Origin of the sequence: Arthrobacter sp. H20, assembly GCF_000520515.1 — a bacterium.
Taxonomy (GTDB): domain Bacteria; phylum Actinomycetota; class Actinomycetes; order Actinomycetales; family Micrococcaceae; genus Arthrobacter_D.
The window spans coordinates 5,010-58,736 of sequence record NZ_KI914755.1 but is presented as its reverse complement, the minus strand read 5'-3'; the positions used below and the strand labels follow the sequence as shown (position 1 = coordinate 58,736).

The window sequence follows — 53,727 nt, the reverse complement described above, 5'->3', positions numbered from 1 at the left end:
GGCGGCGAGGGCAACCCGTACGAGCCGATCGTTGACTACCCGCCGTCGCTTGATAAGTCGGCCTTGACGAGCGTGCACGTGGCGAACCCCGGCACGCTCCTACGCGAACTCAGGAAATTTCTTGGCGGCGGGCCGCAACCGTACGTGGTCCAGCTACCAGTACTGGGCCGATTGCTACAGTACGCCGAGCGGTAGGATTGAACAGTGTTCCGTATCCTCTTCTACACTCCCGAGATTCCCGGCAATACCGGCAACGCCATCCGTTTGGCTGCAGTCACCGGCGCCGAACTGCACCTCGTGGAACCCCTCGGTTTCACCTTCGATGACGCGAAACTTCGTCGTGCAGGGCTCGACTACCACGATCTGGCCGTGTTGCGGGTGCATAAGGACCTTCCGAGCGCCTGGGAGGCCCTCGCTCCCACGAGGGTCTTTGCTTTCACCTCCGATGGTGAGCAGTCCTACGCGAACATCAGTTACCTAGCCTCCGACGTGCTGCTGTTCGGCCCCGAATCGGTGGGCCTTCCCGAGGAAGTCAAGCAGGACCCGCACGTCACCGCTCGGGTCAGGTTGCCCATGCTCCCCACCCGACGGTCACTCAACCTCGCCAATACGGCGTCGATTGTACTCTATGAAGCCTGGCGGCAGCACAGTTTTGACGGCGCCGGTATTTGAATTTCACTCTTAGAAGGAGCCACCATGCCACCACGCCATGCCGAGGAAGCGTTCACAACCGGCGCAGAGGACTTCGAACGCCTGGCTCCTGCGCTGTGGAACCCGATGGGAAACGCTGTCGCCGCGGCTGCTGACATCGTCTTGGGTGACCGTGTGCTGGACGTGTACTGCAGCAGCGGCGCCAGCACTATTCCCGCCGCCCAGTTCACCGGCCCGGAGGGGGCTGTTGACGCCCTCGATTCGAATCCCGCTTTGCTGGACCTGGCCCGTGTGAAGGCCGATGCCATGTCTCTGAGCAGCATCCGGTTCGACACGATCGATCCAGCCGACTGGAGGGCCGACGCTCCCTATGACGTGGTGCTGTGCTGTTATGGGCTAACCCGATTCGCCGACATGGCTGCTGGCACTGCCGGGCTGGCCGACCGGCTGCGGTCAGGAGGCAGGATTGCCCTCAGCACCTGGGATGCTGGCACCTTTACCGAGTTCCGCACCCTCCTTCAGGCGGCCTGCACGGCTGAAGGTTCCACCAACGGTTCCGCGCTGGTGGAGCGGGAACTCGCCAACATGGATCTGGTGGACTCTCAGGAGAAGGTGGGTGATTGGTTGCTGGGCAATGGGTTCAGCACCGCTGGAGTCGATACAGTGAAGATCGAGGTGCCGCTGGATGAGGAGAGCGCGTGGTCGGTAGTCCGCGGCAGTGTCTTCACTCACCTGCTGCCGGCCGATGAATCAGCTGTCGAACGGATCCGCGCCGACTTCCTGAACAGGCTGGGCCACGGATTCGTCCTGAGCGCGCGCTCGCTGGTCGCTGTCGCGGAGACTGCCGTCTAGCTGCTCCGGGAGGTCCCGCGCTGGTGCCTCCCATCCTTGCCTGACGCAGTTCCGAAGTACAAGTGACAGCAAAACCTGACCCGCTAACGCCGCTGAACCAGCTGCAGAGGCGCAGACGGCCTGTCCTCGAAACAGAACATCGGGACGGTAGGGTGGATGAGAAGTCATACGGGAGGCACCGATCAATTGATCCGGGCTGGGCTGCCGCATGAACGGATTCGCAGGCGGGGCGCTTTATGCTTGGAGCATATGGAAAAGCCACGAGTCAGCAGAATGTCCTCGGCCACTTCCTCAGCGAACGGATTCGCCGATGAACCCAAGGCCACTCCAACACTGACTGATCTACTCCTCCGGGTAGCTTCCAAGGACCAGGAAGCTTTCGCCGCGTTCTATGCTCAAACTTCGCGACGTGTCTACGGCTTGGCGCGCAGGGTCCTCATTGATCCTGAATTGAGCGAGGACACCACCCAGGAGGTTTACCTTCAGGTATGGAATATTGCCGACCGGTTTCGGCCGGACATGGGCTCACCCATGGCGTGGTTGATGACCCTGACCCACCGGCGGGCCGTCGACAAGGTTCGTTCGGAGCAGAGTTCCACTGACCGCGAGGCCCGCTATGGTGCCGCGATGCAGGACATTGAGCACGACGACGTCGTCGATACCGTCACCCAGCGGCTGGAGGCTGAAACAGTTGTCAAATGCCTTGAATCGCTGACGGAAACCCAGCAGCAATCCGTAAAGCTCGCCTACTACGGCGGGCTAACCTACCGGGAAGTTGCCGAAAAGCTTGACGTAGCAGTACCAACTATCAAATCGAGGATTCGTGATGGACTTCTTCGACTCAAATCTTGTTTGGGGGTGAACTAAGGTGCAGGACAACAGCATGTTTGACGAATCGACCGACGATCTCCAGCAGGATCTGGCCAACGGCCAGGGCCTTGAATGGGCTGAGATGTACGCCCTCAACGCGCTCGGTGAGACAGAGCGGTATGCAATCGACGACTACCTCGCGCGGACCGATGTGGCGCAGCGGGAGGCCTTCAATGAGCGAGTCCGCGCTGCCAGTGAGACGCTGGCCCTAGCGTATGCAATTGATGACGTCGAGCCGCCGGCAGCACTTTTCGATCGCATTCTTGCCCAGTTGCCGGGGGATCTGGGCACCCCGGGTAGACCCGGCACGTCGTCCCCACTGGATCACAGCGAACTCGGTGAACCCTCGTCAACCGATGAACTGGCTGGCCGGCGCAAGTCAAAACAGCGCCGGACGAGGCCGGTGGGACGCTGGCTGGCAGCTGCAGCCGCGGCGGTGGTCATCACCGTCGGTGGCGTGAGTGTGGCACAGAATCTTCAGCCAACCTCGGTAGAGCAGGAGGTCCTCCAGGCGCAGGATCTTCAGTCGGAAGTCTTCAGCATCGCTGCTGGCGGTACCGCCGAGTTGCAGCTCTCCCGCGCAGAGGACGCCGCGGTGATCACCCTCAGCGAGGTGACCGCACCCCCAGCGGGCAAGGTCTACCAGATGTGGCGGGTGCCTACCGACGGCTCCGCCCCTGTCTCAATCAGCACCATGACCGGTGACGACCTTCAGGAGTCGCTGGTCACTACTGTCGAAGGCATTGGCTCGTCCACCGGGTTCGCCATCACAGTTGAACCAGATGGCGGATCCGAGCGGCCGACCCTCCCGATAGTCGCTGAGATCCCCTTCCGGGCCTGACGCCGGATAGCTCTAGAAGCCGGAAATGGTCTGGTCTGAATTGACCGGCACCACGTGGAAGGCTTCAGCGCTGGTCCCGGGCGGCAGGCCACCCCGAGACGCGTTGTCTCTGAGCAGCTGTCGGACCATGACATCCATCCGGTCGGCGTCGGGGTGCTGGCTGGTGTGGAAGTGCAGGGCTCGCAGCTTATCCTCGACAGTGTCGGTGATGTCCACGTAGTGGTTTTCCAAGTGTGTCGGGCCAGCGTAGAGCCATAGCCACGACACTTTGTGACTCGCCAGCGAGGCCGCTTCCAATTCGGGGAAGGCATAGGGGTTCTCTGCGGCCGGGTACACGGCACGGGTGACCGTTTCGCCGCAGGCAAGATGGTCAGGGTGGCTCTTCTGAATCCGGTCCCAGTTCCGTTCGGGATGCATTGACAGCACGACGTCGGGACGGACGCGGCGGATTACCTCCACCACCCGTTTGATCAGGTCATTCGAAGGTGCAAGGAAGCCGTCCAGTTCGCCCAGATAGTGGATATCGCGAACCCCCACCTGGGCGGCTGCTGCACGTTGCTCGGTTCTGCGCAGCTGGACCATCGAGCTTCGCTGCGCGTCGTCGAACCCGCCGGCGTCGCCGTCCGTCATGATGCAGTAGTCAACCTGAACGCCTGCGCCGGTGAACTGCGCCACCGTTCCGGCAGCGCCGAAGTCGATGTCATCAGGGTGGGCGGCGAAACACAACACACGCGAGATCCGGTGGCGCGACGCGTCGAAGATGGGCTGCACGTCGGTCAGGACCTGCGCTTGATGATCTCGGCAGTGGCCTGGGGAAGCACTGTGAAGAGATCACCGACTATGCCGAAGTCGGCTATGTCGAATACCGGCGAATCGGAATCCTTATTGACCGCGATAATCACCTTTGCGGTCTGCATTCCAGCCTTCTGCTGGATGGCTCCCGAAATGCCCGCCGAGATGTAGAGCTGCGGAGAGACGGTCTTCCCCGTTTGCCCGATCTGCGCCGAATGCTCAATCCACCCGGCGTCAGTTGCCGCGCGGGACGCTCCGACAGCGCCGCCAAGAGCATCAGCGAGTTCCTCGACCGGGCTGAAATCACCGTCCACACCACGTCCACCGGCCACTATCACTCTCGCCTCGGTCAGTTCGGGGCGTCCGCTCGCCGGCTTCGCGGTCCGCCCAGTGATCCGGGCCGTATTGGCCGGTGTTACGGATTCCACTGTCACCAGCTCCGGGAGGTCTCCCTCCCCAGCGGCTGCCACGTCGACGATGTTCGCCTTCACAGTGATGAGCGGGGTGCCGGTGGTCACTTTGGCCTCCACAGCGTAGGAGCCAGCCAAGACAGACTTGGTGACGGTGAGATCCTCCCCGATTGCAACTGCATCAGTGATCACCCCTGAGGAAAGCTGGATGCCGGCGCGGGCGGCGATTTCTTTTGCCTCGAAGGTGTTGCCCAGCAGCACTGCGGCCGGCGACGACGAGCGCACAACCGCTGTGAGAAAGCCTGCCTTCCCAGCGACAAGAAACTCCTCGACGTCGGCGGCAGCCGGCCGATACACGGTGCGGACTCCGCGTGCGCCCAACTCCTGGGCGATGGCGTCCGGCAGGTCGCCGATGAAGGCGACTACGGCATCCCCGAAGGTCCCCGCAAGAGTTAGCAGTTCCCGATGGCTCTTGTGCAGGGCAGCACCGGGGTTATCAATCACTACAAGAACGGTTGCCATTGCGCTGGCTCCTTTGTGTTGTTCGAGCACGAAGTGGGTGGCTTACCTAGAGCAGTTTCTGCGCTGCAAGGAAATCCACCAGACGGATCCCTGCGTCACCATCATCGCTAATGATGGTCCCCTGGCTGCGGGGAGGCCTAGGATCGGCGCTCTGCACGGCAGTCCATGCCCCGGCCAGGCCGACTTCGCCGGGTGCCACACCCACCTCGTCGAGTGAGAGAGTTGTCAAAGGCTTCTTCTTCGCGGCCATGATTCCCTTGAAGTTAGGGTACCGCGGCTCATTGATCTGGTCAGTCACGGATACGACTGCCGGCAGCGTGGCCTCGACAGTTTCTGAGTAGACGTCGCCATCGCGACGCGCGGTCAGCGACCAGGAATTGTCTCCGCGCTCCAACTCAAGTGATGAGGCAAAGGTGACCTGGGGCAGTTCCAGACGCTCCGCAAGCTGAGCTGGAACCAGCGAGGTTTCGCCGTCGGTCGAGGCCATGCCAGTGATTACCAGATCGACAGCGCCGAGGTGGCTGACGACGGCGGCAAGCGCACGGGAGGTGCCCGCCGCATCCGATCCCGCCAGGGCATCGTCACAGAGGTGCACTCCCGCGTGAGCTCCAATCTGGAGTGCTTTCTTGACCGCGCTCACGGCGCCTGCTGGCCCCATGGTGACAGCAGTGATGCGGTGCCCGGCGGCGTCCCCGCCGTGAGCCTCGACGAGCTGCAAGGCCGCTTCGAGAGCGTACTCGTCCAGTTCGGAGAGGATGCTTTCATTTCTGTCGGTTGTGCGGTCCTCCCCGCTGATGTGCCGGTCGAACTGCGCGTCTGGCACGTGCTTCACCAGGACCACAATGTCCAGGCCTACCTGCGATGCGTCTTCCATTGCTGCCTTCCTCAGTTGGGGGGGTCTGCCCTCCCTTAGCTAACCATATCGGGCCACTGGACCGTGCGGTCCCGGATGCAGAGCAGGACGGTCTCCCGAGGAAGACCGTCCTGTTCTCTCACCGTCGCGCTGTTGGGTTACCCTTCGGCCTGCTCCACTGTGACATCGACCGACTGAGCTTCTCCATTGCGCTGGAACTCGATCGGGACTGAGCCCCCCACAGCCTGCATCCTTATCGAGGCAGTGAGATCTCGTGGATCAGTGATTGGCATCCCAGCCACGCTGGTAATGATGTCACCGGTCTGGAGCCCAGCGGCAGCGGCAGGGGAACCATCGACTACTTCAGCCACCTCAGCACCAACTGAGAAGGATGTCTCCCCAGCACTGTTCTGGGACGCGGCCGGCGAAACTGATACCCCCAGGAAGCCGTGCGAGGCACTCCCGTTGTCGATGATCTCCCGGGCCACCCGCTCCGCGTAGTTGATGGGGATGGAAAAGCCAACGCCGATGTTTCCGGTGCTTTCCGCGGATCCTGCTGAGGCGATCGCGACGTTTACGCCGATGACGCTGCCCTGGGCATCGACCAGCGCTCCACCGGAGTTGCCCTGGTTGATCGCGGCGTCGGTCTGGATCACGTTCAGGTAGATCGATCCCTGTGACTGGTTCTGGGGTGTTTCTGCACCTTCCGGAGGCAGGAAATTGAACCCGTCGCCCTCCTCCTCAGGGGGAGCATCGGAGAGCTCCTCGGGCACCGCCGAGGAGGCAACGCTGATCGTCCGATTCAGCGTGGAGATAATACCGTCTGTTACCGTGCCGCTGAGGCCCAGTGGAGCGCCGATGGCAATGGCTGCGTCGCCAACATTCAGCGCATCTGAATCTGCCAGGGTGGCCGGCTGCAAATCGGGTGCGTCAACCTTGATCACCGCCAGGTCGGACAGCGGGTCGGTGCCGACAATCTCGGCTGGGAACACTCGGCCGTCGCTGGTACGGATCTCTACTGCCGCGTCGCTGACCTGACCGCCGAGCGTGACAACGTGGGTATTGGTGAGGATGTGACCTTCGTCATCGAGGACGATTCCGGAACCGGAGCCGCCCGCGCCAGCACCGCTCACAGCGATAGTGACAACGCTGGGGGAGGCTTTCAACGCAGCACCAGTGACTTCGTTGACGCTTTCAGTGTCATTGACAACTACCGACTGTGACTGCCCGGTCGTTGAGGCCGGGATTGACCCCTGGCCGCCCACCAGCTGATCCACTCCAGCTACCACTCCGCCGCCCAGCAGGCCGGCCACTAACATTCCGCTGACGAACGTTGCGGTGCCTACTCGCTTCTTATCCCGCTTCGGCGAGCCCGCGGCCGGGGGTAATGACGATCCGTAAAATACGCTACTGGAGTGGGATCCGTCGTCGTCGGCCACGCCAGAGGACTGTCCTGGAGGGGACTGGCCCGCACCGGCACTGGGCACGTGGGGCTGCATCGGATGAGGCTGGGTGGACGGCTGCTGCTCGTCGGAGTGCGGCTGCCCCTCGAGAGGGCGCTGGTCATCGGGCGGGCCTGAGCGCCCATCCTCTGGACGAGAAGAGTCCTGCCATGCATGGGTTGGCGGCGTCTGTGGACGGGGTGGGATGTTCCGCTCGAACCCGTGCGTGTTGTCTTCAGTCATCGGAAAGCCTTTCGTCTCGATGCATCGAACTATGCCAAACCATTCTGGGCCTTTGACTGATGTTCGCTGGGTGAATGCTGTGAGCCAACCGAACGTCGGTGTGCCCTGCCGTCATTCTTCCCGGGTTGACCGTCTCCCGCAAAGAATAGACACCCGCCGCGCCCCCATTTCGCTAGGGGCAGATCCGCCACAGGTGGACTGCCCCTGTGGCGCGCCCTAGACTCAAAATGAGCGCATTAGAGCGTTGGCTGCACCTGCCGCCGACCCCTAGTCCTCGCCCACTGAGTATTCGGTGACACATCTGAAGGGTATTGAATGCGATCGAGCACCAAGCGCCTCGCGGCATCAGTTGGCGTCAGTGCCATGCTGATGCTGCCCCTCGCCACGCTTCCCGGAGCGTCAGCGGCACCCCCTGTCGACTTTGGTGCTGAGGAAATCATCGATGATGCGGGCGTGCTGGACCCGTCCGGGCTTGCCGAACTCGAGGATTCAATTGCCCAGCTGCGGGACGACGAGGGCTACCGCCTGCGCGTGGTCTACGTAGACACCTTTACTGACCCGGAAGATGCTGAGGCATGGGCGTTGGAAACCGCCGAGGTCAGCGGGTTGGGCGAGGCGGATGTGCTGCTGGCGGTGGCAGTCGAGAGCCGTCAAGGGCAGTTCATTGCAAGCGACCAAAGCCCGCTGCGCGCAGAGGTTTCTCAGATCTATAATTCCGACATCATTCCTGAGTTGAGTAACGCTGACTGGGCTGGCGCGGGAGTCGCGGCCGCTGGAGCTGTTACCGAGGTGCTTTCCGGCAATTCAGGTGGGTCAGGTGGCGATGGTGACAACGAATCAAGCACCGGGGGCAGCGGTCTTGGCGCCGTTATCCTCGTCGGTGCCCTGGTGGCACTGGCCGGCATCGGAGGCTTCTTCTTCTTACGCTCCAGGAGCCAGAAGTCGCTCGCCAGCGGACCATCCGAGACCAAAGACTTCGGCCCGGGCCGGGGCCAGGACGGCGAGGTACTCGATCCACTGGCATCACTGAGCGTCGAGGAGCTCAGGAAAAAGGCTGGCAGTCTCCTGATTGCAGCTGATGATGCAATCAAGTCGAGCGAACAGGAAGTTGGTTTCGCCCAGGCGCAGTACGGCGATGCAGCAGTGCAGCCGTTCGTCGACGACATCGCTGCTGCGAAACGGCACATGAGCGAATCTTTCAAGTTGCAGCAGCAACTCGATGACCACATCCCCGATACTGAAGAGCAGCAGCGCACCTGGCTCGGCGACATCATTCGTCGGTGTGAGTCGGTCAACGGTTCACTCCAGGAACACAAGGCTGACTTTGATGCCCTGCGCGAGCTCGAACGCAATGCACCCGCGGCGCTGGCAGCTGCCCAGCTCTCGGCCGACAGCGTGAAGACCCGCGTCAGCGAGGCTGAACAGACCTTGCGGCAGCTGCAGCAGAAGTATGCCGATTCGGCGACCTCGCAGGTGCAGGACAACGTGGAGCAGGCTAATGAGCGGCTGCAGTTCGTCGACAGTGCAGCCGAGTCTGCCCAGCAGCACCTCAGCGGTGGAGATACCGGGTCGGCGGTAATCGCCGTCCGCGCCGCGGAGGAGAGCGTCCACCAGACCACTGTGCTGCTGGAAGCGATCAGCAAGCGGGCCACTGAGCTCGATGCAGCACAGGTGGAGCTGGACCGTTCAGTCTCCGACACCGCTCAGGATTTGGCTCAGGCCAAGGCAATGCTGGCCACCGGGCAGCACCAGGACCTTGCCGGTCCCGTAGCCTCAGCGGAAGCCGCGCTCACTACCGTCAGGACCGAATCCTCCGGTGGACGGGTTGACCCGGTATCTCTGCTGCAACGAACTGAAGCGGCTCATGCCCAGCTTGATACGGCCCTTGGCGGCGTCAAGAACCAGGCCGAGCAGACGCAGCGGGCGCGCGAAGCCCTGCAGCACGCCATTATGGCCGCCCAATCAAGGATTTCCGGCACCTCTGACTACATTCGTGCCCGCCGTGGCGGCGTGGGCAGCGAGGCACGCACCAGGCTGGCCGAAGCGGAGCGGAATCTCGACTATGCAGTCCAGATCCAGTCCGACGACCCCGTCGCAGCGTTGTCCCACGCACAGCAGGCCACGGCCCTGGCTGAGCAGGCAGCCCAGATCGCACAGCAGGACGTCGACGGCTTCGGCGGCGGCATGGGCGGTTTTGGCGGCGGCGGCGGCGATTTCTAGCCCCTGCCCCTCCTCTATATTCCTCACCCTCACGGGTGATTAGGTACTCACAACATAGGCGAATCGAAAGGCAACCCCATGGTAAAGCAGTCAATTTTCGGACGGATTACTCAGCTGGCCAAGGCCAACATCAACTCCCTGCTGGACCAGGCAGAGGACCCGCAGAAGATGTTGGACCAGATGGTCCGCGACTACACAAACAGCATCGCCGAGGCCGAAAGCGCCGTCGCCCAGACCATCGGGAATCTGCGGATGCTGCAGGAGGACCACAAGGAAGACCTCGACAGCGCCCGCAACTGGGGCAATAAAGCCCTCGCCGCTTCGAAGAAGGCTGACGAGTACCGCAATTCCGGAGATACAGTCGACGCCGAGAAGTTCGACAACCTGGCGAAGGTGGCAATCCAGCGCCAGATGACCTCCGAGAACGAGGCCCGCGGCGTCGAGCCCACCATCGGCTCGCAAGAGGAGATCGTCGAGAAACTAAAGACCGGTCTGAATCAGATGAAGGGCAAGCTGAACGAGCTCACCAGCAAGCGTGACGAGCTAATCGCCCGGTCCCGCACGGCGCAGGCCCAGCAGCAGGTCCACGATGCGGTGAAGAGCATCGACTTCATGGATCCCACCAGCGAGGTGGGCCGGTTCGAGGAAAAGATCCGGCGCGAGGAAGCTCGAGTCCTCGGCCAGGCCGAACTTGCGAACTCCAGCCTCGATTCGCAGTTCGAAAGCCTTGAGGACCTTGGCGAGCAGACTGAAGTCGAAGCCCGCCTTGCCGCACTGAAATCCGGTGGTTCCGGCGGACGTGCGCCATCGGCCATCGGCCAGGGAAGCGACACCGACGAGTATCGCCCAGGCCAGTAACACCTGGATCAGTAGGCCAGGAAGCCGGCGTCACGCCCATGTGGCGCCGGCTTCCTGCTCCCAGGGCGAGATCGCCGTCGTCAGTGCCACCAGCGCCGCCGCACCTACCCAGCGTTTGTTGGGCGCTGCAGGTAGATTTGTCTCCATGGCACCAACACTCGTATGGCTTCGCGATGACCTCCGGCTCGGCGACAACCCGGCACTGACTGCGGCGCTCCAGTGCGACAACGACGATCTCATCATCTGCTTTGTGTTCGACGAGAAAAGTCCTGGCATTCGCCCCCTCGGTGGTGCAACCCGCTGGTGGCTCCACCATTCGCTGGCCAGCCTGTCCCGCGCCGTCACAGCCCTTGGCAGTCAGCTGGTGCTGCGTTCAGGCCAGGCCGGTGAAGTCATCCGGGGGCTCGTGGCTGAAACTGGCGCGGATCGTGTCCTGTGGAACCGTCGGTACGCCCATCCCGAACGAACCATTGATGCTGAACTAAAATCCTGGTGCGCTGATAACGGAGTCGAGGCAACCAGCTACCAGGCCAACCTCCTTTTTGAGCCCTGGCAAGTCAGTACTGGCGCCGGTGGCCCGTACAAAGTCTTCACGCCGTTCTGGAGGGCCTGCATGGGCCAGCCGGAGCCACGGGCCCCACTGCCCGCCCCTGAACGCTTGGCCGGCCCAACGCTGCCGTCGGAAGAGCTTTCCTCCTGGGACCTCCTGCCGACCACCCCGGACTGGGCCGCTGGGTTGCAGGAGCAATGGACCCCCGGCGAGGAAGGCGCCTGGGGACGCGTCAACGCGTTTCTCGACGGATCGGTTGAGGGATACGCGGCGAACCGTGATCTGCCCGGCGTGGAGGGCACCAGCCGCCTCTCGCCCCACCTTCGGTTCGGGGAGATCAGTCCCTTTCAAATCTGGCATGAGTCGCAGGCCGCCACCAACGGGGCGGTTGCCAGCGACATCAAGGTGTTTGGCTCAGAGGTCGGATGGCGAGAATTTTGCTGGCAGCTTCTTTACCACAACACCGATTTGGCCACCCAAAACTATCGGCGGGAGTTTGACGGCTTCGCCTGGCAGACCCCGACGCCCGGCGAGCTCGGTGCCTGGCAGCGCGGCCAGACCGGCTATCCGTTGATCGATGCGGGGATGCGCCAGCTGTGGGACACCGGATGGATGCACAATCGGGTCCGGATGGCGACCGCTTCTTTCCTCATCAAGAACCTCATGGTGGACTGGCGCGTCGGGGAGCAATGGTTCTGGGACACACTGGTGGATGCCGACTCTGCAAGCAATCCCGCGAACTGGCAGTGGGTGGCCGGATCGGGTGCCGATGCCTCGCCGTACTTCCGGATCTTCAACCCCGTGACCCAGAGCAAGAAATTCGACAGCGGTGGGATATACCTCAAGCGCTTTGTCCCGGAGCTCAGGGAGGCCGCCAACGTCCACGAACCGTGGAAAGCAGCACAGCCGCCCAAGGACTATCCCGCCCCAGTGGTCGACCTCGCCGCGACCCGCGAGCGTGCCCTGTCCGCTTACCAGGACCTCCGCGCCGACTAGGGAAGCTACCGGGGATTCGGCCAGCTCCGCCGTCGGGCGGTAGAAATGCGGCGTTGGTCGCCGCCCTCCCGGCGCTAACCGGCACATAAAAAGATCCTGATCAGTGGGTGACACTGATCAGGATCTTTTTCTCGTTGCGGGGACAGGATTTGAACCTGTGACCTCTGGGTTATGAGCCCAGCGAGCTACCGAACTGCTCCACCCCGCGGCGTAAACTCAACATTACGGCCCCGGGATGGATAGTGCAAATCGGCGGGAGTAGGGCGGCTTTCAGCTGCCCTACTCCCCTGCTGGCGCGGCCCCTGACTGCCGTTCCTCGGCGTCGAGAGCCCGTGCCAGCGCGTCACTCAGACGATCCTGAGCTTCGCCATAGGCTGCGAAGTCACCATCCGCGAGCGCCTCCTGGCCATCCTGGATGGCCGTATTGGCGTCCTCTAGCGCTGCCCGTAGGTCAGCGGCCGGATCATCGGTTCCACCGGTTGCTGGCTCGGTGGGAGCCTCAGTAGGCTCTCCCTCAGGAACCTCACCAGGATCGCTCTCAACAAGGGGAGCATCGGGATCGTCGGGTGTCTCGCCGACGTTCTCACTGTCACCCGTCACCGCTCCTGAATCGCCGCCGAAGACCTGGTCAAGAGCCTCGTCTAGCGTTGGCGCGAAGCCAACCTCTTCCCCGAAGCTCACCAGCACGCGCCTGAGAACCGGGAAGGAGGAATCACCCGAGGACTGGACGTACACGGGCTGCACATAGGCCACGCCGCCACCGATAGGCAGGGTCAGCAGGTTACCGCTGATCACCTCGGAGGCGCCCTGGCGCAACAGGTTCAGCTCCTGCGACACCTCGGTGTCCGAGTTGAACAGGTTGGCTGCCTGGCCCGGTCCGACGGCTGAGTCCTGACCTGACGAGTCAAGGAGCCGCAACGTTCCGTAGGTGTCGGCCTTTACCCCGTCCTCGTCTGTACCGGCGTCCCCGTCGGCGGCCAGGAAGCCGTAGAGAATGTTCCGTGCCTCCTGCCCCTCGGGAACGAATGGAATGAACGGGGTGGTCAGTGAGAAGCTGGCGCCCTCCTGTTCAGGCATCTGCAGCGACAGGTAGAACGGCGGCTGCGGCACATCGACGTCATCTGCCTCAAGCGTCGGATCATCCGGGACGCTCCACGCCTCATTGTTGCTGTAGAACGGCTCGGTCTCGGTAACGTGGTACCGGGCGAGCAACTCCCGCTGCACCTTGAAGAGGTCCTCCGGGTAACGCACGTGGGCCATCAGATCGGCAGACATCTCACTATATGGCTGCAGCGAACTCGGGTAGACATTCTGCCATGCCCTGAGAATCGGGTCTTCCTCATCCCAGGCGTACAGATCCACCGAGCCGTCGTAGGCATCAACAGTGGCCTTGACGGCGTTGCGGATGTAGTTGACCTGCTCCGCAGGAAGCGGAGTGGCAAGACCCTCAGCGGTCAGCGAATCCTGGGTCGCTGACTGAAGCTCCTGCTGCGTTGAGTACGGGTAATCAGCTGTGGTTGTGTAGCCATCAATGATCCATTTGACCCGGCCGTCGACAATTGCAGGGTAACTGTTGCCGTCAAGGGTCAGGTAGGGGGCTACCTTCTCAACCCTCTCCACTGGGTCGCGGTCATAGAAGATCTGGGATTCGCTATTGACCTGGTCCGACAACAGCAGGTCGGTCGACTGGAATTTCAGTGCATAGACCAACCGGTTGAAGATGTTGCCCACATCGGGGCCGCCACTGCCCTGGAAGGTACTGCGCGACTGCTGATCGGACTCTTCGCTCTGCGGCCGGTCAATCTCAATGGGGTTCGCTCCCTCGGGAGCTCCGACCACCGAGTAGAGCGGGGAGGTTTCACCGAAGTAAATCCGCGGCTCATAGTTGCTCTCGTCACCCAGGACTCCGGTTGATGGAATTCCTGACTGGATGAACGACGGACGACCATCCGGTTCAGTGGTCGAGCCGGCGGCGGCAACGATTCCATAGCCGTGCGTGTACAGGACGTGCTGGTTGATCCAGCCATCCGGCACACCAGCAGTGTTCAGCTCCCGAACTGCGATCACAGTATCTTCGATTTCACCGTCGATCTCATACCGGCCCACGTCGAGGGTCTCGGGGAACTGGTAGTACTGGCGGAACTGCTGAAGCTGGCTGAACGCGTCGCTCACCAGGTTCGGGTCAAGCAACCTGATGTTTGCTGTGGTCTCGCCGTCATCGTTCAGGGCTCCGGTCTCTGGAATCTCAACCGGACTATAGGGATTTACCTCCACCTCATCCAACCCGTAGGCTGCCCGGGTCTGATCGATATTGCGTTCGATGAACGGCTCTTCGCGGCTGAACTCGGACGGCACCACCTGGAAGCGCTGGATAACCCAGGGGTACACTCCGCCGGCGAGGATCGCCGTAATGATCAGCATCGCGGTGCCGATGATCGGCAGGCGCCAGCGGCCGATAACCGCTGAGACGATGAACAGGACAGCGACGATGATCGCTGCGGCAGCAAGAATCGCCTTGGTGGGGATCACCGCGTTGACGTCGGTGTACAGCGCGCCATCCCACCGTCCGCCGGTTCCCGTGAGGGTCGCGTACCGGTCCAGCCAGTAGTTCACACCCTGCAGCAGCAGGAACAGTGCTGCGAGGACCGCGATGTGGATTCGGGCGGCCTTACTCGTGAAAAGTCCCTTCTCCTCAAGGCGGATACCCCCGTAGAGGTAGTGGGTGAGGACGCCAGCAATTGCGCTGATGATGACCACGCTGATCAGGAAGCCGATAAGGAAGGTCAGGAACGGCAGGGTAAACACGTAGAAGGCAATGTCCAGGCCAAACTCGGGGTCCTGCTCGCCGAAGGGTTCCTGGTTAAAGAACAACAGCACCGGCTGCCACTGGGACGCGGCAGCGGTTCCAGCGAATGCTGCCAACACAACTGGGATACCGAGCATCAGCAGCCGGCGGATCGGCTCAAGCTGGGTCTGGTACCGATTCAGGTTGTCCTGGACCGCACTGTCCGGTGCGTAGATCGGACGGGACCGATAGGCGACCCGGAGGCTGAAATAGACGCTGATCCCCATGATGAGGAATGCAGCAGCGAACAAACCGATTCGGGAGAGATTTTCGGTGACGAAGACCTCAACGAAACCAAGCTGGTTATACCAAAGCACGTCCGCGTAGATCTGCGATATGTAGACGAGGGCGATGACGAGGACTGCCAGCACCACCAACGTCGGAATGAGCGGGCTGCGTCTTTTGGCGCTGCTGGAATTGGTTTGGCTCGGCCTGCTGCCGAACGGCCGGTCTGGTCCGGAAGTCACATTTACCTCATCGTTGGATCCGTTGGATCACGGAAACCGAGGTCAACACCCCCCACATCGGCGGCACGACAGCAGTTCCATGCATTTCCATTCTGCCCTGAATACGTGCGAGCATCCCAATTTCGTTCCGGTCGGAGCCTCCAGCGGCAAGATCGACATCAAACCGTGTCCTAATTCAGCACCCAATGGGGTCAGGCGCCGTTCTCTTTCTCGGGTCAGTCCGCTTCGCACGTCGGTAGGGCAGTGCCGTCGTCGCCCGCGCCGAGCGTAGTGACAGCGTCCACGGCGTCGTCGAGGGTTCCCACCCGGACGACCTGCAGCCCGTCCGGCACGTGCCCTACCACCTCGCCACAGTTGGCGGCCGGAGCCAGGAATACCTCGGCTCCCGCTTCCCTTGCTCCCGCAAGTTTTTGGCGGATCCCGCCGATCGGTCCCACCTGGCCGGCCGAATCAATGGTGCCGGTTCCGGCGAAGTGCTTGCCCCCGGTCAGCTCGCCCTCAGTGAGCAGGTCAATAATTCCCAGGGCGAACATTGACCCAGCCGAGGGGCCGCCCACGTTGTCCAGGGCGATTGTGATGTCGAAGGGAAAGGTGAAGTTGGCAACCAGCCCGACGCCGAGCTGGAAGTCCCCACTCGGCGAAGCCTTGGGGGTCACCTCTTCGCTGACCTCCCCGCCGTCGCGCACCAACCCGATATCCACCGCCTCGCCGTTCGCGGCGTTAAGAGAATCCCTGAGGACACCAATGTTGGTGACTTCAGTTCCATCCACCGAGGCAATGATGTCGCCCTCTTCCAAAATTCCGGTGGCCGCCGCGTCCTCGACCAGCCCGGCAACTGAGAGCTCCTCCTGGAACTCGATGTCCAGGTGTGCGAGCGCCGCAGCGATCGCCGATTCCTGCGAGGAGGTCATTGCAACTGCATTCTGCTCCTGGATATCTTCCTGGGTGACATCCGGCGGATACCTCAGCTCGCGTGGCACAACTGATTCGGTGGGATTCACCCAGGCCCTGAACACCTCGAGAATCCCCAGCTGAGTACCCGGCCCACCGGTCACGTACACGGTGGTGAGGTCCAGGTCACCGGAAGCGGGAAAGGTCTGTCTCCCCTGCACTTCAATGAGGGGTTGGGAATCGATTTCCCCAATCGTATTGAAGGTCGGCCCGGGCGATTCCACCACGTAGGGGGCAGGCAGCAAGACCGCAGCGGCACCCAGCAGCAGCGCAAGGAACCCGGACATCACCATCACGATGAAGCGGGGATCCCGCTTCGACTTGGTGGGCGGCGCCGGAAGGTCGAAGTGGGTGGGCTGGGTCAACAGGAAACCTTCTCTTAGTCAGACACTTCGCAGGTGTGCAGCGGAGCGTAACGAAACTATGTCTCCGGCCAACTACGCACCGGCGAGCTTCTTTAGCGTACTTCCTGAGCCAACCGGCAGCATCCAAGCGCAGGGCGCCAATCACTTTGCCCTCAGCGAACGGTCCAGCGCGTCCGGGACAACCCAACGGGACGGCGGGTAACGTTGAAGATCCAATCAGTTGTTCACCGGCTGTCGGCGGAGCGCACAGCCGGCTCTCAACAGCAGCCAATCCAAGCAGCCAATCCCAGGACCGGTGGTAGCAGTGACCTCCAACCCGTCAGATCCGTCCAACGACGACGGCGACACCCCCAAGGATCCCCTTTCCGAGATGCTGGCCCGCCTGATGGGCGGTGATGCCCAGGGTATGGATCCCCAGGAGCTGGCCAAGGCTGCTGGCTTGCCGTCCGATCCGCAGGCGATGGCGATGATGATGCAGCAGGTCCAGGCCATGTTCGCTGCCCAAAGCGACGGGCCGGTGAACTGGCAGCTCGCCCATGAGCACGCGCGGCGGGTCGCGGCGACCGACGGTGACCCCTCGGTCACCCCGCAACAGCGACGTGATGTCGATGAGGCCCTGAGGCTCGCCGAGATGTGGCTCGACCCGGTCACGGATTTTCCTTCCACCAATACTCTCGGACATGCCTGGTCCCGCGCCGAATGGGTTGAGGCAACCATTGACACCTGGAAGCGCCTGACCGAGCCTGTCGCTGTCAGCATAGCCAAAGCACTGTCCGACGCCATCTCCGATCAGCTGCCCGAGGAGATGAAGTCGATGATGGGCGGTGCCTCATCAATGCTGCAGAATCTCGGCGGCGCGATGTTCGGCATGCAGCTGGGTCAGGCGGTCGGCGCCCTGTCCAGGGACGTAGTCAGTTCCACCGACATTGGGGTCCCCCTTGCCGAGGGCCAGATGGCTCTGCTGCCAGCGAATGTTGGTGCCTTTGGCGAGGGCCTTGACATCCCCGAGCCGGAAGTAAGGCTATTTCTCGCTGTGCGGGAGGCGGCCCACACCCGGCTGTTCACCCAGGTGCCCTGGCTCTCCGGTCACCTGCTCGGTGCTGTTGAAAGCTACGCCCGGGGTATTCACATCGACATGTCCAAGATCGAGGAAGTAGCACGTGAAATAGATCCTTCCAACCCCGAGTCGATGCAGGCGGCCCTGTCCGAAGGGGTTTTCATGCCTGGGCGAACGCCCCAGCAGGACGCGGCACTGATCCGCCTGGAGACTGCCCTGGCCCTCGTCGAGGGATGGGTCGACGAACTGACCGCCGCTGCCACAGCGAACCTGCCCTCGTCCGCTGCGCTGAGGGAAATGGTCCGCCGCAGGCGCGCGACTGGCGGTCCGGCCGAGCACGCGTTCGCCTCACTCGTCGGGCTGGAGCTGCGGCCACGACGGCTGCGCGACGCCGCCGTGCTGTGGGCCCAGCTGACAACCGAACGGGGCATCGAGGGCCGCGACGCCGTCTGGGAGCATCCCGATTTGCTGCCGACCGCCGAGGACCTCGACGATCCTCAGGGCTTCAGCCAGCGTCGCCAGCTTGCCGAGTCATCGGATTCCGAGGTGGACGCGGCGCTCCAGCGTTTGCTTGACGGCGGATTCGACGAGACCCCGGAATCGGACGAACCAACCGACGCTCCCTCGACTGGAGACGGCTTACACGACGCCGTTGGTGATAGTGACGCCGAGGATAACAGCGACGGTAGCAGTGACAACGACGACGACTCCGGAAGCGGTAAACCCAATGTCTGATCAGGCCACCCCCCAGCCCACCACCCAGCTTGGCCGGACCGGCGTCGAGGTCAGCCGCCTCTGCCTCGGCACGATGATGTTCGGAGACTGGGGCAATAAGGATCACGATGATTCAATCAGGGTGATCCGTCGTGCGATCGATTCAGGGATCAACTTCATCGACAGCGCCGACATCTATGCCTACGGCGAGTCGGAAGAGATTCTCGGCAAGGCGATCGCTCAGCACGGCAACCGCGACGACCTGGTCATCGCGACCAAGTTCTTCAATGGCATGAAGCAGCAGCCAAACTACCGGGGTGGCTCCCGCCACTGGATCATGAGGGCGGTCGAGGACTCGTTGCGGCGCCTTGGCACTGACTACATCGACCTGTACCAAATGCACCGCCCGGATGAGCACACCGATATTGAGGAGACTCTCGGTGCCCTTGACGATCTGGTTCGCCAGGGCAAGGTGCGGTACATCGGATCGTCGACCTTTCAGCCCTCCCAGGTGGTTGAGGCCCAGTGGGCGGCACGCCAGAACCAGACCACGCGTTTCGTAACCGAGCAGCCCCCATACTCCCTGCTCGCCCGCGGGATTGAGGCGGACCTGCTGCCAACAACTCACCGGCATTCAATGGGCACCCTCGTCTGGAGTCCGCTGGCGGGCGGGTGGCTGAGCGGTAAATACCGGAAGGGTCAGGACCTCCCGTCCACACGTCGCGGCTCGGACAAGGACGCGTTTGACCTGACCAATCCGGTGACTGCCGCGAAGCTTGAGGCTGCTGACTCCCTGGGGGCGCTGGCTGACGACCTTGGTGTTCAGCTGGTTCATCTGGCGTTGGCGTTTGTTCTCCGCCATCCGGGTGTCACCAGTGCAATTGTTGGTCCACGCACCATGGAACAGCTTGATTCGTTGCTGGACGCCTCATCACTGGAACTCGATGATGCGACCCTCGACAGGATCGACGAGATTGTCCCCCCGGGCACCAATATCGACCCTCAGGACGCCGGTTTCAGCAACTACTGGCTCAGCACAGAGCGGCGTCGCCGCTAGTTCAGTGGCCAGCCAATCCGTGGTTCGAGGCAAAGGACACCCCCTCAAGGAACGCCTTGGCTGCTTCCGTCCTCGGATACGCCTCGAGTAGGCGCCAGAACACGCGGTTGTGGGAGGGCTCAATGAGGTGCGCCATCTCGTGCAGGATGACGTAGTCCACCACCCAGGCGGGCATCCCCTGCAGCTTGTGAGAGAGGCGGATGGTCTTGCGGGCCGGTGTGGCCGATGCCCACCGGGAATTTTGGTTCGTCACCCACCCGATGCTGACCGGTTGCCCAAGCCCGGCCAGGTAGGCTTCCGACAGCGCTCCGGCGCGCTGCAGGAGCTCCTCCCCCCGGTCCGCCAGCCCTGCGCCGTCCCGGGCCGGGGCGAGAGCCTGCTGCTTGGACATGAGCTTGGTCACCATCCGCTGCACCCAGTCTTTTTCCTGAGCCGCGGTGAAGTGGGCGGGGATGGAAACGATAACGACGCCGTCGCGCAGGTCAGCACTGACGGTCCGCCTGCGCTTCGCGGAACGTCTGACTTCAACTGGCAGATCGTCGGCGGTCATTCCCACCTACTCGCTGTCCGCAATGATCGACAGGACGGACTCGCCATACTTTTCCAGCTTCGACGGCCCAATACCGGCCAGTTCGCCCAGTGTCCCAATGGTTGTCGGCCGCGCCTCAGCAATTGCGACGAGGGTGGCATCGGTGAAGACCACGAACGCTGGCACGTCGTTCTCGCGGGCCTGCTCCAGACGCCACGCCCGGAGCGCCTCAAAGGTGGCCTCCTGGTACGACGCCGGGCAGTCGCCGCATCGACCGATCTTCCGTTCGGACCCTGACCCCAGGACCTTCCCACACACCCGGCAGGTCGACGGAGCCGACATCTTTCGCGAGTGCCTGACCTTCGGCGTCCTGAAGGCCCGCTCGCCGTCGGCGGCCGGTCGCAGGCCGTCAAGGAACCGGGTGGGCTTGCGGCTGGCCCTGCCCCCGGGGGTCCGGGCCGTAGACCATGACAGGGCCAGGTGTTCCCGCGCCCTGGTGATGCCGACATAAAGAAGTCTGCGTTCTTCATCGACTGCTTCAGGAGTGTCGGCGAAGGAAATGGGCATCAGTCCCTCGCTGAGCCCCACCAGGAACACCGCGTCCCACTCCAGGCCCTTGGCCGCGTGCAATGATGCGAGGGTGACCCCCTGCACTGTCGGCGCATGCTGGGCCACTGCCCGCTCCTCCAGCTCTGCCACGAAGTCCTGCAGGGTGAACCCGTCGGCTGCCCGGGAGGTGCTCAGCTCATCCGCCAGGGCAACCAGCGCGGCGAGTGACTCCCACTTCTCCCGCACCGCGCCCGAGCTTCCGGGCGCCACCGGCGTGTAGCCCAGGCTGGCCAGGATATCCCGGACCAGCTGGGGGACATCGTCAGTGCTGGCAGACCGGGCTCCGGCACGCAACTGCAGTAGCGCGTCCCTGACCTCTCGACGGTTAAAGAACCGTTCGCCTCCGCGAAGCTGGTACCCAATTCCGGCGCTGGCGAGTGCCTGTTCGTAGGCCGCCGACTGACCGTTGGTGCGGTAAAGGATGGCGATCTCGCTGGCAGGTACACCGCTATCCATCAGCGCTGAAATTCGCCTGGCCGCCTCAGCAGCTTCGGCTTCATCGTCACTGCACTCGGTGAAGGAGGGGTCTGGCCCCGCCGGGCGCTGAGCGATTAGTTCCAGCGGGGTTGACCAGCTCGTGGATCCTGGATGGCGGCCGGTCTCAGCCGTCCGGGCGGCGAGCAGGTTGTTGGCCAGCCGCACCACCTGCGGCGTCGACCGGTAGTCCCGCACCAGGCGGACTACCTGCGCGCCCTCATACCGTCCGGTGAAGTCGAGCAGGTGTCGAGAGGTGGCACCAGTGAAGGAGTAGATGGTCTGGCTTGCGTCGCCGACGACACATAGTTCACGCCGATCCCCCAGCCACAGGTCCAGGAGCCGCTGCTGCAATGGGGAAACATCCTGATACTCGTCCACGACAAAATGACGGTATTGGGCGCGCACTGTGGCCGCGACCTTCTCGTCCTCCTGCAGGATCCCCACAGTGATGAGCAGCACGTCCTCGAAGTCGATAACGTTGCGGTCCAGCTTCAGGTCTTCATAGCCTGCAAAGATACGCGCCACTGTGGTGAGGTCCATACCAGCTGGCTCCACCCGGCCAGCGGCCGCAGCTGTATACCGCTCCGGGGTGAGCATGGATACTTTGGCCCATTCGATCTCGGCAGCTATGTCCCTGATCGCTGCCCGGTCAGTCGACAGACGCAACCGTCTGGAGGCTTCGGCAATGAGCTGGGCCTTGTGGTCCACTAGAGCTGGTAACGGGCCACCAACTGCCTGCGGCCAGAAGTACTGGAGTTGCCGGAGAGCGGCTGCGTGAAACGTTCGCGCCTGGACACCCTGGGCGGATAGATCGCGAAGCCTGGTCCGCATCTCGGCGGCGGCTCGGGCGGTGAAGGTCACGGCCAGGACTTGCTGTGGCTTATAGATGCCGGTGTGGACGCCGTAGGCGATCCGATGCGTGATCGCCCGGGTTTTGCCGGTACCGGCTCCGGCGAGCACACACAGTGGCCCGGACAGGGTGGTGGCTACAGTCCGTTGTTCATCGTCGAGGCCAGCCAGGATCCTCTCTTCGAGAGTTGTTTCCATGCCTACGGCCGGCCCTCCGCGGGTACCAGGTCCAGCGGACCGCCGAACCAGTGCTCGATCAATGCCCGTGAAACTGAAGCACCAGTGGGAAGGGTAATCTCGCCCGTACTCACCGCTGCCGCCAGCTCGTCGCGCGTAAACCACCTAACGTCGGCTATCTCCACGCCGTCGGGAACCTGATTGGTGTTCACCGCTGTAGCGATGAATCCAAGCATCAACGACGCAGGAAAGGGCCAGGGCTGCGAGCCGAGGTACTGCGGCGAGTGCACCTCGATGCCTGACTCCTCGGCGACCTCGCGGATCACCGCTGCCTCAAGCGATTCACCGGGTTCAACAAATCCGGCCAGAGTGGAGAACCTGCCCGTGGGCCATGCGGCGGCTGAGCCAAGGAGGAGCCGATCCGCGTTATCCACCACCGCAACGATGATGGCTGGGTCAGTCCGAGGATAGTGGGTTGATCCGTCACCCGGGCAGCGCCGTACCCAACCTCCCTCGACCACCTCTGTCAGGGCACCACACAGCGGACAGTGGGTGTGCTTCCCATGCCAGTTTGCGATCGCTGCAGCCTGGACGAAGATTCCCGCGTCTCTGCCGGAGAGGCTAAGTGCAGCGTCCCGGAGACCGACCCAGGCGTCCTCGTCAAGAATTCCCGGGTCCACCGAGTCCAGGACCGCTAGCAAGAGGTGAGTTCCGGCCGGTATCCCGCCATGATCGGGATCATCAGCGAGCGTCCGCCCCAGGTAGACCGTTAGGACAGGACGTTTGACAGTTGCCGAATCCGCGAGCAACAGCGAACCATTCACCACGGGCGACAGTCCGCGGGCGATGAACATCACACGGGCGTTGTGCGCGCCCCACAACTCATCGATGAGCGACGGGGTGGACCGCAGGTCGCCTCCCCGGTCCAGCGACACCCGCGCCAGTGGCAGCGATCCGAAGGACTGAAGGGTGGGCATCCGGAGGGTTTCACTCATGGTTCTACGGTACGTTCTCGGTCCCCCAAAACACATTTCGGTGCCGGTTGGACGGACCGTTTGGCAGCTTCTGACGACTCGCCGACCAGCAAGGGCCTTTTCTCGGAAGGACAGCCCTACCGTTGAGGATGTGAAACGGACACCCATGGAACTCGCCGCGATAGCCAGCGCCGCCGTACCCGGGCTCACGCCTACCGGGGTAGCAGGCGTCCCTGACGACGCGGCTGACTTCGAATCGGCGCTGCTGGTCGACGACTCGGGAAAACAGTGGCGGGTGCGGTCCCCCAAACATCCCGATGCATCCATGCGACTTGAGACCGAGCTTCAGGCGTTGAAGGCATTCACCCCAGCTATCAGGGCAGAGCTGCCGTTCCTGGTACCCCACATCGCTGGCACGCTGCGGCACGGTGAACTCTGCACATTCGTCTACGCACACCTTGAAGGCTCGCCCCGCGAACTGGATGATCTGGCCAGCGGGGGCGCCGAGCTGGTCGGGGAACTCGGACGAATGCTCGCAGCAATTCATGACCTGCCGCCGCTACTGGTCCATAACGCCGATCTGCCAAGCTACGAGGCAAACGAGTTCCGCCAGCGAAAGCTGAACGAGCTGGACCAGGCGGCCATTACCGGTCGGATTCCCGCCCATTTGCTGAGGCGGTGGGAACACGCTCTGGAAGATGTCACGCTCTGGAGGTTCCACCCGACAGTTGTCCACGGCGACCTGCACGAGGACAACCTGCTGGTCTCAGCTGGCCGGGTCAGCGCAGTGACCGGCTGGACCGATCTCCGGGTGGGCGATCCGGCGGACGACTTCGCCTGGCTGCTGGCTGCCACTAATCCCCGGTTCGCCGGGGACGTTCACAACGCCTATCTGTCAGCGCGGACAGAGGCAGCTGATCCGCACCTCATGCGCCGGGCCGCTCTGGCCGCCGAATTTGCCTTGGCGCAATGGCTGGTGCGGGGGGTCGCGATGGAAAACGCCGAGATGATCGCTGAGGCCGAGGACATGATGGCCTCCTTGGACCAGGAGCTGAAGGCTGAGGAAGCAGCCGCCAGCGAATACCGCTTAGCTCAGGGTGCCGGTGCGGACGCCGTCGTCGACGAGATCGATTCAGACATCCCCGACGATGAGACAGCAGATCCCAGCCTACCGACCGAGTTCAATCCCGCTGACGAAGCCGAGCAAGCTGACGAAGCTGGGGACAGGGAGCCTTCCGAGAACACCAAGTCGGCAGCCGATTCGTCGACATCCCAGCGGTTTTCGGTGGCGCCAGTTCCTGCAGACGACACCGAAACATCGTCGTTGCCGATTATCAAGTCCAGTTAGCCCTTCATCGGGCGCTGTCAGCCAGCGTCCGATCAGGGTGCAACTGCTCCTGGGTTCGCCGATGTTGCCCGCTCGATGATCTCCTCCAGCCCCGCCTCATCGGCTAGATCATAGGGCCGAATCAGTGTGTCAGTGCTGGCGTAATAGAACGCTGCCTGAACGGACTCGAGCGGAACCGCCTTCAACCGTGCCCAGGCCAACCGGTAGACGGCAAGCTGCACCGACCGCACCGCCAGCTTCTCGCGCGACGGCGGCGTACCCGTTTTCCAGTCAACCAGTTCCCATCCTCCGTCGTCGCCCCGGAAGACGGCGTCGATGCGACCGCGTACCACCAGTGAGCCCACTTTCGTTTCGATGGGCACCTCAAGCTCCGTCGGCAGCCGCTGGGCCCAGACCGACCCCTTGAAGGTGGCGATCATGCTGTCAAGATCGAGCGCCTCATCGATGTGGGAATCGACCCCGGGAGTCTCCCCCAGATCCAGCATTCCGCTCGTCCCGTAATACTCCTCAATCCAGGTGTGGAAGGCCGTTCCGCGCCGCGCAGCCATACCGGGACGCCTCGGCACCGGGCGCCTGAGCTGTCGAGCGACAGCAGCAGGATCGTCAGACAGTTCCACCAGGAGGGAGGCTGAGATGTGGGCCGGAAGCTCCACCGCCGGGCTGCTCGTGGAGCGGGAATGCCGGGCCAGTGCCAGTCTCGTTTCTTCACTCCACCGCCCGCCCTTGAGAGCTCTCAGGTCGGCCCCGGCGGTGTCGGTCTGACCATCGATGCCGTTCCCGGTAGCTGCAGCTGACAATACGGCTGCTGCAGCGGATTCGATTCCCTGACGCCGGAGACCCAACGGGTCGCTTGGCCAGGCGACGCGTGCCTGGGCGACGTTTGCTGGGTTCGTATCTCCCTCGGCTCCTTCGCGAAGCCAGTGCAGCACTGTGAAGCCCGGCTGATGTTCATCGGCGAGTTCGCGGAGTTCAGTCAGATAGGTCGACGCCGAGGTCGGCTTGGTTCGGCCCGCGCCCCACGCGGACGACGTACACACCAGCACGTGCTTGGACCGGGTAAATGCGACGTAGGCGAGACGGCGTTCCTCTCGCTCGGCGTGATAGCGAGCCTCAGCGGTGAAGTCCTTCTCGCTGGCAATCCACGACACCTGATCGACCTGTTCCCAGTCCCACTGCGGAAGCTCTGCAGCATCCCCGCGTAGATTCCACGGAATCGCTGAGTCGCCGCTGCTCCACCGCGAGTCGGATCCACTGGGAAAAGCGCCCTCGTTCAAACCTGGGACTGCCACGATGTCCCACTCAAGTCCTTTGGCTGCGTGCACGGTTAGGAGCTGCACCGCGTCCCGGTTGGTCTCCAGTGCGGTGACCGGGAGGCCATCTTCCTCAGCATCAGCTGCTTCAAGCCAGGCCAGGAACGCCGAGAGGTCCACCCGTTCAGCCGTCGAGCTGAAACCCGCTACGGCTTCAACGAACGCGTCGAGGTTCCGCCGGGCCTCGTGAATGCCCACCTGCGGTTTCGCTGCCACTTCGATATCGAGAAGAATCCGTCGCTCAACCTCGTTAATCAGGGTAGTGAGATCATCGCCGACAAAGTCCCTGAGGACGCGCAGCTCATCCCGAAGCCGAACCAGGCGGGTTCGCCCCTCGCTGCTTAGTTCGCGACCGCTGCCCGACACCCAGTCAACCGGTGGTAGCTGGTCAACTGCTTCGACCAAGCTGCCCAATTCCACTGCGTCGGGAAGGACAGTGGATTCGATCCCCGGAAGACCTTCGCCATCCCGCTGGACCGCCTGGTCTGCGCTGTGGACCGACTTCTGGGCCGACTCGTTGACCGACGTCGACCATTGACGTCGCCGGGCCAGTTGCCTTGACCAGTCGCCCAGCGCCATGATGTCTGCCGGGCCCAACCGCCATCGCGCACTCGACAGCAGCCGGAGGAGCGAGTCTGAACGGTCAGGATCACCGAGCACCCTCAGCACGGCAAGTATTTCAACTATCTCGGGTGTGCGGAGCAGGCCGCCAAGACCCACGATTTGCACCGGAATCCCGCGCTGGACAAGTTCTCTGCGAATGGGTTCGAATTGCCGTCGCCCTCGGCACAGCACTGCCACAGTAGGTTTAAGAGCCCTGCCGTCCGTCCCCCGCTCGAAACTGCGCCGGCGATGCCGCTCCACCTGATCGGCCAGGGCTGCTGACTCACCCGTGACGGTTCCGTCCCCCAGGCTCACCGTCGCTTCGCACAGATACCGGCCCAGGTAGACCTCCCCCACCCCAGCCTGTGGCTTAGGCTCCAGCGCAGGAACAAGCAGCGTGCTGGTTTTCTGCCAGCCGGGTTGCCGGTTGAGTTCGGAAGCGACTGCGTTGGCCGCGGCGAGAATGCTAGTGCCGTTGCGCCAGGCGACCGAAAGGTTGGCAACCGGTGATGGCCGCAGCCCATCATCGACCGTTAGGGGAAAGGTGGTGCGGAACGTGCCGAGCTGGCCTGCTGATGCTCCCCGGAACCCATAGATTGACTGGTGGGGGTCTCCCACAGCAGTGACACCCCGACCATCGCCGAAGAGCTTTGAAAACAACACCATCTGGGCGAATGAGGTGTCCTGAAACTCGTCCAACAGCACCACCTGGTATTTTTGGCGCTCCATCTCCACCGCCTCGGGGATGTCGCTGACAATTCTCGCTGCAAGCGCTACCAAGTCGCCGAAATCAAGCTGTCGACGCGAGTGTTTGGCATCGGAGTAATGCTCGACCAGCTCAGTCACAGTGACGCGGGTGCGGAGCTTGTCCAGCATCTTCCCCACTGTCTGGGCCGGACGGCGGGCTGTACCCGCCGCGTACTCCAGGTCGCCGACGATCGAGATGTGTTCCCTCAGCACCGCCCTCACTTCTGCCGGAGTGACCAGATGCTCAGCGCACTCCCCAGCCATCGTGAGGACGGCCTTCACCAGAGTGGACTTCGCAGCGCTGAAGTGTTCCCACTCTCCCTCGTAGGCTTCCACCACCGAACTGGCCAGTTGCCAGGCTTGTGCTGCCCCCAGCATCGCTGAATCGCGTTCCACCCCAATGCGCAGTCCGTAATCCTGAACAATTGCGTTCGCATACGAGTGATAGGTGGAAACGCTTGGGTCCAGGCCGTCCTCGGTGGTTTCCCCGATCCCCTCCGCCACCAGTGCTGGGTAAAGTGCTGACAATTGCTGACGGATCCGGGTGGACAGCTCTCCGGCTGCCTTCTTGGTGAAGGTTACCCCCAGGATCTGCTCTGGTCGGACCAAGCCGTTTGCCACCAGCCACACCACCCGGTCCGCCATGGTCTTCGTCTTACCTGACCCCGCGCCCGCAATGACAAGCAGCGGCTCAAGCGGAGCCTCAATGATAGTGACCTGATCGGGGGTGGGATATTGCACGGGAGTTGCTGGGTCGCGGTGCAGAAGAGCAGCCAGGTCCCGGGCAGAAAACCGCCGGGCCGGCCCATCAGCAACCTGGACGACGCCGCGACTGTCCGGCTCTGATGTGGTTCTCATTCGGTCACCTGCTGGCCCTCTGGACACAATGGGCAGATTTCGGGGAGCCGACACCCTGTCCCCCCGTGACCCGATCGCTGAGGGTCGTGAACCGCGTCGAAGCGTGCTGCAGACATCAGACGCGCTGCTTCCTCAATCATGTCCCGGGCCCATCGGTCATCGGTGGACAGCGCCGGTTGCTGCTGCACTCCAGCTTCCTTTCGGGTGGTGCCGAGCTGAACCAGAGCGGCGCCACCCGATCCGGGAGCTTGTCCTTCGGTGAGCGCTCCCTCGTTCAACGCGACCTGGTAGGAAGCCAACTGCGGGTGCCGATCCAGGTCTGCCACGGAGGGGGCGGACTTGCCGGTCTTGAGATCCACGATGACCAGGCGGCCTTGGGCATCAATCTCCAGCCGGTCAATCTGTCCCCGTAGCCTGGCGACTCGCTGGCCCTGGTCTGTGCTCACCTCAAGATCCACCTGAAAATCGATCTCAGTGCCGATCAGCGATCGCCCGTCCTGGCGCATGGTGACCACATATCCGGCAAGCTTCCGTACCATTTGTTCGGCACGCTGAAAGTCGATCCTGCCTTCCCAGTTCTCCTTCATTCCCAACGAGGGCCAGCGTCGCTGCAGCTCCTCGACGTATTGACTGCCGGTCGCGTCCGGAAGGTCCTGGGCAATGCTGTGCACCAACGTTCCCAGGGAGCGCGCGAAATCCATTGTCGGTTCACCTCCGACCGCCGAGACAAACCAGTTCAACGGTGATTGCAGGACGGCGTCGACCTTGGATGGTGAGACCGGAATTGGCTGGTCGGTAGCGACCACCGGGGCGCTGGAGGAAAGTTCTTGCAAACCCCACCACCCTCGTGGATGGGCGCCCGGAACCTCCGGCGAGTGGTTGACCATGACCCCCAGGTGGCTGGCCGCTTCGCTGGATAGCTCAGGGTAGGCTGCCGTCTGTTGAGCGTATTTCCTGAGTTCAGCCACCAGTGCACGAAGCGTCAGCGGGCGTTGCACCTCGGTGCGGGCCCGTTCCAGCTGTCCTGGCGGCAGGGGGTCCACGAGGTCCAGGAACGGGGAGGGTTGTGCCTCATCCGATGCCACGGCGCAGCAGATGAGTTCTTCGGCAGCTCGGGACACTGCTACCGAGAAGCTTCGAAGTTCATCAAAGCGGATCTCCTGCATCAGGATCAGGGGGTCACGATGCCGCCGGAAATCAGCACCGTGGTCCATCAGCGCGGTCAGCTCACCCGAGCCCAGCAGCTCCCCCCTGAGCCGCAGATTAGGCCAGGTTCCTTCCTGGATGCCCGCCACGATCACTACCGGCCATTGCCTGCCGGAGGCACTGGCCGGGGTCAGCAACGACACCGACTCCTGCTTGTGCGCCCGCGGCGCCAGGGTGTCCATTGGCAGTTCCTGGCTGGTCAGATACTCAAGGAATCGAGCGGGAGCAGCCCCCGGCACCTGGTCGACAAATCGTTCGGCGGTCTGGAACAGGGCAACTACCGCATCAAGGTCCCGATCTGCCCTCACCGATGACGCTCCTTCAGCGACGGCTGAGTCAGCCCATTTGCTGGACCATCCAGATGCTTCCCACAGCTCCCACAGCACCGTCTCGGGGTTCGCTCCAGGCGCCTCAAGCGCTGCGGAACCGGCAGAGATCATCCGGGCTATCCGCCGCGCCGCGCTTCCGCCCGGCGTCCCGGGACCACTTACCGAAGGTTCGGCAAGAGCCTCCACCAGCAGCTCGTCGCTGGTGCGCCCCCGGCCAGCCGCCAACTCGGTCTGCCGAAGACTCTGGCGGAGGCGACGGAGCTCAAGCGTCCCCGCACCGCCAATGCGTGAGGTGAGGAGTGAGACGGCCAGCCCTGCGTCTAGGTCGATCTGACCCAGTACCACCCCGAAAATATCCAGCAGCGGCTTCACTGCTGGCTCATCACGAATGGCACGCTCTGCCGCTGGAACATTCACCGCAATTCCCTGGCCGGTCAGGTACCGCTGAAATTCGGCCACCTGCGCCCCGGTCCTCACGATCACCGCGATGTCGGCAAGGCTGCGCCCCCCGAGAAGCTGCGCTTCAAGGATCCGTTGGGCAACGTACCGCAACTCATGGAACGAAGAGTCCACCAGGTGGGCCGAGACGGCCCCCGTGCGCGGCGCAGCATCCGGTCCCGCAGACGCTGGTTCCAGCGCCCTGTACACCGGCGCGCCGCCCACCACCGAGATGCGTGAGGCAACATTTTGCCACGCTCCCGCCAACCGCCCGGAGAGCCGGTAGGAGGAGGTCAGGGCAACAGTCAGCAGCTCGGTCCTGACGGCGATGTCAGTGGCGAGCCGTCCGGTGAGCTCGGGGCGCGCCCCCCTGAACCCGTGGACCACCGTGTCCGGGCAGGAAGCGATCACAACATCGGCGTCCCTGGCCAACAGGGTCAACAGTGCGTGGACAGCAGCATTGGACTCCTGATAGTCGTCCACCAGGATCAGCTGGAGCCGTGACCGCTCCTGGGCCAAGAGCTCCTCGTCGAACTCCAGCAGCTGGCGTGCGGCCGTGAGAACTCCGGCCGGGTCAAACGCCTCGGGCATGCGCAGGTCCAGGACGTCGCGGTACTCCTGGTAGAGCTGCGCGCCCGCCGTCCAATCCGGGCGGTCGAAGCGCTGGCCCAGCTCGGCCAGCTCAGCTGGATGCATGCCATACTCGCTGACCCGGTCGAAGAGCTCACGGACCTCCTGTCGAAAGCCCCTGGTGGCCAGAGCCAGGGATAGACCCACGGGCCATCCCAGCGGCGTAGCACCCGGTCGGAGATGACCATCGAGGAGTTCCTTGATGATGAGGTCCTGCTCAGCGCCTGAGAGCAGACGCGGGCTGCGGGACAGATCAGGCATCCGTCCCTCAATCCGTGCCCTGCGGATCAGGTCGAATGCATAGGACGCCCAGGTCCGCGCCGGCGCTGCACTGAGGCTGCGGTTCAGCCGTGACGTCAGCGCGTCACGAAGCCTGGCCGCGCCGAGACGTGACGGTGCCAGCACCAGGACCGACGCGGGGTCCAGCCCTTCCTCGTTGATCCGCCGCACGGCCGACTCGATCAGCACAGTCGATTTGCCAGTTCCAGGGCCGCCGAGCACCAGCACCGGCCCGCTGCCTTTCCCGAGTCCAACAACCAGCTGCTCCTCAGGGCTGAGCCGTGGTGCAGTCTGCGCCAGCGCATCGGCACCCAGGGCAGCTGCGGTCATCAGAGGTGGTGTGATACTCATGGTCCAACCCAATCATGGGGGTGTGACCTTTTGGTGCCCGGCCCGGAAACCTCGGCCAGGCGCGCACGAATGTCATCCAGCACCGCCTGCTGCGCTTCAGTCGGCTTCCAGCGAGCGGCAGCCATGGAGATGCTGTAAGACCCCTCGGTACCACCCCGACGCCCCGCGAACCGCAATGGGGTTCCTTCAGCTGTATAGAACGGCATCGCCCGAGCGCTGTGCCCACGGGGCGGTAGCCCACCCGCGCGGACCACCCGCCACCACGGCGTTCCATCGACGGCCCGGGACATGGCGGCTCCAACTTGCCGGGGACCGGCGGTTTCCAGAAGTTCAGCAATGTCACCATAGGACAGCACCGAGCCACTCGGGATGGCCCCCGCCACTTCATACACCGCCTCGGCGAAATCCTCACGCATGGATTCCACCCTAGCCGGGCCCACCTCCCCAGAATGTGGGAACCACAGGATAGCGTCGGGGCTATGGACAGCTGGCATCACCACCCTCGCGCAGCCTTCGACCTCGAGACCACGGGGCGGGATCCTCTTCGCGCCCGGATCGTCACCGCATCGATACTCCTGGCCGATGCCCACGGGGTGGTTCTCGAGCAGCATGAGTGGATAGCAGACCCCGGGGTTGAGATCCCCGCCGAGGCCGCAGCCATCCACGGGGTCAGTACCGACCGTGCCCGGAGTGAGGGGCAACCGGTGGAGCAGGTGATCCGGGAGGTTGCCGCCGTCCTCGGCCGCCTGTTCGCTGCGGGGGTTCCTGTCCTGGCGTTCAACGCACGCTACGACTTCACCGTGTTCGCCAGCGAGGGAGCGCGGCACGCGGTGCCGGTCCCCCATCCCTTTCCCGTCCTCGATCCGTACATCATGGACAAGCAGGCTGACCGCTTCCGTCGCGGCAAGCGGACGTTGACTGCCATGTGTGAGCACTACGGGGTTGCGTTCGAGAACGCTCACACGTCGGCCGCTGATGTGCTGGCGACCCTGCAGGTTGCCGCAGTCCTCGCCGAGCGGTTCCAGCAGCTGAACCATTCGGCCGAGGCACTGCATGCGTCCCAGGTGGTGTGGGCAGCACGGCAAGCCGCGAGTTTTCAGGAGTACCTGCGCCGCGAGGATCCGGCGGCTGTGGTTGAAGGACGCTGGCCAGCGATTGCATCGTAGGGAGGCTACCGGCCGATACCACCCTGTATCGTAGATTCTTCGATAATTCACCCGAGGATCGTCCCGGACGCGCTCTCGGAGTGATCCGCAGCACTAAAGTTCAGTCACTTCTTTCATGCGTGTGAGGATGGCTTGGGCGCAGGTCAGTGCGCCCGCAAGCCGGGATGCGCTGAACCACCCGGCTGACACCAGCAACCGTGAGGGCCAATGATCACCGTTTCCGACCTGCGCAAAACCTATCGGCAGGGTACTCGCATCATCACGGCCCTGGACGGCGTGGACCTGGCAGTGCCCCGTGGTTCGATCCACGGCATCATTGGTCATTCAGGCGCAGGAAAGTCCACCCTCGTCCGCTGTCTCACCCTGCTGGACCGCCCCACTTCAGGATCGGTCACTATCGACGGACGCGAACTCACCGCCGTCGCAGATTCGGAGATTCGTACGGCGCGTCGCCGAATCGGGATGGTGTTCCAGCATGCCAATCTATTGGATTCACGCACTGCCGCGCAGAATGTGGCCCACCCTCTCGAGCTGGTGAAGACCCCAAAGGCTGATATCGCTTCGGCTGTGACCCGCCTCCTGGATTTGGTGGGTCTGACCGGTTTCGCCGACGCGTATCCGTCACAGCTGTCCGGCGGCCAGAAGCAGCGGGTCGGCATAGCCCGGGCGCTGGCATCCGAACCGGATGTGCTCCTCTGCGACGAGCCCACTTCTGCACTGGATCCAACAACCACCGACGACATCCTGGATCTGATCCACAATCTCACTGACACCCTCGGCCTGACAGTGCTGATCATCACCCACGAGATGAACGTCGTGAAGCGCATCTGCGACTCGGTCTCGCTGTTGGAGAATGGTCGGATCGTCGAGCATGGCCGGCTACAGGACGTGGCCGCCACGCTCGGCGGAAAGCTATCACTGGCGCTTTTGCCCCTTCCCGCTCATGCCCCTGGCCCGGTGCCAGCCCTCGAGTTGCTGCTCGCCGGAGATATCGCTTCCGGTCCAGTGCTCTCCGATCTCGGCCGACACTTTGATCTGAGGATCAACGTCCTGGCGGGCAGTGTGGAAAACCTCGCCGACAGCCGATTCGGCCGCTTGCGCATCGAGATGGGTGACCATGCGCCGGTTGATCAGATACTGCAGTACCTGCAGTCCCAGGGCATAGCGGCGAGGGTGGCGTGATGGACTTTCTGGATCAGCTCTTCACCAACCCCGGTATCACCCGTGCACTGCCGGAGGAGTTTGCCGCAACCATGCAAATGGTGGGTATTTCAGGCTTCTTCACCCTGTTGATCGGGTTACCGCTGGGAGTCTTTCTCCTAACCAGCGCCCCCGACGGGCTGCGGCCAATGCCGGTCACCAGCAAGGTGATTAGCGGCGTCGTCGTCAATATCACCCGGTCCATCCCGTTCGCGATCCTGATGGTGTCGCTGATCCCCCTGGCCCGGCTACTGACCGGCACCTCGATCGGGCCGGTCGCTGCTTCCGTGTCGCTGAGCATCGGCGCGATCCCCTTCTTCGCCCGCCTGGTCGAGACCTCGTTGCGTGACGTCACTTCGGGCAAGATCGACGCTGCCCTGGTGATGGGCTCAACCCGGTTGCAGGTGGTGACCAAGGTCCTGCTCCGCGAGGCACTTCCCGGGCTGATAGCTGCCTTCACGACGACGCTCGTCACGCTGGTCGGGTATTCGGCGATGGCAGGAATCATCGGGGGTGGCGGGCTCGGCCGGCTGGCCTATAACTACGGCCTGCAGCGATTCGACACCACGGTCATGGTGGTGGTGATCATCATCATCGTCCTCGTCGTGCAGGCTATTCAGCTGACCGGTGATTGGGCTGCACGCCGGGTGGATCACCGGTCAGCTGCGACCGCTGGAACCGGTAACCGGCTTCGTCGTCGGGCGGCAGCCCAGGTGGCCGGAGGCTAACTTTCCCCCGATCCAGTTGCTCTCACCGGCACACTTTTTGTCCATCATCCCGAAAGGAAACCAACCCTCTTGCGCAAGTTCCTCACCCTCACCGCCACGGGCATCGCTGCTTCCCTGGCACTGAGCTCCTGCGGCGGGGCCACCACCCCCACCGTCGTCTCTTCATTGGACCCGGCAAACCCAGCGGTCATTACCGTCGGGGCGAGCCCGCAGCCGCACGCTCGGATCCTCGAGTTTGTTGACGAGTTTCTTGCCGAAGACGCCGGCCTTGACCTGGAAATTACTGAGTTCGACGACTACACCACCCCCAACATCGCGCTGAGCGACGGTGATCTGGACGCCAACTACTTCCAGCACCTGCCGTACTTCGAGAGCCAGGTGGACGGACAGGGCTACGACTTCGCTCACGGCGAGGGAGTCCACATCGAGCCCTACGCAGCGTTCTCGGAGCAGCACCAGAATGTCTCCGACATCCCCGATGGCGGGCGCATCGCGATCACCAACGATCCTTCCAACCAGGCCCGTGCGCTCACGCTGCTGCAGGACGCCGGGTTGCTTGAGGGCATTGCCGACGACGCCTCGGTGCTGGCACTCTCCCCCGAGCAGAACCCGATGGGACTCGAATTCATCGAGAACCAGCCGGAACTGCTGCTCAATGACCTCCAGGACCCGAGCGTCGATCTGGCGATCATCAATGGGAACTACATCCTGGACGCCGGTCTGAGCACCACCGATGCCCTGGTGGTCGAGTCCCTGGATGGCAACCCCTACGCCAACTTCCTTGCCTGGAACACCGCTTCGGACGGCGACGCACGGATCGCCAAGCTCGAGGAACTACTCCACTCCCCTGAGGTGACCGCCTACATTGAGGAACAGTGGCCCAGCGGGGACGTAGTCCCGGCGTCCTGAGGCAGCAGGTCACGCTCGCTAGGCCAGCCTAAAAAACGCCCCGCACCGGACGATGCATCAACCGGTGCGGGGCGTTTTTTGGTCGCTGATCAGGCGCCAGTCGCGGTTGCGGCCGCAGCAGCTGCGGCAGGCAACGCCTCGTAGATCCGGTTCATCGCTGAGTCGTCGTGGGCGGACGACAGGAACCACGCTTCAAAGACCGACGGCGGCAGGTAAACCCCCGCGTCCAGCATGGAGTGGAAGAACGGCGCGTACCGGTAAGACTCCTGCGCCAGAGCATCTGCGTAGTTGTGAACACCGCCCGACGACGTCCCGAACGCAACGGAGAAGAGGTTGCCGGCGCGCTGGATGGAGTGATCGACGCCGGCACTGTCCAGTTCAGCTGACAGCGCTGTGGATAGCGCCAGGGAGTTGGAATCGATCTGGTGGTAGACCTCGGCTGTCGCGTTGGTCAGCTGCGCGACCCCAGCTGCCATTGCCAGCGGGTTCCCGGACAGGGTACCAGCCTGATACACCGGTCCCAGCGGGGCGAGGTGGTTCATGACATCCTCACGGCCACCCAGCGCCGCAGCGGGTAGCCCGCCCCCGATCACTTTCCCAAAAGTCAGCAGGTCGGGCGTCCAGGGTTCCTGGGCGTCCTTGGCTCCTCCGGTAAGGCCCCAGTATCCGCCGGGCCCCACCCGGAACCCGGTGAGGACCTCATCGACTATCAGAAGCGCTCCATGCGTGGCGGTGATCCGTGACAGCCCGGCGTTGAACCCGGGGCCCGGGGTGACTACTCCCATGTTGGCCGGTGCGGCCTCGGTGATGACAGCCGCAATGGAATCGCCGTGCTGGGCGAACGCCGCTTCCACTGCAGCCAGGTCGTTGTAGGGCAGGACAAGGGTTTCCGCTGCCGTCGCGGCGGTGACCCCGGCAGATCCGGGGAGCGCGAGGGTCGCCAGGCCCGAGCCAGCGGCGGCAAGCAGGGAATCCAGGTGCCCGTGGTAGCAACCAGCGAACTTCACGATCAGGTTGCGCCCAGTGTAACCACGCGCCAGTCGGACGGCCGTCATCGTCGCTTCGGTGCCGGTGGAGACCATCCGCAGCCGCTCAACAGCTGGCACCCGGTCCCTGACCAGCTGTGCCAGATCTGCTTCCGCCGGCGTCGATGCGCCAAAGGAGAGGCCGTTGCCGGCAGCTCGATGCACTGCGTCCAGCACCGCCGGGTGCGCATGCCCCAGCAGCGCCGGACCCCAGGAACAGACCAGGTCAACGTACTCCCGCCCGTCGGCGTCAGTGACGTGGGGGCCATTGGCTGACACCAGGAACTGGGGTGTGCCACCGACCGAGCCGAAGGCCCGAACCGGTGAGTTGACGCCGCCTGGCATGAGGGTCTGTGCCCGGGCGAAGAGTTCTTCTGAAACGGTCATGTCTGTTACTCCTTCAGCCAGCCGGCAAGTTCGGCGGCCCAGTAGGTCAAGATGATATTCGCCCCGGCACGTTTGATGCCGAGGACTGATTCTTCGATAGCTCGACGACGGTCGATCCAGCCATTGGCGGCGGCGGCCTCAATCATGGCGTACTCCCCCGAGATCTGGTAGGCACCGACCGGCACCGGCGAGTGTGCTGCAACATCGGCGAGAATGTCCAGGTAGCTCATGGCAGGTTTGACCATCACCATGTCAGCACCTTCCTCCAGATCCAGCTCGACCTCCAGAAGCGCCTCGCGACGGTTCGCGGCGTCCATCTGATAGGTGCGCCGGTCGCCCTGCAACTGCGAATCCACTGCTTCACGGAAGGGTCCGTAAAAGGCCGATGCATACTTGGCGGCGTACGCCAGGACAGCTGTCTCCTGGTGCCCGGCCTCTTCAAGGGCCTGCCGGATGACTGCCACCTGACCGTCCATCATGCCGGAGGGGCCAAGGACGTGCGCCCCGGCGTTGGCCTGGGCGACTGCCATCTCGGCGTACACCGCCAGCGTCGCATCATTGTCAACAGTTCCATCCTCCGAGAGCACCCCGCAGTGCCCATGATCGGTGAATTCGTCGAGGCAGACATCACTCATAATCACCAGGTCATCGCCTACCTCGGACCTGACATCGACGATGGCCCGGTTGAGCACACCGTCCGGGTCCACTGCCGCGCTGCCTGTCGCGTCGCGGTGCTTGGGCACACCGAACAGCATGATGCCGCCGACACCAAGTTCCACGGCTTCTGCCGCCGCACGCTTCAATGACTCGGCGCTGTGTTGCACTACCCCGGGCATTGAGGAAATGGGATGCGGGCTCGAGAGTCCTTCCCTGATGAAGGCTGGCAGCACTAGCTCGGCGGGGCTGAGCCTGTGCTCGGCGGTCAGTCGACGCAGTGCGGGGGTGGTCCGCAACCGGCGGGGCCGGTGGTGGGGGAAACTCATGGTGCTCCTTCTCTCTTGCCTAGCCTGTCACGATCACTTGTTGTTCCGCACCGCAGCCGCGATAGCGTCAGCGATGCCCACGGGAGTGGGTTCGGCGGCGACCGCTGCGACGGGGATGCCACATCGTGCCGCCTCGTCGGCGGTACTGGCACCAATCATTACCGCAGCGACCCCGGCCGGGAGGTAGCCACCCGCGTCTGTCAGTGTTCCGTCCGACAACAGGCGCACAGTGCTCGGTGAAGTGAAAACCACTGCGTCAACGTCGCCAGCAGTTGCCGCTGCCCAGAACTGGCCCCGATCAAGCTCAACCAAAGTCTCGGCTGCCGGTAAGTCGCGGGAACCCGACGATCCTGGCTCCTGCGCCACACCAGCAGTGATCCGACGCGCCGGGTCGGCCGGGAGCGCCACGGTCCGGTACGCAGTAACGCACTCAAGGTCCCACCCCTGGTCGGCGAGTAGCCGCTCCACAGTGTCGTTGGCACGATCCGCCTGCGGCACCAGGACGCGTCCGTCCGGCGGCAGCTCGCTGAAGGCAGCGGCCAGTCCTGCTGCCGAACTCTGCTTGCCGATTCGCCCAGGGACCAGATCCACACGAAGGCCCTCAGCGAACAGCGCGTCGGCGGTGGCTTCCCCCACCGCCGCGATCTGGGTGCCGGGGTGAATCGCAGCGGTCAGGTGGGATCCCCGTTCGGCCACCCTCTGTTTCAGCGCCCTGATGGTTGTGATGCTGGTGATGACGAGCCAGCTGAACCCTCCCCCGGCGAGGCTTTCGAGGGAAGCATCGAACGCTTCGATATCCTCGGGGGTCTCGAAGTCAATCAGGGGCAGAAGCCGCACATCCGCTCCACGGGAGTGGAGTTCCCAAATCATCGGCCCCGACCTCTCGGCCGAGCGCAGAAGAACCACCCGGACGCCGTCGAGCGGCAGGGTACCCGGTGACGGGGCTGGGTTCATCCGACGGTGAGCGGTGCGATGGCCGCGGCACCGGCCTCGAGCAGGTCCTCTGCGAGCCCAACGCCCACCGCATCGGCGCCGTCAACACTCAGGTCCGCACCGGAACGGGCCAACCGGAGCAGCTTCGTCCCATCGAGGCTGCACACCACGGCCGTTAACCCGATGACGCCGCCCCGAATAGTGGCCAGCGCACCGATCGGGGCGCTGCACCCCGCTTCGAGCCGCCTCAGGACCGCCCGCTCGGCGGTGACCGCCAACCGGGTGGTGGTGTCGTCGTATGAGTTCAGCGCAGCGGCGAAGGAGGAGTTTCCTGCATCAGTTGACCTGCACTCGACGGCGAGCGCACCCTGCCCGGGTGCGGGCAGCATGACGGCCGGGTCGATGAGTTCGGTAATGACTTTCTCACGACCCAGCCGGAACAGCCCGGCCGCGGCCAGCACCACGGCGTCCAGATCGCCGGGACCCGACTCGGTCAGTCCGGCGACCCGCCCCAGCCGGGTGTCAACGTTGCCCCTGATGTCGATAACTGTCAGTCCCGGCCTGGCGGCACGAAGCTGAGCGGCGCGGCGCGGGGACCCGGTTCCCACTGTTGATCCGTCGGGCAGGTCCGCCAGGGTCAGCCCGGCACGGGCGCACAGGGCGTCACGGGTGTCGGCCCGGACAGGGATGGCAGCTATGGACAGTCCCTCGGCTGCAGCTGTCGGGAGATCCTTCAACGAATGGACTGCCAGATCGCAGCGGTCATCGAGCAGCGCATCGCGCAGCGCAGCGACAAAGACACCCGTCCCCCCGATCTGTGTGAGCGACCCCTTGTGAACGTCGCCCTCCGTGCGGATCCGCACCAGTTCGTGCTCAGCTCCGCTGAGCTCGCTGATCCGCTCGGCGACCGTGGTGGTCTGGGTGAGCGCCAGCGCGCTGGCCCGGGTGCCCACCCGCAACGGCTGGGTCACGAGGCTGGAGCTGTCCCTGGCAGACCGACTGTTGAATCGGCTGCAGCGACAGTCGGTTTGGGACCCCGGCGGTTGGCACAGCAGTTGGGCCGGCACACATCGAACCATGGTCCGAGGTTGGTTGCGGCTGGCCGGTCAGTGATGTTGTTGTCGACTGTGCGTTCGCAGACCAGATCGATCAGCCCTGCGACGAACTTGTCATGGGTGCCGGGGGTGGGCACCCGCTCGGCGATGACCCCAAGATCGGCGCACGTCTCAAGGGCCTCGGTGTCCAGGTCCCACTTCACTTCCATGTGGTCGCTGACGAATCCCAGCGGAACGATCACCACGCCCTTGGTGCCGGCGACCGCGAGATCCTTGATCGCATCGTTGATATCCGGTTCCAGCCACGGCACGTGCGGTGCACCCGACCGTGACTGGTATACCAGCGACCAGTCCACACCGGTGGATTCCGGAACCCGGTCGAGGACAGCCTGTGCGGTAGCCAGATGCTGGGCGACGTAGGCGCCCTCTGCGTAGGCTGGGCCACCATCGGCTTCCCCGTCGACGCGGGGCCCGGCGGCGTCGGCGTCACCGGTGGGAATTGAGTGGGTGGCGAAGAGAATGTGAATTGGGGCGTCGGCCGCACCGCTCTCACTCAACTTCTGGCGGAGCCCCGCCAGTCCGGCTGTGACACCTTCAACGAATGGTTCAACGAAGCCGGGGTGGTCAAAGTACTGCCTGACCTTGTCCACCTCAAGCTTCCCGTCGAGGCCGGTTTCAACCAGGGCCACGCCCAGATCCTCCCGGTATTGACGGCAGCTCGAGTAACAGGAGTAGGCGCTGGTGGTAACCGTCAGCACCCGGCGGTGTCCGGCGTCGTACGCCTCCTGCAGGGTGTCAGCGATAAATGGAGCCCAGTTCCGGTTTCCCCAGTACACCGGCAAATCCATGCCGCGACTGGCCAGTTCAGTCTCCATGGCAGCCTTCAGCGCGCGGTTCTGCGAGTTGATCGGGCTGATCCCGCCATTGGCTCTGTAGTGGTGCGAGACTTCCTCGAGCCGCTCGTCCGGGATCCCCCGGCCCTGCGTGACATTCCGCAGGAACGGAATGACATCCTCCTGCCCCTCGGGTCCACCGAAGGAGGCGAGCACAATGGCGTCGTAATTCTTCGGCTTCATCCGACCGTTGTCGTCCACACCGTCGAGCGGGTGAAATGCCTGACTGGTCATAGGAGCACCTCTGCAATCCCGGCGGGATCAATCCGCCGTCCGGTATAAAAGGGAATTTCGTCACGCACGTGCCGCCGGGCCTCGGTCTCCCGAAGATGACGCATCAGATCGACGAGGTCGACCAGCTCCGGGGCCTCGAGGGCAAGGATCCACTCCCAGTCGCCGAGAGCGAAGGAGGAGACCGTGTTGGAGAGGACCTGCGGATAGTCGCGGCCCTTCAACCCATGGTCGTACAGCATTTCCCGGCGCTCTTCGGACGGCAGGATGTACCAGTCGTAGGAGCGGACAAATGGGTAAACACACACCCATTCGGCTGGTGCCACGCCGCGGGAGAAGGCTGGAGAATGGCTCTTCGAGAATTCGGCGGCCCGGTGGACCCCCATGGCCGACCAGACGATCTCGGCAGCCGCAAACTCGCCTGTCCGACGGATTTTCCTGACGGCCGCCTGCAGAGCTTCGGGGTGGGCACCGTGCAACCAGACCAACACATCGGCGTCCTCGCGCATCGCCGAGACGTCATAGAAGCCCCGCAGCGTTACGCCGTCAGCGTCGAGGGATGCCAGAACGGCATCGAGTGATCCAGTGGCTGACGCGTGGGTGACGGCACTCCGTTTGAACACTGTCCAAAGGGTGAAGAACTGCTCAGCCGCGGCGTCGCCTGCGGTGGCCGTTGAGGGATCCTGCGTGTGCTCCGTGCGGGTTTGCTCACTCATGGTACTAGTCTGCCCCGCGGTGAGGAACAAACCGAAATTTAGGGTTCTACTGTGTGTAGAAAGTCGCGAAGATCACAGACCCGCGGGGATCACTGGCCCGCCGGGGCGAGGCGGTCAGCGAGCGCCCTGGCCCGGACCCGGGCATCATCGACAACGGCCACCAGGCCGGTTCCGGCCAGCCAGGCGCCAGTGATTTCAAGGTTGCGTTCAACCGCTGCAGCGGCCCGGACCCGTGCCACCAGATCCCGGTGCCCCACCGAGGCGTGCGGCAGGGCTCCGTTCCAGCGGACAACGTTCCAACCCACCACGTCGGCGTCGTCGATGCTGGTCTCGAGGAGAGCTGACGCATCGGCGAGCGCTGCACTGTAGAGGCCGGCGTCGTCGGCCGCCTCGCCGCCTACCTCTCCTGCTCGTCCGTACGAGAGGCGCAGCACATGGGAGCCCGGCCCCGTTTGCTCCGCGAGCCAGGCCCACTTTGCTGTGGCGTGGGTGAGTGCTTTGGCACTGACCCCTTCAGCCCCAGCAGAAACCAGAACCCCGGTGCCCCGTGGGTGTGCGTCGAGTTCCGGCACGTCGACGACGAGTGTCACCAGGGCCACCCCCGGCACAGTCTTGGGGCGGTCGGCGACCAGCCGCGGCAAGGAATCACCCAGCAGGTCAACGGCACCCGGTCCGTCAACTGCCATCACGAGGGCATCAGCGGCAAGGGCGGACCCTGCGGTGGTGACCGTCCAGCCTGCCCCTGACCTGTTGATGGTGAGGACGTCGCTGTCCGGCCTGAGGTCCGCCCCGCTGGCGCGAAGTTCAGCGGTCAGGACGCGGGTGAGCTGGGCCATCCCCCCGCTCAGTCCACCAACTGCTGAGCCGGCCGGGGCTGCAGCGCGCATTGCCCCCACAGCTGCACCGAGGGAGCCATGCTTCTTCATCGCCTTGCGAAGGCCGGGAGCCACCGAATCAACATCCAGGTCATCCGGGTCTGCTGAGAACACACCTCCGACCACCGGCGCCACCAGGCGCGTCAGAACGTCCACGCCCATCCTGGCGCGCACCACCTCGCCCAGGCTCACGCCGTCGTCCTTGTACAGGCTGCCCAGCGGGAGCACCTTGTCGAGAGAGGCCCGCAACGCCCCGGCACGGCCAATCGCGCGCACAATCTCCGGGTCGAGCACATCGGCCGGGATGCCAAGGATGCCGCTGCGGGGCAGTGGCATGGAGCTGTGTTGCGGGTCCTTCCCGGGAAAGCGGATCCACGCGCCAACCGGGTTCGGAGTGACCAGTTTCTCGCCCAGTCCGAGTTCCCGGGCGAGGTCGGGAACCGTGTCGGAGCGGGTCGAGTAGGACTCGGCTCCGCTGTCCAGTCTCAATCCGGCGACCTTGTGGTCAGCGACGCAGCCACCGAAACCCGCTGAGCGCTCAAGGACCGTCACGGCAAGCCCGCGGCTGACCAGCTCGCGGGCGGCGATCAGCCCGGCCATGCCGCCGCCGATCACGACGACGGTTTTGGCCGCCGGCGTCCGGGGTGCGCTGCTCCGGTGCGGCATGGCTACGGTTCCACCGAGTGGATCAGTTCAACTATGCGGGTCAGGACCGCGGGATCGGTGTCCGGCGGGACACCGTGGCCGAGATTGACCACGTGACCAGGGGCCGCTGACCCCGCCTTCAACACGGCGAGCACGTGGGCCTCAAGCACCTCCCAGGGCGCTGACAGCAGAGCGGGATCGATATTGCCCTGCAGCGGTACCGCGCCACCGAGTCGGCGGTTGGCCTCGTCCAGGGGCAACCGGTAGTCGACTCCCACCACATCCACACCGACGTCGTGCATGGCCACCAGGAGCTCTGACGTCCCGGTGCCAAAATGAATCAGCGGCGCGCCGAGGTCACGCACGAAGTCCAGTGCCCGGCCCGAGGCCGAGGCAACATGCGCCGTGTAGTCGGCCAGCCCCAGGGAACCCGCCCACGAGTCGAACAGTTGGGCAGCACTCGCTCCGGCTTGGAGTTGGGCCTTCAGGAACTTCCCGGAGGCGTCAGCTGCCCAACGGGTCAGCGCACCCCAGGTCTCGGGATCGGAATGCATCATAGTGCGCGGTCCGAGGTGGTCGCGGGAGGGTTTGCCCTCGACCATGTACGCCGCCAGCGTGAACGGAGCACCAGCAAACCCAATCAAGGGGGTGCTCCCCAGTTCGGCTACCGTGAGGGCAACCGCCTGCCGGATCGGCTCCAGCGCCTCGTCGGTGAGCTCAGGCAGCGCGGCGACGTCGGCTGCGGTCCGGACCGGTGTCCCAAGCACCGGTCCAACACCAGGAACGATGTCCACGTCGACGCCGGCCAGCTTCAGCGGGATGACAATATCGGAGAAGAAGATGGCAGCGTCGACGTCGTGCCTACGGACCGGCTGAAGCGTGATCTCGGACGCCATCGCCGGGTCCAGACAGGAGTCGAGCATCCCTGTGCCCTGCCGCAACAGCCGGTACTCAGGGAGGGAGCGGCCAGCCTGACGCATGAACCACACCGGGCGTCGACTGGGTCGCTCGCCGCGGTAGGCCGAGATGAGCGGCGAGGACGACGTCCGGCCGTCTACCAGAGGGTGTGTTGCACTCAAAGTCATATCTCGATTGTGCCCAAGATCCGGCGGTTTGGGTTAACCCGCTCTGCGCCGGGGCAGTCCAACCGCTGCGTATTGGTCCGCAAGGTGGCGAACCTCACCTCGTTTCGGGCTCCATAACCCGCTTGTTGTCAACTAACTTAGGCGAACCTATTCAGGTCCTTGAACCAGATTTCGCTATGCTTGTCGGGCTGTGGTTTTACTATCTCTGGTTGCAACCCATTCCGATGTGGACTTGGAAACCGTCGCCCGACTCAGCGTCGGCGCCGACCAAGTCGCATCAGCTGTGCTCGCTGATGGGCCGGCCGTCTCTGGTGCGGTTACCCTCGCCACCTGCAACCGCCTCGAAATCTACTGTGATGCCGCTTCCACCGACGACGTCGAGGCCGCACGCTCCGCAGTCATCGCCCGGATCAGCGGGCTGTCAGGACTCCCCGAAAGCTGGGTCTCTTCAGCGTTCACTACCCGCACCGGCGAGGAGGTGGCCCGTCATCTCTTTGCTGTCGGGGCTGGCCTCGACAGCGCGGTGGTCGGCGAACGGGAAATCGCCGGCCAGGTGCGCCGGGCACTGATCGAGTCCCAGGCCAACGGCACCACCAGCGGCCCACTCGTCCGGCTGTTCCAGGAGGCCTCCCGCACCGCCAAGGATGTTGGGGCACAAACGGCGTTGGGCAGTCAGGGCCGGTCAATCGTCTCGGTAGCACTGGAGCTCGCAGCAGACCTGTCGCTGACCCGGGAGTTTGCCGACAAGTCTGTGGTGGTGTTCGGCACCGGCGCCTACGCGGGTGCCACGATGGCCCTCCTGAAAGAAAAGGGCTGCACTGAAGTGTCGGTTTTCTCCTCGTCCGGCCGCGCCGAAGCCTTCGTATCAACCCGTGGAGGCGAGGCGCTCACCCCAGAGAACCTGCCCGTCGCCCTGGCAGGGGCGGATATCGTGGTCGGCTGCAGCGGCAGCGACAACCGGGTGGAAGCCGACGACGTGGAACGGGTCCGCGCTGATGTGGACAAGCCGCTGATCATCGTCGACTTGGCCCTGAGCCACGACTTCGACCCGGCGGTAGGCTCATTGGACAATGTTGAGCTGATCACCCTTGAGTCGGTCAGGCTTGCTGCACCGAGTGAGCAGGCTGCCGCGCTCAGCCAGGCCAGCTCACTGGTGTCCGACGCGGCCCGGACCTTCCAGGAACGCCAGGACTCACGGACGATGGACACTGCGATCGTCGCGTTGCGGAAGCACACCCAGCAGGTACTCGAATCGGAGATGCAGAAGGTCAGGGCCCAGCACGGCTGCACCGCTGCGGCCGAGGAAGTGGAGTTCGCGCTCCGCCGGATGGTGCGCCAGCTTCTTCACGTGCCAACGGTGCGCGCCCGCGAACTGGCCGCCGAAGGCCGCCAGCAGGACTACGCAGCTGCGCTTGAAGCCCTGTACGGCATCGACCTCGCCATACCAGCCGGGCAGCCGGAAGAAGCGGGCTGCCCGGTACGGCAGGTTCCGCCAGCCACCGGCACTGCGTACTAGCTCACCGCCCGGCGCCCTGCGACGGTTAGTACACCGGTTTGTCCGGTTCGATCTCCCGCACCCACTCAAGGATCCCACCGTCCACGTTGTAGACCCGTGAGTGTCCCGCCGAGCGCAGGTGCTGCACCACGTCGGCCGAACGGCTCCCAGCTTTGCAGTGCACGTACACATCCTTGTCCGTGCTGACCCGTTGTTCCCCAGTCAGCACCGAGTTCCTGGGCATCAGGGTGGCACCGTCAATACTGACGATCTCGTGCTCACCAGGTTCCCTCACGTCGATGAGGTCGAAGTCCAGGCCCCCACTCGCCCGTTCCCGCAGCAACCGCTCGAGCTCATGAACACTGACCGACGGCACGGCGCCCGCTGGCTCACCAGGCAGGCCGCAAAACTCCTGGTAATCGATGAGCTCGGTTACCGGCTGCGCCTCCGGGTCCCGGCGGACCCTCACCTCCCGCCAGGTCATCTCCAACGCATCAAAGATCAGCACCCGCCCCAGCAGGGAGACGCCGGTACCGGTAATCAGCTTGATTGCCTCATTGACCATCACTGACCCGATCTGCGCGCAGAGGACGCCGAGCACACCGCCCTCCGCGCAGGAGGGGACCGATCCGGGCGGCGGAGCATCGGGGTAGAGATCGCGGTAGCTGGGTCCATGTTTGGCCCAGAAGACGCTCACCTGGCCCTCAAATCGAAGGATTGAACCCCAGACATAGGGTTTGCCAAGCATCTCGGCGGCGTCACTCACCAGATAGCGGGTGGCGAAGTTGTCTGTACCGTCAAGAATCAGGTCATACCCAGCGAAGATTTCCAGTGCGTTGCTGTTGTCCAGCCGGACTTCGTGACGACGGACGGTCACCAGCGGGTTCAGCTCAGCAATGCTCTGCGCCGCCGACTCAGCCTTAGACTGGCCGACATTCGACACCCCGTGGATGATTTGCCGCTGCAGATTCGAGACATCGACGACGTCGTCGTCGACAATCCCGATCGTCCCGATCCCCGCGGCCGCGAGGTACAACAACGCGGGCGAACCCAATCCGCCGGCGCCGATCACCAGGACCCGGGAGTTCTTCAGCCGGTGCTGCGCTTCCAGGCCAAACCCCGGGATGATCAGGTGGCGGGAGTAGCGTTCAGTTTCTTCACGCGACAGTTCAGCCTGGGGAGAGACGAGGGGGGCGAGCGCCGATTCATGTGAGCTCATGCCTCAAATGTATGCCTGGTGAACCTCCCCGTGCCAGCCGTGCGAGCCTCAGGGTTACCGATGGGTAAACTGGAGGCTGATCCTCTGGGCCACTTCCTTGTGAATCGGTCCGCCACCACCGACCGAAGGCCAGACGAAGCGTGAGCGCAGGAGAACCGACGAGCGGCAAAGCCACGCGACTGCCACGGGACGAGCGGCGGCGTCAGCTGCTGAGCGCTGCGCACGAGGTGTTTGTCGCCAACGGATACCACGGTGCTGCGATGGACGAAATCGCTGAGGTCGCCAAGGTTAGTAAACCGGTGTTGTACCAACATTTCCCTGGTAAACGGGAGCTCTACCTGGCGCTGCTGGAGAACCATCTTGGCGAGTTGACCGGCCTACTGGTTGGGGCCCTGCAGTCCACCACTGACAACAAGTTGCGGGTCCACGCCACCATGCGGGCCTACTTCCAGTTCATCGCGCAGGATAGCCAGGCCCACCGGCTGGTCTTCGAGTCCGACCTGTTCAACGATCCTGACGTGAGCGGCCGGCTTGAGGAGTTCAATGCGCGGTTCGCCGACGCCATCGCTGGGGTAATTGCTGAGGACACCCGCCTCTCCCACCTTGAGGCAACGCTCCTCGGCCACGGTCTGGCTGGCATGGCGCAGGTCAGTGCGCGCTATTGGCTGGAGACCGACGGGTCCATGGACATCGATGCTGCGAGCGAGCTGATCTACCGTTTAGCTTGGCGCGGAATCAGTCGCTTCCCCAAGGAAATCTAGAGTAAGTTCCAGTGAGGGCATAGCCCCACACCGCTATATCAGGAGGAACCGTCGTGGAAATTAAAATTGGTATCCAGAACGTCAACCGCGAGATCGTTCTCGAGTCCGAACAGACCGCCGATGAGGTCGCGGAAATCGTTGCGAAGGCGATGAACGGTGGCGCCGAACTTCGTCTTGCCGATAGCAAGGGACGCCACGTCATTGTCCCCTCGAATGTCCTGGGCTATGTGGAAATCGGTGCCGAAGAGTCACGCCGGGTAGGTTTTGGAGCGCTTTAGCTCGTCAGAACGGTGAGCGGGGGCGAGCATGCTGGCGCTGATGGTTGTCGCTGCGGCGACGCTCGTGATCGGCTTCGCCGTGCGCTTTGCGGACCGCAGGCATCAGCGATACGGTGCCTTGATCCTGCCGCTCATCGCCGTCGGCTTCGGCATGGTGGCATGGGTCGCCCTGCAATTTACTGGGCTGGGCTACAATCCAGAGCTATTCTGGCTGAGCTGGCTGCTTCCCATCGTCGCATCGGCGGGTGTTTGCGTGGCGGCGGCCTGGTGGCTGGGGCGGCACCGGGAAACAGGTGAGGCTGAGGCTCTCAGGAGAGTTTCGGACACCTAGCACCGGCTGTAGGCTCACTAGATGAGTGTTTCACCCCAGCTTTCCCTCACGCTCGACGACCGCTTTTCGCGGGAACTCAGCGAAATGGCTATCCCCTGGCGGGCAGAGGAAGCGCCGGACGCGCGGCTACTTATTCTCAATGATCGACTGGCGGCAGAGCTAGGTCTTGACCCTCCTGCGCTGCGGGGCCCCGAGGGCCTGCGTCTGTTGACCGGCAATCTCGTCCCCAACGGTGCCACCCCTGTGGCGCAGGCCTACGCGGGACACCAATTTGGTGGATTCTCTCCTCGTCTTGGGGATGGCCGCGCGCTCCTGCTCGGTGAAATCACCGACCCCTCCACCCGCGTGCGCGACCTCCACCTCAAGGGTTCGGGGCGGACTCCGTTTGCCCGCGGCGGTGACGGGCTCGCGGCAGTAGGACCAATGCTTCGCGAGTACCTCATCAGTGAGGCTATGCACGCCCTCGGCCTCCCCACGACCCGCTCTCTCGCGGTGGTCGCGACCGGCAGATCAGTCCGACGCGAGACCCAGCTTCCGGGCGCAGTTTTGGCCCGGGTGGCCAGCAGCCACCTGCGGGTGGGCAGCTTTCAGTATGCTCAGGCCACTGGCGACGTCGGCCTCCTTCGTCGTCTCGCCGACCACGCAATTGCGCGCCATTGCCCCGAGGCAGCTGACGCAGTTGAGCCCTACCTTGCCCTGTTCCAATCGGTGCTGGCCGCTCAGGCATCGCTGGTGGCCCAGTGGATGCTGATCGGCTTCGTTCACGGTGTCATGAACACCGACAACATGACGATCTCCGGCGAAACCATCGACTACGGCCCCTGCGCGTTCATGGAAGCGTTTGACCCAGCGGCGGTCTACAGCTCAATCGACGAGGGCGGCCGGTATGCGTACGCCAACCAACCCGTAGTGGCCGAGTGGAACCTCGCCCGGCTGGCAGAAGCCCTGCTCCCCCTCCTCCACGACGACCAGGAGCAGGCCGTCAGGATCGCCACCGACGAGCTGGGGATGTTCCGGCAACGGTACGGCGACACGTGGTCAGCCGGGATGAAAGCCAAACTCGGATTGTCAGGGCACCAGAGCGACGAGCTAATCCTGCCCCTCGTCGATGACCTACTCGCGCTCCTGACGACCGGTGGGGTGGACTACACGGCGTTCTTCAGGAGCCTCTCCGGTGCCGCCGGGGGTGAAACCGACGACGTGAGGACACTCTTCGCCACTGACGAGGGGCTGGATGCGTGGGTGCAGCGCTGGAAATCTCTGGGACCGGACGCCGCCGCTATGGACAGGACCAACCCTGCCTACATCCCCCGCAATCACCTGGTGGAGGAAGCTCTCACCGCTGCGACAGCTGGTGACCTCGAGCCATTCGACCAGCTGCTGACCGCTGTGACTTTACCGTTTGAGGAACGTCCCGGCCTCGAGCGCTACACCGCCGGCGCACCAGGTGACTTCGGCGCCTACCGAACCTTCTGCGGCACCTAGGACGCAGTGCAGCGGCCCCGGCAGTCAGCCCGCTAGGCGGTAAGACCGAGCTGACTCATCCGCCGGGAATGGTTGCGGGTCAATCGTGAGAACAACAGCAGAGTCTCCTTTTCCTGGTCATCCTCAGCCCCGGCGAAGAGAAGCGAGCCCAGGAACTCCCGCTCGATGCCAATTCGCTGCGCCTGGGTGAGCGCTTCGCCGACCAGCCGCCGCCCCCAGAGCGCCAGCCGCGAGGCCAGCCGCGGATCGTCGGCGAGCGCCGCCCGCAGTCGTTCCTGCAACAGCTGGCCCTGCTCATCAGCGGATTGGACTCGGCTGATCAGTTCCCGGGTTGGCTCATCCAGACGTCCGGCAAGCGCGGTGTAGAAATCGCCAGAGATCGCGTCGATCACATACGCCTTCATCAGTGATTCGTACCAGTCAGCCGGTCGGGTCCGCTCATGGAATGAGTCGATAGAGGGTTGGAAGGGAGTCATGGCAGTCTCCACGTCTACCCCCAAGGCCGCAAGGTGGGCGCTGACCATCTCAAAGTGTTCGAATTCGGTGACAGCCAACCGGCCGAGCGTGGCCCGATCATGCAGCGTCGGCGAGAACCGTGCGTCAGAGGACAGCCGTTCAAAACCTGACAGTTCGCCGTAAGCCATCACCCCGAAGAGGTCAACGATGAACCGGGCATAGCGAGGGTCGGAGGGAAGCTGGGGCTGGTCCGCGGCAGTTGCCCCATCGGAGGCCTGCGCGGATCGGGACGACTGCAGTGAACTCATGGGGTCAAGGGTACCGGTGCCGGAACGTCAGGCCCGAAGGCACCGGGGCGTCGCCGCCCTCCACCGACGTCCGAGCCCGGTGTATTACCGTTGGGGTTGTGCCGTACTCGCATCTGGATTTGTCGAATCGGAATTCGCAGCTGCAACTGACCCGTGCCCTGCATCTCCTTCGCGAAGAGCTGGGGCTTGAGGCCGGCTTCCCACCCGATGTCCTCGCAGAGGCCAGGCAGGCCATCGCCCAGCATTCCCGGCCGACTACCGATCTCACCGAGTTGGGCTTCATTACGATTGATCCGCCGGGGTCCACCGACCTGGATCAGGCAGTCCATCTTGAGCGCACCACGGCGGGGTACCGGGTCTGGTACGCGATCGCTGACGTTCCAGCGTTCGTCACGCCGGGCGGTGCCATCGATCGGGAAGCCAGACGGCGCGGTCAAACCGTTTACGCACCGGACGGCCGCATTTCGCTGCACCCTGAACTCATTTCCGAGGACGCAGCGAGTCTGCTGCCCGGGCTGGTGCGGCCGGCCTATGTGTGGCAGTTCGATCTTGACGAGACCGGGGCCGTCCAGGACATGGACCTGCGGCGTGCCCTCATCCGAAGTCGTGCACAACTGACCTATGAACAGGTCCAACGGGATATCGACTCCGGTGGAGCCCCCGAGAACCTGGTCTTGCTGAGGGAGGTAGGGCTGCTGCGCATCGAGCTCGAACGACTCCGCGGCGGAGCGAGCCTGAGCCTTCCCGAACAGGAGATCGCCAACGACGGCGACCGGTACTTCATCCTCACCTCACCTCCCCTCCCCGCCGAAGCTTGGAACGCACAGATATCGCTCCTGACGGGAATGGCAGCGGCCCAGTTGATGATCGACGGGAAAATTGGCGTGCTCAGGACCATGCCACCGCCGGATCAGGAATCAGTTGCACGTTTCCGCCATCAGGCACGGGTGCTCGGTAAACCGTGGCCGGAGGACATGGCGTACGGGGAGTTCCTGCGTGGCCTCGACACCACCGAGCCGCGGCAGCTGTCCCTGATGCATGCGGCCGCGTCGCTGTTCAGGGGCGCTGGCTACACAGCGTTCGACGGCGATCTGCCCGCCGCCATGAGTCAGGCAGCCATCGCCGCCCCCTACGCCCACACCACGGCTCCCCTGCGACGGTTGGTAGACCGGTTTGTCCTCGTCATCTGCGCCGCCCTGTGCGAGAACACCGAGGTCCCAGGGTGGGTGCGGGACGCCCTTCCCGAACTGAACTCGCTGATGAACTCCTCCAACCAGCTGTCGTCCCGGATGGAGCGAGGTGCTCTTGACGCCGTCGAGGCAGCGTTGCTGAGCAATCTGGTGGGTCAGGAGTTTGACGCAGTAGTGATCGCCGGCTCAAAGCCACCCAACGGAAACACTCCCGCCGATTACATCCCGGTGGGCACCATCCAGTTGGCCGATCCAGCCGTCGAGGCCCGGTGTGAGGGGAGTCTTCTCGCCGGTGAGAAAGTCCGGGTGCGCCTGGTCCGCGCCGACATTGCCGCCCGAATCACCCGCTTCGAACTGATCAATGGCGCACCAACTCCCGGCGTGTCGGGCACCGCCGCCGGGGCAGGGTAGAGTTTACTGCGTAGTAATGGATGCCCGGTCGTACTCATCATTTCCTGATTAGTTACCCCTGACCCGCAAGTACCTACGCGATCTTGAGTTCTTCTTAGCCGGCAGGATTCACTCGAATCCCCGGCCTGCAGTTGTAAGCCCGCGATCGGCTTCCACTGGACGCCATGCGCCTGTTCCTCCGGGCTGACCACAGGTCAGCCACCCGTTGAGATCCAGCAGCCGTACGGCCTAAATGAACGGTATTTAATTGAACACTGAAGACACCCAGGTGCAAGACACCCACCATCTCCACGCTGACAACAGCGACGACGAGATCTTCGTTGAGGAGACACTGGTTACCACCGAGGAACCTCACAAAGAGGCCGAGGAAACGTTCGCGGACTTCAATGTCCGTCCAGATATCGTTGAGTCCCTCGCTGACGCCGGCATCATCCACCCTTTCCCTATTCAGGCGATGACGCTGTCAATTGCTCTGGGGGGACACGACATTATCGGCCAGGCCAAAACCGGCACCGGCAAGACCCTTGGCTTCGGCATCCCTGCGCTGCAGCGTGTTGTTGCGCCAAAGGACGACGGCTATGACCGCCTTCCCGTGCCGGGAGCACCCCAGGCACTGATCGTGGTGCCAACCCGCGAACTCGCAGTCCAGGTGGCCGGTGACCTGACGACAGCTGCCAAGAAGCGTCACGCACGGATCGTGACCATCTACGGCGGACGGGCCTATGAGCCCCAGATCGAGGCACTCAAGAACGGGACCGAAATTGTGGTCGGCACCCCGGGCCGCCTCATCGACCTGTACCGGCAGAAACTGCTCTCCCTCGCCAACGTGAAACTCGTTGTGCTCGACGAGGCCGACGAAATGCTTGACCTTGGCTTCCTCCCCGACGTCGAGACACTGATCGCTGGAACCCCTGCCGTCCGGCAGACCATGCTGTTCTCAGCCACCATGCCCGGCCCGGTGGTAGCGATGGCACGTCGCTACATGACACAGCCCACCCACATCCGCGCGGCTGACCCTGAAGATGAGGGCATCACCAAAAAGGACATCCGCCAGGTCATCTACCGTGCACACAACCTCGACAAAGCCGAGGTTGTGTCCCGGATCCTGCAGTCCCGCGGCCGCGGCCGCACCATCATCTTCACCAAGACCAAGCGCACCGCCGCCAAACTGTCCGAGGAACTGATTGACCGCGGTTTCGCTGCCGGGGCCATCCACGGCGACCTGGGCCAGGGCGCCCGCGAGCAGGCCCTCAGGGCCTTCCGCGGCGACAAGATCGACGTCCTGGTCGCCACCGAAGTGGCCGCCCGCGGTATCGACGTCGACGACATCACCCACGTCATCAACTACCAGTGCCCCGAGGATGAGAAAGCCTATCTGCACCGCGTCGGCCGCACCGGCCGGGCCGGGAAGAAGGGCACTGCCGTCACCTTCGTTGACTGGGATGACATGCCCCGCTGGGGATTGATCAACAAGGCCCTCGGCCTGGACTCCGCCGAGCCCGTTGAAACGTACTCCTCCTCACCCCATCTTTACGAAGATCTGGACATCCCCAAGGGCACCAAGGGCCGGCTGCCCCGCAACAAGCGGACCCTCGCCGGCATCAACGCTGAAACCCTTGAGGATCTCGGCGAGACCGGCAAGAAGCACCGGGGGGCATCCGAAGCGCAGGGCGCCAGCCGTTCGCGCGGCTC

General features: G+C 63.7%; 44 protein-coding genes, 1 tRNA gene and 1 pseudogene. 23 read left to right on the top strand and 23 right to left on the bottom strand.

The annotated features are described in order from the left end of the window. From Y703_RS22445 to Y703_RS0115345, 5 genes and pseudogenes are all read left to right on the top strand, one after another. Positions 1-195: pseudogene (locus tag Y703_RS22445) on the top strand (hypothetical protein); the annotation flags it as partial. A gap of 9 nt (positions 196-204) precedes the next feature. Continuing rightward, a complete protein-coding gene (locus tag Y703_RS0115360) occupies positions 205-672 on the top strand; it encodes a tRNA (cytidine(34)-2'-O)-methyltransferase (RefSeq protein WP_026553418.1) in 468 nt (155 codons plus the stop codon). Between the two features lie 24 nt (positions 673-696). Further along, complete coding sequence (locus Y703_RS20295) at positions 697-1,503, top strand: class I SAM-dependent methyltransferase (protein WP_051427652.1); 807 nt, start codon at positions 697-699, stop codon at positions 1,501-1,503. A 249-nt stretch (positions 1,504-1,752) separates the two neighbouring features. Next, on the top strand, positions 1,753-2,370 hold the full coding sequence (locus tag Y703_RS0115350) for a sigma-70 family RNA polymerase sigma factor (RefSeq protein ID WP_026553417.1): 618 nt from the start codon (positions 1,753-1,755) through the stop codon (positions 2,368-2,370). Between the two features lie 16 nt (positions 2,371-2,386). After that, on the top strand, positions 2,387-3,214 hold the full coding sequence (locus tag Y703_RS0115345) for an anti-sigma factor (RefSeq protein ID WP_026553416.1): 828 nt from the start codon (positions 2,387-2,389) through the stop codon (positions 3,212-3,214). Positions 3,215-3,226: 12 nt separating this feature from the next. Here the strand turns inward: Y703_RS0115345 and Y703_RS0115340 are convergent, their stop codons facing one another. From Y703_RS0115340 to Y703_RS0115325, 4 genes are all read right to left on the bottom strand, one after another. Next, positions 3,227-3,985 carry a PIG-L deacetylase family protein gene (locus Y703_RS0115340; protein ID WP_155849560.1) on the bottom strand — a complete coding sequence of 253 codons (759 nt, stop codon included), beginning with the start codon at positions 3,983-3,985 and terminating at the stop codon, positions 3,227-3,229. A 5-nt stretch (positions 3,986-3,990) separates the two neighbouring features. After that, the gene (locus Y703_RS0115335) at positions 3,991-4,938 is read right to left on the bottom strand and encodes an electron transfer flavoprotein subunit alpha/FixB family protein (RefSeq protein ID WP_026553414.1); all 948 of its coding nucleotides are present in this window, start codon (positions 4,936-4,938) and stop codon (positions 3,991-3,993) included. A 46-nt stretch (positions 4,939-4,984) separates the two neighbouring features. Next, positions 4,985-5,812 (bottom strand): electron transfer flavoprotein subunit beta/FixA family protein, encoded by an 828-nt coding sequence (locus Y703_RS0115330; RefSeq protein WP_026553413.1) that lies wholly within the window; start codon positions 5,810-5,812, stop codon positions 4,985-4,987. A 137-nt stretch (positions 5,813-5,949) separates the two neighbouring features. Further along, a complete protein-coding gene (locus Y703_RS0115325) occupies positions 5,950-7,110 on the bottom strand; it encodes a S1C family serine protease (RefSeq protein ID WP_343212910.1) in 1,161 nt (386 codons plus the stop codon). Positions 7,111-7,206: 96 nt separating this feature from the next. Between Y703_RS0115325 and Y703_RS23375 the strand changes: the two genes are divergently transcribed. The 4 genes from Y703_RS23375 to Y703_RS0115310 all read left to right on the top strand — a co-directional run bounded on the left by Y703_RS23375 (position 7,207) and on the right by Y703_RS0115310 (position 12,100). Further along, positions 7,207-7,371, top strand: coding sequence for a hypothetical protein (locus Y703_RS23375; RefSeq protein ID WP_343212909.1), 165 nt, complete (start codon positions 7,207-7,209; stop codon positions 7,369-7,371). A gap of 420 nt (positions 7,372-7,791) precedes the next feature. Beyond that, complete coding sequence (locus tag Y703_RS20290) at positions 7,792-9,696, top strand: TPM domain-containing protein (RefSeq protein ID WP_051427650.1); 1,905 nt, start codon at positions 7,792-7,794, stop codon at positions 9,694-9,696. 78 nt (positions 9,697-9,774) lie between these two features. Further along, positions 9,775-10,554 (top strand): PspA/IM30 family protein, encoded by a 780-nt coding sequence (locus tag Y703_RS0115315; protein ID WP_026553411.1) that lies wholly within the window; start codon positions 9,775-9,777, stop codon positions 10,552-10,554. Positions 10,555-10,699: 145 nt separating this feature from the next. Then, positions 10,700-12,100, top strand: coding sequence for a cryptochrome/photolyase family protein (locus tag Y703_RS0115310; RefSeq protein WP_026553410.1), 1,401 nt, complete (start codon positions 10,700-10,702; stop codon positions 12,098-12,100). Positions 12,101-12,234: 134 nt separating this feature from the next. Here Y703_RS0115310 and Y703_RS0115305 read toward each other — a convergent pair. The 3 genes from Y703_RS0115305 to Y703_RS0115295 form a co-directional block, all read right to left on the bottom strand. Continuing rightward, positions 12,235-12,308, bottom strand: a tRNA-Met gene (locus Y703_RS0115305). A gap of 71 nt (positions 12,309-12,379) precedes the next feature. Continuing rightward, complete coding sequence (locus Y703_RS20285) at positions 12,380-15,319, bottom strand: UPF0182 family membrane protein (protein WP_081743577.1); 2,940 nt, start codon at positions 15,317-15,319, stop codon at positions 12,380-12,382. Between the two features lie 308 nt (positions 15,320-15,627). Beyond that, the gene (locus Y703_RS0115295) at positions 15,628-16,728 is read right to left on the bottom strand and encodes a YlbL family protein (RefSeq protein ID WP_026553409.1); all 1,101 of its coding nucleotides are present in this window, start codon (positions 16,726-16,728) and stop codon (positions 15,628-15,630) included. Positions 16,729-17,032: 304 nt separating this feature from the next. On the opposite strand from Y703_RS0115295, the gene Y703_RS0115290 reads away from it, so the two are divergent. Next, complete coding sequence (locus Y703_RS0115290; RefSeq protein WP_026553408.1) at positions 17,033-18,520, top strand: zinc-dependent metalloprotease; 1,488 nt, start codon at positions 17,033-17,035, stop codon at positions 18,518-18,520. Beyond that, positions 18,513-19,556 carry an aldo/keto reductase gene (locus Y703_RS0115285; RefSeq protein ID WP_026553407.1) on the top strand — a complete coding sequence of 348 codons (1,044 nt, stop codon included), beginning with the start codon at positions 18,513-18,515 and terminating at the stop codon, positions 19,554-19,556. Before Y703_RS0115290 ends, Y703_RS0115285 begins: the two co-directional genes overlap by 8 nt. Position 19,557: 1 nt before the next feature. Here Y703_RS0115285 and Y703_RS0115280 read toward each other — a convergent pair whose 3' ends face one another. The 3 genes from Y703_RS0115280 to nudC are packed head-to-tail and all read right to left on the bottom strand — an operon-like array spanning position 19,558 to position 23,192. Continuing rightward, entirely contained in the window at positions 19,558-20,106 is a 549-nt protein-coding gene (locus tag Y703_RS0115280) for a M48 metallopeptidase family protein (RefSeq protein WP_026553406.1), read from the bottom strand. Between the two features lie 6 nt (positions 20,107-20,112). Further along, a complete protein-coding gene (locus Y703_RS0115275) occupies positions 20,113-22,218 on the bottom strand; it encodes an ATP-dependent DNA helicase UvrD2 (protein WP_026553405.1) in 2,106 nt (701 codons plus the stop codon). Between the two features lie 2 nt (positions 22,219-22,220). Next, complete coding sequence (gene nudC / locus Y703_RS0115270; RefSeq protein ID WP_026553404.1) at positions 22,221-23,192, bottom strand: NAD(+) diphosphatase; 972 nt, start codon at positions 23,190-23,192, stop codon at positions 22,221-22,223. 130 nt (positions 23,193-23,322) lie between these two features. Here nudC and Y703_RS0115265 point away from each other — a divergent pair, with 130 nt between their 5' ends. Further along, on the top strand, positions 23,323-24,519 hold the full coding sequence (locus Y703_RS0115265; RefSeq protein WP_026553403.1) for a macrolide 2'-phosphotransferase: 1,197 nt from the start codon (positions 23,323-23,325) through the stop codon (positions 24,517-24,519). Between the two features lie 32 nt (positions 24,520-24,551). Here the strand turns inward: Y703_RS0115265 and Y703_RS0115260 are convergent, their stop codons facing one another. The 3 genes from Y703_RS0115260 to Y703_RS20280 are packed head-to-tail and all read right to left on the bottom strand — an operon-like array spanning position 24,552 to position 31,686. Then, the gene (locus Y703_RS0115260) at positions 24,552-28,037 is read right to left on the bottom strand and encodes an ATP-dependent helicase (RefSeq protein WP_026553402.1); all 3,486 of its coding nucleotides are present in this window, start codon (positions 28,035-28,037) and stop codon (positions 24,552-24,554) included. Then, a complete protein-coding gene (locus Y703_RS0115255; protein WP_026553401.1) occupies positions 28,034-31,270 on the bottom strand; it encodes an ATP-dependent helicase in 3,237 nt (1,078 codons plus the stop codon). The genes Y703_RS0115260 and Y703_RS0115255 overlap by 4 nt, the downstream gene beginning before the upstream one ends. Continuing rightward, complete coding sequence (locus Y703_RS20280; protein WP_035765489.1) at positions 31,267-31,686, bottom strand: MGMT family protein; 420 nt, start codon at positions 31,684-31,686, stop codon at positions 31,267-31,269. The genes Y703_RS0115255 and Y703_RS20280 overlap by 4 nt, the downstream gene beginning before the upstream one ends. 63 nt (positions 31,687-31,749) lie before the next feature. Here Y703_RS20280 and Y703_RS0115245 point away from each other — a divergent pair, with 63 nt between their 5' ends. The 4 genes from Y703_RS0115245 to Y703_RS0115230 all read left to right on the top strand — a co-directional run bounded on the left by Y703_RS0115245 (position 31,750) and on the right by Y703_RS0115230 (position 35,273). After that, positions 31,750-32,436, top strand: coding sequence for a 3'-5' exonuclease (locus Y703_RS0115245; protein ID WP_026553400.1), 687 nt, complete (start codon positions 31,750-31,752; stop codon positions 32,434-32,436). 207 nt (positions 32,437-32,643) lie between these two features. After that, on the top strand, positions 32,644-33,618 hold the full coding sequence (locus tag Y703_RS0115240; protein ID WP_026553399.1) for a methionine ABC transporter ATP-binding protein: 975 nt from the start codon (positions 32,644-32,646) through the stop codon (positions 33,616-33,618). After that, positions 33,618-34,364, top strand: coding sequence for a methionine ABC transporter permease (locus Y703_RS0115235; RefSeq protein ID WP_026553398.1), 747 nt, complete (start codon positions 33,618-33,620; stop codon positions 34,362-34,364). The genes Y703_RS0115240 and Y703_RS0115235 overlap by 1 nt, the downstream gene beginning before the upstream one ends. Before the next feature lie 69 nt (positions 34,365-34,433). Next, positions 34,434-35,273, top strand: coding sequence for a MetQ/NlpA family ABC transporter substrate-binding protein (locus Y703_RS0115230; RefSeq protein ID WP_026553397.1), 840 nt, complete (start codon positions 34,434-34,436; stop codon positions 35,271-35,273). 89 nt (positions 35,274-35,362) lie between these two features. Here Y703_RS0115230 and hemL read toward each other — a convergent pair whose 3' ends face one another. The 8 genes from hemL to hemE all read right to left on the bottom strand — a co-directional run bounded on the left by hemL (position 35,363) and on the right by hemE (position 44,101). After that, positions 35,363-36,685 (bottom strand): glutamate-1-semialdehyde 2,1-aminomutase, encoded by a 1,323-nt coding sequence (gene hemL, locus Y703_RS0115225; RefSeq protein WP_026553396.1) that lies wholly within the window; start codon positions 36,683-36,685, stop codon positions 35,363-35,365. Positions 36,686-36,690: 5 nt separating this feature from the next. After that, positions 36,691-37,668: a porphobilinogen synthase gene (hemB, locus tag Y703_RS0115220; RefSeq protein WP_026553395.1), complete on the bottom strand. Its 978-nt coding sequence runs from the start codon at positions 37,666-37,668 to the stop codon at positions 36,691-36,693. A gap of 33 nt (positions 37,669-37,701) precedes the next feature. Beyond that, entirely contained in the window at positions 37,702-38,622 is a 921-nt protein-coding gene (locus tag Y703_RS0115215) for a uroporphyrinogen-III synthase (protein WP_026553394.1), read from the bottom strand. Continuing rightward, a complete protein-coding gene (hemC, locus tag Y703_RS0115210) occupies positions 38,619-39,572 on the bottom strand; it encodes a hydroxymethylbilane synthase (RefSeq protein ID WP_026553393.1) in 954 nt (317 codons plus the stop codon). The genes Y703_RS0115215 and hemC overlap by 4 nt, the downstream gene beginning before the upstream one ends. Continuing rightward, positions 39,569-40,783, bottom strand: a complete 1,215-nt coding sequence (locus Y703_RS0115205; protein WP_026553392.1) for a ferrochelatase — start codon at positions 40,781-40,783, stop codon at positions 39,569-39,571. Before Y703_RS0115205 ends, hemC begins: the two co-directional genes overlap by 4 nt. Then, on the bottom strand, positions 40,780-41,496 hold the full coding sequence (gene hemQ, locus Y703_RS0115200) for a hydrogen peroxide-dependent heme synthase (RefSeq protein WP_026553391.1): 717 nt from the start codon (positions 41,494-41,496) through the stop codon (positions 40,780-40,782). Before hemQ ends, Y703_RS0115205 begins: the two co-directional genes overlap by 4 nt. An 89-nt stretch (positions 41,497-41,585) precedes the next feature. Continuing rightward, a complete protein-coding gene (hemG, locus tag Y703_RS0115195; RefSeq protein ID WP_026553390.1) occupies positions 41,586-43,037 on the bottom strand; it encodes a protoporphyrinogen oxidase in 1,452 nt (483 codons plus the stop codon). Positions 43,038-43,039: 2 nt separating this feature from the next. Further along, on the bottom strand, positions 43,040-44,101 hold the full coding sequence (gene hemE, locus Y703_RS0115190; protein WP_026553389.1) for a uroporphyrinogen decarboxylase: 1,062 nt from the start codon (positions 44,099-44,101) through the stop codon (positions 43,040-43,042). 190 nt (positions 44,102-44,291) lie between these two features. On the opposite strand from hemE, the gene Y703_RS0115185 reads away from it, so the two are divergent. Continuing rightward, positions 44,292-45,617: a glutamyl-tRNA reductase gene (locus Y703_RS0115185; RefSeq protein WP_026553388.1), complete on the top strand. Its 1,326-nt coding sequence runs from the start codon at positions 44,292-44,294 to the stop codon at positions 45,615-45,617. A gap of 25 nt (positions 45,618-45,642) precedes the next feature. On the opposite strand, the gene moeB is transcribed toward Y703_RS0115185, so the two are convergent. Next, positions 45,643-46,815 (bottom strand): molybdopterin-synthase adenylyltransferase MoeB, encoded by a 1,173-nt coding sequence (gene moeB, locus Y703_RS0115180; protein WP_026553387.1) that lies wholly within the window; start codon positions 46,813-46,815, stop codon positions 45,643-45,645. A 140-nt stretch (positions 46,816-46,955) separates the two neighbouring features. Between moeB and Y703_RS0115175 the strand changes: the two genes are divergently transcribed. Genes Y703_RS0115175 through Y703_RS0115160 form a run of 4 tightly spaced genes read left to right on the top strand, consistent with a single transcriptional unit; the run spans position 46,956 to position 49,670 of the window. Then, the gene (locus Y703_RS0115175; protein WP_051427648.1) at positions 46,956-47,576 is read left to right on the top strand and encodes a TetR/AcrR family transcriptional regulator; all 621 of its coding nucleotides are present in this window, start codon (positions 46,956-46,958) and stop codon (positions 47,574-47,576) included. 53 nt (positions 47,577-47,629) lie between these two features. Next, positions 47,630-47,854: a DUF3107 domain-containing protein gene (locus tag Y703_RS0115170; protein ID WP_026553385.1), complete on the top strand. Its 225-nt coding sequence runs from the start codon at positions 47,630-47,632 to the stop codon at positions 47,852-47,854. 28 nt (positions 47,855-47,882) lie between these two features. After that, positions 47,883-48,185, top strand: coding sequence for a hypothetical protein (locus Y703_RS0115165; RefSeq protein WP_026553384.1), 303 nt, complete (start codon positions 47,883-47,885; stop codon positions 48,183-48,185). A gap of 21 nt (positions 48,186-48,206) precedes the next feature. Next, positions 48,207-49,670: a protein adenylyltransferase SelO gene (locus Y703_RS0115160; RefSeq protein WP_026553383.1), complete on the top strand. Its 1,464-nt coding sequence runs from the start codon at positions 48,207-48,209 to the stop codon at positions 49,668-49,670. A gap of 32 nt (positions 49,671-49,702) precedes the next feature. Here the strand turns inward: Y703_RS0115160 and Y703_RS0115155 are convergent, their stop codons facing one another. Beyond that, positions 49,703-50,434, bottom strand: a complete 732-nt coding sequence (locus Y703_RS0115155; protein WP_026553382.1) for a ferritin-like fold-containing protein — start codon at positions 50,432-50,434, stop codon at positions 49,703-49,705. A 98-nt stretch (positions 50,435-50,532) separates the two neighbouring features. Between Y703_RS0115155 and Y703_RS0115150 the strand changes: the two genes are divergently transcribed. Both Y703_RS0115150 and Y703_RS20275 read left to right on the top strand, forming a co-directional pair. After that, the gene (locus Y703_RS0115150; protein WP_026553381.1) at positions 50,533-52,035 is read left to right on the top strand and encodes an RNB domain-containing ribonuclease; all 1,503 of its coding nucleotides are present in this window, start codon (positions 50,533-50,535) and stop codon (positions 52,033-52,035) included. Positions 52,036-52,303: 268 nt separating this feature from the next. Continuing rightward, the coding region (locus tag Y703_RS20275) for a DEAD/DEAH box helicase (RefSeq protein ID WP_035765509.1) at positions 52,304-53,727 on the top strand (1,424 nt) is incomplete at its 3' end.

What these genes read in the sequence shown, in the direction of transcription:
- Y703_RS20295 (WP_051427652.1), top strand. Translation starts at nt 697, where the DNA reads ATGCCACCACGCCATGCCGAGGAAGCGTTCACAACCGGCGCAGAGGAC.
- Y703_RS0115350 (WP_026553417.1), top strand. Translation starts at nt 1,753, where the DNA reads ATGGAAAAGCCACGAGTCAGCAGAATGTCCTCGGCCACTTCCTCAGCG.
- Y703_RS0115345 (WP_026553416.1), top strand. Translation starts at nt 2,387, where the DNA reads ATGTTTGACGAATCGACCGACGATCTCCAGCAGGATCTGGCCAACGGC.
- Y703_RS0115335 (WP_026553414.1), bottom strand. Translation starts at nt 4,938, where the DNA reads ATGGCAACCGTTCTTGTAGTGATTGATAACCCCGGTGCTGCCCTGCAC.
- Y703_RS0115330 (WP_026553413.1), bottom strand. Translation starts at nt 5,812, where the DNA reads ATGGAAGACGCATCGCAGGTAGGCCTGGACATTGTGGTCCTGGTGAAG.
- Y703_RS0115325 (WP_343212910.1), bottom strand. Translation starts at nt 7,110, where the DNA reads ATGTTAGTGGCCGGCCTGCTGGGCGGCGGAGTGGTAGCTGGAGTGGAT.
- Y703_RS20290 (WP_051427650.1), top strand. Translation starts at nt 7,792, where the DNA reads ATGCGATCGAGCACCAAGCGCCTCGCGGCATCAGTTGGCGTCAGTGCC.
- Y703_RS0115315 (WP_026553411.1), top strand. Translation starts at nt 9,775, where the DNA reads ATGGTAAAGCAGTCAATTTTCGGACGGATTACTCAGCTGGCCAAGGCC.
- Y703_RS0115310 (WP_026553410.1), top strand. Translation starts at nt 10,700, where the DNA reads ATGGCACCAACACTCGTATGGCTTCGCGATGACCTCCGGCTCGGCGAC.
- Y703_RS0115285 (WP_026553407.1), top strand. Translation starts at nt 18,513, where the DNA reads ATGTCTGATCAGGCCACCCCCCAGCCCACCACCCAGCTTGGCCGGACC.
- Y703_RS0115280 (WP_026553406.1), bottom strand. Translation starts at nt 20,106, where the DNA reads ATGACCGCCGACGATCTGCCAGTTGAAGTCAGACGTTCCGCGAAGCGC.
- Y703_RS0115275 (WP_026553405.1), bottom strand. Translation starts at nt 22,218, where the DNA reads ATGGAAACAACTCTCGAAGAGAGGATCCTGGCTGGCCTCGACGATGAA.
- nudC (WP_026553404.1), bottom strand. Translation starts at nt 23,192, where the DNA reads ATGAGTGAAACCCTCCGGATGCCCACCCTTCAGTCCTTCGGATCGCTG.
- Y703_RS0115260 (WP_026553402.1), bottom strand. Translation starts at nt 28,037, where the DNA reads ATGAGAACCACATCAGAGCCGGACAGTCGCGGCGTCGTCCAGGTTGCT.
- Y703_RS0115255 (WP_026553401.1), bottom strand. Translation starts at nt 31,270, where the DNA reads ATGAGTATCACACCACCTCTGATGACCGCAGCTGCCCTGGGTGCCGAT.
- Y703_RS20280 (WP_035765489.1), bottom strand. Translation starts at nt 31,686, where the DNA reads ATGCGTGAGGATTTCGCCGAGGCGGTGTATGAAGTGGCGGGGGCCATC.
- Y703_RS0115245 (WP_026553400.1), top strand. Translation starts at nt 31,750, where the DNA reads ATGGACAGCTGGCATCACCACCCTCGCGCAGCCTTCGACCTCGAGACC.
- Y703_RS0115240 (WP_026553399.1), top strand. Translation starts at nt 32,644, where the DNA reads ATGATCACCGTTTCCGACCTGCGCAAAACCTATCGGCAGGGTACTCGC.
- Y703_RS0115235 (WP_026553398.1), top strand. Translation starts at nt 33,618, where the DNA reads ATGGACTTTCTGGATCAGCTCTTCACCAACCCCGGTATCACCCGTGCA.
- hemL (WP_026553396.1), bottom strand. Translation starts at nt 36,685, where the DNA reads ATGACCGTTTCAGAAGAACTCTTCGCCCGGGCACAGACCCTCATGCCA.
- hemB (WP_026553395.1), bottom strand. Translation starts at nt 37,668, where the DNA reads ATGAGTTTCCCCCACCACCGGCCCCGCCGGTTGCGGACCACCCCCGCA.
- Y703_RS0115215 (WP_026553394.1), bottom strand. Translation starts at nt 38,622, where the DNA reads ATGAACCCAGCCCCGTCACCGGGTACCCTGCCGCTCGACGGCGTCCGG.
- Y703_RS0115205 (WP_026553392.1), bottom strand. Translation starts at nt 40,783, where the DNA reads ATGACCAGTCAGGCATTTCACCCGCTCGACGGTGTGGACGACAACGGT.
- hemQ (WP_026553391.1), bottom strand. Translation starts at nt 41,496, where the DNA reads ATGAGTGAGCAAACCCGCACGGAGCACACGCAGGATCCCTCAACGGCC.
- hemG (WP_026553390.1), bottom strand. Translation starts at nt 43,037, where the DNA reads ATGCCGCACCGGAGCAGCGCACCCCGGACGCCGGCGGCCAAAACCGTC.
- hemE (WP_026553389.1), bottom strand. Translation starts at nt 44,101, where the DNA reads ATGACTTTGAGTGCAACACACCCTCTGGTAGACGGCCGGACGTCGTCC.
- moeB (WP_026553387.1), bottom strand. Translation starts at nt 46,815, where the DNA reads ATGAGCTCACATGAATCGGCGCTCGCCCCCCTCGTCTCTCCCCAGGCT.
- Y703_RS0115165 (WP_026553384.1), top strand. Translation starts at nt 47,883, where the DNA reads ATGCTGGCGCTGATGGTTGTCGCTGCGGCGACGCTCGTGATCGGCTTC.
- Y703_RS0115160 (WP_026553383.1), top strand. Translation starts at nt 48,207, where the DNA reads ATGAGTGTTTCACCCCAGCTTTCCCTCACGCTCGACGACCGCTTTTCG.
- Y703_RS0115155 (WP_026553382.1), bottom strand. Translation starts at nt 50,434, where the DNA reads ATGAGTTCACTGCAGTCGTCCCGATCCGCGCAGGCCTCCGATGGGGCA.